General features: G+C 49.3%; 52 protein-coding genes and 6 tRNA genes (1 of these 58 running past the window's edge). 24 read left to right on the forward strand and 34 right to left on the reverse strand.

Annotated elements, in window-relative coordinates; all coding sequences use genetic code 11:
* Positions 1 to 148: 148 nt before the first annotated feature.
* From LVQ76_RS17665 to LVQ76_RS22485, 5 genes are all read right to left on the reverse strand, one after another.
* Positions 149 to 988, reverse strand: coding sequence for a bestrophin family protein (locus tag LVQ76_RS17665; RefSeq protein WP_232865913.1), 840 nt, complete (start codon positions 986 to 988; stop codon positions 149 to 151).
* Positions 989 to 1044: 56 nt separating this feature from the next.
* Complete coding sequence (locus LVQ76_RS17670; protein WP_232922170.1) at positions 1045 to 1464, reverse strand: hypothetical protein; 420 nt, start codon at positions 1462 to 1464, stop codon at positions 1045 to 1047.
* 76 nt (positions 1465 to 1540) lie between these two features.
* On the reverse strand, positions 1541 to 2446 hold the full coding sequence (locus tag LVQ76_RS17675) for a LysR family transcriptional regulator (RefSeq protein WP_151995192.1): 906 nt from the start codon (positions 2444 to 2446) through the stop codon (positions 1541 to 1543).
* 479 nt (positions 2447 to 2925) lie between these two features.
* A complete protein-coding gene (locus LVQ76_RS17680) occupies positions 2926 to 4164 on the reverse strand; it encodes an Nramp family divalent metal transporter (protein ID WP_232865912.1) in 1239 nt (412 codons plus the stop codon).
* Positions 4145 to 4234, reverse strand: a complete 90-nt coding sequence (locus LVQ76_RS22485) for a hypothetical protein (RefSeq protein ID WP_420535613.1) — start codon at positions 4232 to 4234, stop codon at positions 4145 to 4147. The genes LVQ76_RS17680 and LVQ76_RS22485 overlap by 20 nt, the downstream gene beginning before the upstream one ends.
* Positions 4235 to 4523: 289 nt before the next feature.
* Between LVQ76_RS22485 and LVQ76_RS17685 the strand changes: the two genes are divergently transcribed.
* Complete coding sequence (locus LVQ76_RS17685) at positions 4524 to 5711, forward strand: NupC/NupG family nucleoside CNT transporter (protein WP_034458999.1); 1188 nt, start codon at positions 4524 to 4526, stop codon at positions 5709 to 5711.
* Between the two features lie 69 nt (positions 5712 to 5780).
* Here the strand turns inward: LVQ76_RS17685 and LVQ76_RS17690 are convergent, their stop codons facing one another.
* The 4 genes from LVQ76_RS17690 to LVQ76_RS17705 form a co-directional block, all read right to left on the reverse strand.
* On the reverse strand, positions 5781 to 7421 hold the full coding sequence (locus LVQ76_RS17690) for a diguanylate cyclase (protein ID WP_232865910.1): 1641 nt from the start codon (positions 7419 to 7421) through the stop codon (positions 5781 to 5783).
* 36 nt (positions 7422 to 7457) lie between these two features.
* The gene (locus LVQ76_RS17695; protein ID WP_232922171.1) at positions 7458 to 9692 is read right to left on the reverse strand and encodes an EAL domain-containing protein; all 2235 of its coding nucleotides are present in this window, start codon (positions 9690 to 9692) and stop codon (positions 7458 to 7460) included.
* A gap of 247 nt (positions 9693 to 9939) precedes the next feature.
* A tRNA-Ala gene (locus LVQ76_RS17700) sits at positions 9940 to 10015 on the reverse strand.
* Between the two features lie 46 nt (positions 10016 to 10061).
* Positions 10062 to 10137: transfer RNA gene (locus tag LVQ76_RS17705), tRNA-Ala, on the reverse strand.
* 220 nt (positions 10138 to 10357) lie between these two features.
* Between LVQ76_RS17705 and LVQ76_RS17710 the strand changes: the two genes are divergently transcribed.
* Positions 10358 to 10711: a YfeC-like transcriptional regulator gene (locus tag LVQ76_RS17710; RefSeq protein ID WP_064512886.1), complete on the forward strand. Its 354-nt coding sequence runs from the start codon at positions 10358 to 10360 to the stop codon at positions 10709 to 10711.
* 63 nt (positions 10712 to 10774) lie between these two features.
* Here LVQ76_RS17710 and gltX read toward each other — a convergent pair whose 3' ends face one another.
* Positions 10775 to 12190: a glutamate--tRNA ligase gene (gltX, locus tag LVQ76_RS17715; RefSeq protein WP_151995195.1), complete on the reverse strand. Its 1416-nt coding sequence runs from the start codon at positions 12188 to 12190 to the stop codon at positions 10775 to 10777.
* Positions 12191 to 12450: 260 nt separating this feature from the next.
* Here gltX and LVQ76_RS17720 point away from each other — a divergent pair.
* The 6 genes from LVQ76_RS17720 to LVQ76_RS17745 all read left to right on the forward strand — a co-directional run bounded on the left by LVQ76_RS17720 (position 12451) and on the right by LVQ76_RS17745 (position 14475).
* Positions 12451 to 12526, forward strand: a tRNA-Val gene (locus LVQ76_RS17720).
* Between the two features lie 43 nt (positions 12527 to 12569).
* Positions 12570 to 12645 (forward strand) — tRNA-Val (locus tag LVQ76_RS17725).
* Positions 12646 to 12678: 33 nt separating this feature from the next.
* Positions 12679 to 12754: transfer RNA gene (locus tag LVQ76_RS17730), tRNA-Val, on the forward strand.
* 3 nt (positions 12755 to 12757) lie between these two features.
* A tRNA-Lys gene (locus LVQ76_RS17735) sits at positions 12758 to 12833 on the forward strand.
* Between the two features lie 428 nt (positions 12834 to 13261).
* Entirely contained in the window at positions 13262 to 14029 is a 768-nt protein-coding gene (locus LVQ76_RS17740) for a nucleoside-specific channel-forming Tsx family protein (protein WP_232904981.1), read from the forward strand.
* Between the two features lie 101 nt (positions 14030 to 14130).
* The gene (locus tag LVQ76_RS17745) at positions 14131 to 14475 is read left to right on the forward strand and encodes a FlxA-like family protein (protein WP_232865906.1); all 345 of its coding nucleotides are present in this window, start codon (positions 14131 to 14133) and stop codon (positions 14473 to 14475) included.
* Here LVQ76_RS17745 and LVQ76_RS17750 read toward each other — a convergent pair.
* On the reverse strand, positions 14472 to 15401 hold the full coding sequence (locus LVQ76_RS17750; RefSeq protein ID WP_232904983.1) for a LysR family transcriptional regulator: 930 nt from the start codon (positions 15399 to 15401) through the stop codon (positions 14472 to 14474). The genes LVQ76_RS17745 and LVQ76_RS17750 overlap by 4 nt on opposite strands.
* Before the next feature lie 90 nt (positions 15402 to 15491).
* Here LVQ76_RS17750 and LVQ76_RS17755 point away from each other — a divergent pair, with 90 nt between their 5' ends.
* The gene (locus LVQ76_RS17755) at positions 15492 to 16481 is read left to right on the forward strand and encodes a bile acid:sodium symporter family protein (RefSeq protein WP_232865904.1); all 990 of its coding nucleotides are present in this window, start codon (positions 15492 to 15494) and stop codon (positions 16479 to 16481) included.
* On the opposite strand, the gene LVQ76_RS17760 is transcribed toward LVQ76_RS17755, so the two are convergent.
* The 3 genes from LVQ76_RS17760 to zipA all read right to left on the reverse strand — a co-directional run bounded on the left by LVQ76_RS17760 (position 16482) and on the right by zipA (position 19772).
* Positions 16482 to 16697, reverse strand: coding sequence for a DUF3820 family protein (locus LVQ76_RS17760; RefSeq protein ID WP_034459012.1), 216 nt, complete (start codon positions 16695 to 16697; stop codon positions 16482 to 16484). It lies immediately after the preceding gene.
* A 1-nt stretch (position 16698) separates the two neighbouring features.
* Positions 16699 to 18717: an NAD-dependent DNA ligase LigA gene (ligA, locus tag LVQ76_RS17765; RefSeq protein ID WP_232922172.1), complete on the reverse strand. Its 2019-nt coding sequence runs from the start codon at positions 18715 to 18717 to the stop codon at positions 16699 to 16701.
* Positions 18718 to 18785: 68 nt separating this feature from the next.
* The gene (gene zipA / locus LVQ76_RS17770; protein WP_232865902.1) at positions 18786 to 19772 is read right to left on the reverse strand and encodes a cell division protein ZipA; all 987 of its coding nucleotides are present in this window, start codon (positions 19770 to 19772) and stop codon (positions 18786 to 18788) included.
* A gap of 230 nt (positions 19773 to 20002) precedes the next feature.
* On the opposite strand from zipA, the gene cysZ reads away from it, so the two are divergent.
* From cysZ to crr, 5 genes are all read left to right on the forward strand, one after another.
* Positions 20003 to 20764 (forward strand): sulfate transporter CysZ, encoded by a 762-nt coding sequence (gene cysZ, locus LVQ76_RS17775; protein ID WP_232865901.1) that lies wholly within the window; start codon positions 20003 to 20005, stop codon positions 20762 to 20764.
* A gap of 152 nt (positions 20765 to 20916) precedes the next feature.
* Complete coding sequence (cysK, locus tag LVQ76_RS17780; RefSeq protein WP_064560169.1) at positions 20917 to 21888, forward strand: cysteine synthase A; 972 nt, start codon at positions 20917 to 20919, stop codon at positions 21886 to 21888.
* 395 nt (positions 21889 to 22283) lie between these two features.
* Positions 22284 to 22541 carry a phosphocarrier protein Hpr gene (gene ptsH / locus LVQ76_RS17785; RefSeq protein WP_034459025.1) on the forward strand — a complete coding sequence of 86 codons (258 nt, stop codon included), beginning with the start codon at positions 22284 to 22286 and terminating at the stop codon, positions 22539 to 22541.
* Between the two features lie 44 nt (positions 22542 to 22585).
* The gene (ptsI, locus tag LVQ76_RS17790) at positions 22586 to 24313 is read left to right on the forward strand and encodes a phosphoenolpyruvate-protein phosphotransferase PtsI (protein ID WP_151995202.1); all 1728 of its coding nucleotides are present in this window, start codon (positions 22586 to 22588) and stop codon (positions 24311 to 24313) included.
* A 40-nt stretch (positions 24314 to 24353) separates the two neighbouring features.
* Positions 24354 to 24863 (forward strand): PTS glucose transporter subunit IIA, encoded by a 510-nt coding sequence (gene crr, locus LVQ76_RS17795; protein ID WP_034459029.1) that lies wholly within the window; start codon positions 24354 to 24356, stop codon positions 24861 to 24863.
* A gap of 62 nt (positions 24864 to 24925) precedes the next feature.
* Here the strand turns inward: crr and cysM are convergent, their stop codons facing one another.
* The 9 genes from cysM to LVQ76_RS17840 all read right to left on the reverse strand — a co-directional run bounded on the left by cysM (position 24926) and on the right by LVQ76_RS17840 (position 32656).
* Entirely contained in the window at positions 24926 to 25837 is a 912-nt protein-coding gene (cysM, locus tag LVQ76_RS17800; RefSeq protein WP_232922173.1) for a cysteine synthase CysM, read from the reverse strand.
* A 71-nt stretch (positions 25838 to 25908) separates the two neighbouring features.
* Positions 25909 to 26994, reverse strand: a complete 1086-nt coding sequence (gene cysA / locus LVQ76_RS17805; RefSeq protein WP_151995204.1) for a sulfate/thiosulfate ABC transporter ATP-binding protein CysA — start codon at positions 26992 to 26994, stop codon at positions 25909 to 25911.
* Positions 26984 to 27859 (reverse strand): sulfate/thiosulfate ABC transporter permease CysW, encoded by an 876-nt coding sequence (gene cysW, locus LVQ76_RS17810; protein WP_064555028.1) that lies wholly within the window; start codon positions 27857 to 27859, stop codon positions 26984 to 26986. The genes cysA and cysW overlap by 11 nt, the downstream gene beginning before the upstream one ends.
* The gene (cysT, locus tag LVQ76_RS17815; protein ID WP_034497495.1) at positions 27859 to 28692 is read right to left on the reverse strand and encodes a sulfate/thiosulfate ABC transporter permease CysT; all 834 of its coding nucleotides are present in this window, start codon (positions 28690 to 28692) and stop codon (positions 27859 to 27861) included. Before cysT ends, cysW begins: the two co-directional genes overlap by 1 nt.
* Positions 28692 to 29708 (reverse strand): sulfate ABC transporter substrate-binding protein, encoded by a 1017-nt coding sequence (locus LVQ76_RS17820; RefSeq protein ID WP_232866681.1) that lies wholly within the window; start codon positions 29706 to 29708, stop codon positions 28692 to 28694. The genes cysT and LVQ76_RS17820 overlap by 1 nt, the downstream gene beginning before the upstream one ends.
* A 433-nt stretch (positions 29709 to 30141) precedes the next feature.
* A complete protein-coding gene (locus LVQ76_RS17825) occupies positions 30142 to 31041 on the reverse strand; it encodes a Dyp-type peroxidase (RefSeq protein ID WP_232866683.1) in 900 nt (299 codons plus the stop codon).
* 103 nt (positions 31042 to 31144) lie between these two features.
* Complete coding sequence (locus LVQ76_RS17830) at positions 31145 to 31720, reverse strand: RpoE-regulated lipoprotein (protein WP_232904988.1); 576 nt, start codon at positions 31718 to 31720, stop codon at positions 31145 to 31147.
* 64 nt (positions 31721 to 31784) lie between these two features.
* A complete protein-coding gene (locus LVQ76_RS17835; protein ID WP_232904989.1) occupies positions 31785 to 32231 on the reverse strand; it encodes a DUF2919 domain-containing protein in 447 nt (148 codons plus the stop codon).
* Entirely contained in the window at positions 32231 to 32656 is a 426-nt protein-coding gene (locus LVQ76_RS17840; RefSeq protein WP_034459050.1) for a GNAT family acetyltransferase, read from the reverse strand. The genes LVQ76_RS17835 and LVQ76_RS17840 overlap by 1 nt, the downstream gene beginning before the upstream one ends.
* A 206-nt stretch (positions 32657 to 32862) precedes the next feature.
* Between LVQ76_RS17840 and amiA the strand changes: the two genes are divergently transcribed.
* Complete coding sequence (amiA, locus tag LVQ76_RS17845) at positions 32863 to 33735, forward strand: N-acetylmuramoyl-L-alanine amidase AmiA (RefSeq protein ID WP_232866691.1); 873 nt, start codon at positions 32863 to 32865, stop codon at positions 33733 to 33735.
* Positions 33736 to 33740: 5 nt separating this feature from the next.
* The gene (gene hemF, locus LVQ76_RS17850) at positions 33741 to 34646 is read left to right on the forward strand and encodes an oxygen-dependent coproporphyrinogen oxidase (RefSeq protein ID WP_232922174.1); all 906 of its coding nucleotides are present in this window, start codon (positions 33741 to 33743) and stop codon (positions 34644 to 34646) included.
* Position 34647: 1 nt separating this feature from the next.
* Here hemF and maeB read toward each other — a convergent pair whose 3' ends face one another.
* The gene (gene maeB / locus LVQ76_RS17855; protein WP_232922175.1) at positions 34648 to 36927 is read right to left on the reverse strand and encodes an NADP-dependent oxaloacetate-decarboxylating malate dehydrogenase; all 2280 of its coding nucleotides are present in this window, start codon (positions 36925 to 36927) and stop codon (positions 34648 to 34650) included.
* Between the two features lie 280 nt (positions 36928 to 37207).
* On the opposite strand from maeB, the gene tal reads away from it, so the two are divergent.
* Complete coding sequence (gene tal, locus LVQ76_RS17860; protein ID WP_064512936.1) at positions 37208 to 38158, forward strand: transaldolase; 951 nt, start codon at positions 37208 to 37210, stop codon at positions 38156 to 38158.
* Between the two features lie 21 nt (positions 38159 to 38179).
* On the forward strand, positions 38180 to 40177 hold the full coding sequence (tkt, locus tag LVQ76_RS17865; protein ID WP_232922176.1) for a transketolase: 1998 nt from the start codon (positions 38180 to 38182) through the stop codon (positions 40175 to 40177).
* A 148-nt stretch (positions 40178 to 40325) separates the two neighbouring features.
* On the opposite strand, the gene LVQ76_RS17870 is transcribed toward tkt, so the two are convergent.
* The 8 genes from LVQ76_RS17870 to aegA form a co-directional block, all read right to left on the reverse strand.
* Entirely contained in the window at positions 40326 to 41369 is a 1044-nt protein-coding gene (locus LVQ76_RS17870) for a DUF1176 domain-containing protein (RefSeq protein ID WP_232866701.1), read from the reverse strand.
* 272 nt (positions 41370 to 41641) lie between these two features.
* Positions 41642 to 42217 carry a GDP-mannose pyrophosphatase NudK gene (gene nudK / locus LVQ76_RS17875; protein WP_232922177.1) on the reverse strand — a complete coding sequence of 192 codons (576 nt, stop codon included), beginning with the start codon at positions 42215 to 42217 and terminating at the stop codon, positions 41642 to 41644.
* Positions 42218 to 42420: 203 nt separating this feature from the next.
* Positions 42421 to 43023, reverse strand: coding sequence for a cytochrome c-type protein NapC (gene napC / locus LVQ76_RS17880; protein ID WP_034459065.1), 603 nt, complete (start codon positions 43021 to 43023; stop codon positions 42421 to 42423).
* 8 nt (positions 43024 to 43031) lie between these two features.
* Entirely contained in the window at positions 43032 to 43469 is a 438-nt protein-coding gene (gene napB / locus LVQ76_RS17885) for a nitrate reductase cytochrome c-type subunit (protein WP_151995217.1), read from the reverse strand.
* Between the two features lie 10 nt (positions 43470 to 43479).
* The gene (gene napA, locus LVQ76_RS17890; protein ID WP_232922178.1) at positions 43480 to 45966 is read right to left on the reverse strand and encodes a nitrate reductase catalytic subunit NapA; all 2487 of its coding nucleotides are present in this window, start codon (positions 45964 to 45966) and stop codon (positions 43480 to 43482) included.
* Entirely contained in the window at positions 45963 to 46226 is a 264-nt protein-coding gene (gene napD / locus LVQ76_RS17895; protein WP_232866713.1) for a chaperone NapD, read from the reverse strand. Before napD ends, napA begins: the two co-directional genes overlap by 4 nt.
* Entirely contained in the window at positions 46216 to 46707 is a 492-nt protein-coding gene (napF, locus tag LVQ76_RS17900; RefSeq protein WP_232866716.1) for a ferredoxin-type protein NapF, read from the reverse strand. The genes napD and napF overlap by 11 nt, the downstream gene beginning before the upstream one ends.
* 228 nt (positions 46708 to 46935) lie before the next feature.
* Positions 46936 to 48933, reverse strand: coding sequence for a formate-dependent uric acid utilization protein AegA (gene aegA / locus LVQ76_RS17905; RefSeq protein ID WP_232922179.1), 1998 nt, complete (start codon positions 48931 to 48933; stop codon positions 46936 to 46938).
* Positions 48934 to 49257: 324 nt separating this feature from the next.
* Here aegA and narQ point away from each other — a divergent pair, with 324 nt between their 5' ends.
* The 3 genes from narQ to acrD all read left to right on the forward strand — a co-directional run bounded on the left by narQ (position 49258) and on the right by acrD (position 54903).
* Entirely contained in the window at positions 49258 to 50973 is a 1716-nt protein-coding gene (gene narQ, locus LVQ76_RS17910) for a nitrate/nitrite two-component system sensor histidine kinase NarQ (RefSeq protein ID WP_232922180.1), read from the forward strand.
* Between the two features lie 32 nt (positions 50974 to 51005).
* Positions 51006 to 51650: a nitrate/nitrite response regulator protein NarP gene (narP, locus tag LVQ76_RS17915; protein ID WP_232922181.1), complete on the forward strand. Its 645-nt coding sequence runs from the start codon at positions 51006 to 51008 to the stop codon at positions 51648 to 51650.
* 136 nt (positions 51651 to 51786) lie between these two features.
* Complete coding sequence (gene acrD, locus LVQ76_RS17920) at positions 51787 to 54903, forward strand: multidrug efflux RND transporter permease AcrD (RefSeq protein ID WP_232905001.1); 3117 nt, start codon at positions 51787 to 51789, stop codon at positions 54901 to 54903.
* A 100-nt stretch (positions 54904 to 55003) separates the two neighbouring features.
* Here acrD and ypfM read toward each other — a convergent pair whose 3' ends face one another.
* A complete protein-coding gene (gene ypfM, locus LVQ76_RS17925) occupies positions 55004 to 55063 on the reverse strand; it encodes a protein YpfM (RefSeq protein ID WP_087867655.1) in 60 nt (19 codons plus the stop codon).
* 411 nt (positions 55064 to 55474) lie between these two features.
* On the opposite strand from ypfM, the gene LVQ76_RS17930 reads away from it, so the two are divergent.
* From LVQ76_RS17930 to LVQ76_RS17940, 3 genes are all read left to right on the forward strand, one after another.
* Complete coding sequence (locus LVQ76_RS17930; protein ID WP_232922182.1) at positions 55475 to 55831, forward strand: ArsC family reductase; 357 nt, start codon at positions 55475 to 55477, stop codon at positions 55829 to 55831.
* Between the two features lie 4 nt (positions 55832 to 55835).
* A complete protein-coding gene (gene dapE / locus LVQ76_RS17935) occupies positions 55836 to 56963 on the forward strand; it encodes a succinyl-diaminopimelate desuccinylase (RefSeq protein WP_034459089.1) in 1128 nt (375 codons plus the stop codon).
* Positions 56964 to 57123: 160 nt separating this feature from the next.
* Positions 57124 to 57315, forward strand: a complete 192-nt coding sequence (locus LVQ76_RS17940; protein WP_034459091.1) for a YpfN family protein — start codon at positions 57124 to 57126, stop codon at positions 57313 to 57315.
* Positions 57316 to 57490: 175 nt separating this feature from the next.
* On the opposite strand, the gene LVQ76_RS17945 is transcribed toward LVQ76_RS17940, so the two are convergent.
* A protein-coding gene (locus tag LVQ76_RS17945; RefSeq protein WP_154152421.1) for a phosphoribosyltransferase crosses the window boundary here: on the reverse strand, positions 57491 to 57671 show its end. It continues 338 nt past the right edge of the window; the window shows 181 of its 519 coding nt (coding positions 339-519); its start codon lies off the right edge, out of view; its stop codon occupies positions 57491 to 57493.

Below are 57671 nucleotides of genomic sequence, written 5' to 3' on the forward strand. Positions count from 1 at the left end.
TACAGCAACGCAGCGATGCTAAAACTCCCCTCGAGGCGTGAGCGTGAATATGCAAGGGAAGTGAGAGAAAAAAGGTCGAAATATCCCTTAAAAAACAATGCCGGTCACCTTAAGTGACCGGCATTAGGAGCTAAGGCTCCCATTTTTATTACAGCAATCGATAGTTTTTATCTGGGGTGATTTTTCCAGGAAGCCTCCCATCATGGATCATTTCCCGTAAATCAATTTCAATGGTGTTGCAGATAGCATTCAAGGGTAAATCATTATCTTCACGACCAAAGGGATCCTCAAGCTCAGTAGCAATCGCATCAAGCGCAAGCAATGCATATGTGGTAAATAATGAAAACAACAGAGAAAGAAACCCAAAGCTGTCGATGATCAGCAATGGATAAATCGCACAATAGATATAAATAGTGCGATGTAAAATTAAAGAATATGCAAACGGAATTGGCGTATTACTGATACGTTCACACCCACCCTGAATGGTACTGATATTATTGAGGTAATGATTAAAGTTCTGGTAATCCAGGGAATTTCGCTTATAGCGAAAAAGCCATTTGCCAATCTCCTGAAGCAAAGCATTACATGGAGTGGCAACATTTAGCCTCTCAAGCATAAATGGGGCTTGCGATGTGACCTCCACAGGCATTTTTTCATGCCGCAGCATCGATTTTAATATGTTGCAATAACATACGATAAAATTGAGCACGACTTTCATCTCATCCTGACTAGCTTCTGTTGTGCTTTTTATTTCCCGCATTAAAGATCGAGTGGTAATCAACAAGTCTCCCCAAAGCTTTCTGGCCTCAGAATAGCGGAGCCACGCTGCATTGTTACGGAAGCCAAGAAATATCGAAATGGATATCCCAATAAAACCAATTGGATTTTCTTTTGCTTCAATACCATGCAAATGCAAAAGCGGGAGTAAAAATAGATAAGCCATATTCAACATAGCGAAAAAGAGCAACTGGCGAGAAATCTTCCTCATAATAGACCCTCTCCATGAAAACAATCTTCTAAACCAGTGTTGCTCAGGCCTGACTATCATTCTTTATCCTTTACACATAAATTTGCCATATGTGCATAAACGGGAACCAATTTATGTAAGTAATGCTCAAAAACCTGTTTTTTATCAGAAAGAGGAATCACTCCGTCAAGGAGGCCCTGTTGATTAATATATGAAGAGGGTATGTCTATAATGCTCTCTCCTTGTATAAGAGGATCATAGCTAATCATAATAGGGCCTAAAAAACCGGTGCGGATAATGTTTAGCTGCATTGAACCAAAAAGCTTTATAGACAAATTATTACTTTGGCAAATTGCTACCTGGTGATGGTATAAACGTTCAGTTAATGTAATATTCTTTAGCAAAACCAATGTGTAGTTATTCCATAAACTATCCATACTTGTTTTTTTACTATGAATATCAGAAGCGTAATCTTTTAAAGATAGGTATTGCGGCATACAAAAATCTCTCCCACTTAAAATTGAGATTAAACATAGATAATAAAAAACAGAAAAGTAATGAATGATGAATTAACTAGTCAGTATTTCCATTTTTGCTCAGTGCTTTGATGGCATCACTATGAAGAATAAAATCAATGTAATTACGCAATGTCAAAGTGTTATTTTTATTACTGGGGTAAATCATCCACAATTCTATTTTCTGCACACTCCAGTCGGGAAGAGCAATTTTAAGCTGACCATTTTTTAGATAAGGATCCACAATGTACTCGGGCAAAATTGCCATCCCTGTACCTTGTAAAGCTTGTTGCAATATATAAGTAAGATTATCGCTGGTATGCCGAGAATTCATGACCAATTTATAGCTGCTAGCTTCTTGAGAAAGAGTGACGCTTTTCCATGTTTTATGAGTAATTAAATCACATGTAAGCAATTCATCAGGTGAACTGACATTATGCTTTTCTGCATACTCCGGCGTCGCAACAATAAATCGATTAAAGGTTCCCAGGAAACGCCCAATGAAAGAGTCATCGGAAGGCTTACCTATTCTGTAAGCGACATCAAAAGTATCGTTAACCGAACCAAAGAATGAGTCAGCCGTAACCAGTTCAAGTTCAACCTGAGGATTTGCTTTCAAAAACTCATGGTGAGGTGCAGGTAAGGCACTGTACATGAACCCCGGAGGCGCTATTATTCTTAATTTCCCATTTGGGCTTTCACGTAATAACTGAATGAGCTCATCAGCTCTGAATGCAACATCTATCACTTCCTGACAGTATCGCAAATAACTTTCACCTGCATATGTCAGCGAGATCTTTCGCGTTGTTCGATTGAGCAAACGTAAACCAAGATATTCTTCGAGTTCACTTATTTGCTGGCTGACGCGAGATTTCGTCATATTCAATTCTTCAGCGGTTCTTGTAAAATTGCCGTTTTTTACCAGCGCGGCAAAAAGAGCCATATGATTAAAGTGCTTGAACATGACAAAACCCTGATATTTCTAAACGTCAGCATAAATCATACATAACATAATGTGGGATGGATAGAGCTGATTGTTCAACAAATCACACCCATTTGTTCTGAAAGTAGTAACTAATCAACAGAGTCTTAATAGGTATGATTGCCTGTGTTCGGCACCAATATGCACAGGGTAATTTATAAATAATGTGGACCTCGATAGCGAATCGAAAACTGCTGAGCATTCCGCTTTTTGGAATATTATTGCTCAATACGATTATTGACATTTTCTTAGGTGCTATTGCGTTAGGGCATCACAATCTTATGATTGTCGGTGTATTGGCAATCGCGTTTGCGATTCAGGGAATGTTTATGGTTCGAGTTAGCAGGCATATATTCTGCTAACTCACCAGGGGAAGGGATATAAATAAACGCAAATGCATGAATGAACTTATAAAGATCTAACCCGCGACCACAAGACTGTGGCCGCAGAGCGCTATAAATCTACAACCCCAAAGCCGTACCAACTAGCAGCCACAGGTTAAGCGCCACCACTACAGCTACAATCACCCACCCCACTTGTTTTACCAGCCGGGTATTGACTAAATCCCCCATCAATTTTTCATTGCTGGTAAAAATCAGCAGCGGCACCAGAGCCAGTGCGATACCGAAACTGAGCAGTACCTGGCTCATAACAAGAACGCGCGTTGGGTCAAGCCCCATCAGGATGACAATAAATGAAGGTGCCATGGTGACTGAGCGGCGAACCCACAGCGGTATATAGAAGCGCACGAACCCCTGCATCACGACCTGCCCTGCCAGCGTGCCGACAACAGTTGATGACAATCCCGCCGCAACCAAGCTCAATCCGAAGATTGTCGCCGCAGAATGGCTCAAAAGTGGCTCAAGCGTGAGATATGCCTTTTCGAGATCGGCAACACCTGTATGGCCAGAGAAGTGAAACGCTGCGGCGGCCGTTGCCATCATCGCCAGATTAACAAATCCGGCAATCGTCATTGCGATGCCCACATCCCATTTTGTCGCGCTGTAACGCTCGGCGCGATTGCCTTCGTGCATATGCTGGGTCAGCGATGAGTGAAGATAGATAACGTGCGGCATAATAGTCGCACCCAGCACTCCGGCGGCTAAAAATACCGCTTCGCTGGTCGGCAAGGTTGGGATCAACATCCCTTTGCCCAATTCAGCCAATTTAGGCTGTGAGAAAATCAGTTCAACAATGTAAGCCGCGGCCACAAATAACAGCAGTCCACCGATCACTTTTTCGAGCGGTTTTTGCCCGCGCCGTTGCAACATCAGTATCAGGAACGTTGCAATACCGGTAAGTACCGCACCTTGCAGCAATGAGACACCGAGGATTAATTTAAAACCAATCGCAGCACCGATGAATTCGGCCAGATCGGTCGCCATGGCAATGATTTCGGCTTGTATCCAGTACAGCCACACAACCGGACGCGGATAGTGGTCACGAATTTGTTCAGCGAGGTTCTTGCCGGTGGCAATCCCTAGTTTTGCCGACAGAATTTGGATAAGCATCGCCATCAGGTTCGCCCACACCACTACCCATAGCAATTTATAGCCAAAGCTGGCCCCGGCCTGAATGTTGGTAGCAAAGTTACCAGGATCGATATACCCGATAGCAGCGATAAACGCTGGGCCCATCAACGCCAGGCGTAATCTGCGCGCTGTGCGGGTACCACTGTTGTCAACGCGACTGTTTGTCATCATCTGCCTCTGAGATATAGCCTTTGCTATGTTTCAAGCTATCAAAAATGAGAATGATTATCAAATTCATTTAAGTGAGATAAACTGATTGCTCTGATAGATGAAAACAATGAGGGATTTGGGGTGACGATTTAGCATCGTCCGTTAATTAAAAAAAATACGACAACCACTATGTTAAGGATATGTGCGTTGACGCAACTTTTATCTTCTTTACTTAACATAGCAGAAATGTATGGTTGATCACTAATTTTGAGTTTGGTCACACGACATCACTATAGTGTGCGATTAGTCTCGTTTTCTTATTGCTTGTTTCATAGAATGTGCAACGAAATTAAACCTGCCTCATGTTTGGAGCAAATATGTCCCGCGTTCTTCACTTTGTCTTAGCGCTTGCCGTGGTTGCGCTACTTGCTTTATTGCTGAGTAGCAACCGTAAGCAGATTCGTATTCGCTTTATCGTTCAACTGTTAGTGATTGAACTCATTCTCGCCTGGTTCTTCCTGAACTCAGAAATCGGTCTGGGCTTTGTGAGAGGTTTCTCAGAAATGTTTGAGAAACTGCTGTCGTTCGCTAACGAAGGGACAAACTTTGTATTCGGTAAGATGAATGACGAAGGACTCGCCTTCTTCTTCCTGAAAGTACTCTGCCCAATCGTCTTTATCTCCGCGCTGATCGGGATATTGCAGCACATCCGTGTTCTGCCGATTGTTATCCGCTTTATCGGTACCGTTCTGTCTAAAGTGAATGGTATGGGTAAACTGGAATCCTTTAACGCCGTAAGCTCGCTGATTCTGGGACAATCAGAAAACTTTATCGCCTATAAGGATATTCTCGGCAAGATGTCTCGCAACCGCATGTACACCATGTCCGCTACGGCCATGTCTACCGTGTCCATGTCGATTGTCGGTGCATATATGACGATGCTCGAGCCAAAATATGTGGTCGCAGCGCTGGTGTTGAACATGTTCAGTACCTTTATCGTACTGTCGCTGATTAACCCTTACCGCGTTGACGAGAGCGAAGAAAATATCCAGATGTCTAACCTGCACGAAGGCCAAAGCTTCTTCGAAATGCTCGGTGAATACATTCTGGCAGGTTTTAAAGTTGCGATTATCGTTGCCGCAATGCTGATTGGCTTCATTGCCCTGATCGCGGCACTTAACGCACTGTTTGCAGCAATCTTCGGCATCTCCTTCCAGGGCATTCTGGGTTACATCTTCTACCCGGTAGCCTGGGTGATGGGTGTTCCGTCGCATGAAGCATTGCAGGTTGGTAGCATCATGGCCACCAAACTGGTTTCCAACGAATTTGTTGCGATGTTGGATCTGCAAAAACTGGCTGGTACGCTTTCCCCACGTGCGGAAGGTATCCTGTCTGTGTTCCTGGTTTCGTTTGCTAACTTCTCTTCTATCGGGATTATCGCGGGTGCGATTAAAGGCCTGAACGAAGAGCAAGGTAACGTGGTTTCTCGCTTTGGCCTGAAACTGGTTTACGGTGCAACTCTGGTGAGTATTCTGTCAGCATCTATCGCTGGTCTGTTCTTGTAATTCTCACAATAAAAAGCCGGGGCAATTTGCTCCGGCTTTTTTTATGCCTGAAATTCCTGGCGGATTTATCTACGCCTGAATAGCATCGTCATCCTGCCAGCAGACCTGGTTTCTGCCTCGTTCTTTAGCGGTATACATCCGCATATCTGCAAGCGACTGGATTTGATCAAGCGTGTACTCAGGATACTCACTGTGCGAAGCCACACCTAGCGATGCGGTAACCGGTAATTTTCGGCCGTCATCCAGAACCAGTGCCGAAGACTCCAACTCCCATTTAACTCTTGTAGCCACCATAATCCCCGCCTTGAGATCGGAGTTAGGCAGATAAATACAGAACTCCTCACCACCAATACGCCCAAGAATATCCTGGCTGCGTATCGCACGCTGAATGCGCTGAGTCGCATGCATCAGCACATTGTCACCGACCTGATGCCCGTAAACATCGTTCACTTTCTTGAAGTGGTCGAGATCTAATTGCACAAGTGTGTAATCTACATAATCAGGGCTAATTTGTGATGTTTTCTCAAAGAAGCCACGGCGGTTAAGTGCACCGGTCAACTCATCGTGAAGCGCATGATGCTGCATTTCACGCTGCAAGCTCCCCATATTGCGCACCAGGCGGCAAATAACTCGGTGCGATCCCCAAAGGAAAAGCACGAATATCCCCCACATCGCGATCAACAGGATACTGAAACGGCCAAAGTCTTCATGTAAACCCTGGCTGAGGGTCTGGGTGCTTATCAGTACCGATCGCGTGCCAACAACTCTGCCAAAAGTGATGAATACCGACCCATCGCGCATCGTGCCGCGCGATGAGACTTCAAGCATCTGGCGAATAGTTTGTAGATGCTTAGCAGTGAGTTGAAATTGATTGGCCGACCCTACGGTACCGGTGAGTGGAATTAGCCGTTCATCAAACAATTGATAAGCACTCTGCGTATCTTCAGGTAATGACGCCGCAAGGAATTTTTGCACTGCATCATTTTCAAACGCTATCCCCAGAAGGCCTATCCATTCGCCACGAAAATCGACAGGAATGGCGGCATTAACCAGAGTGTCATCAGTTTTAGCGATATTCTGCCGTGTCCAGAAAGGTTCTCGCTGTGGATTGAGCAATGGCGAAGCCAGCACGAAACTACCCTGTTCTACATGAGGGTTGTAGCTGCTCACCAATAGCGAGTTCATCTCCTGGGATAGAGAGACAATAAACTCGCCATCACGTGAGATGTAGTACAAATCAGCAGTCAGTTCATTGGCCCCTGTCGCCAACGGGAAAAGACCCTGAATCTTCCGCAATGCGTAGAGTTGCTGGCGGACTTGTAGCGCGTCCTCGCCGTGAAACGCGCTGTCCTCGGTAAGCGTATCGGGCAAAGGCAGCTCGCGGACCCACAATGGTGAATCGCCAACATCGCCTGTAATTTCCGAAGGAACAGTTGCCACACCAGGGAACAACGGATCGTCCATCGCTTCAATAAAAATTCGTTTTAGATAGCGAAGGTTGTCAACTTTGTACTGTGCTTTGCTTTCGATTCTGGCAATTACACTTTCAAGGTGGCTAAGCTGGCTTGTACGGTAGCCATGGCTAAATAGCTGTCCTTGCTGCCAGAATAAAAAAGTAGTCAGCGCAAAAACAAAAATAAAAACCAGATGGATAACCCGGAGTGTTTTTGCCATTGGCAGGCGAAATCTATTCGCTAAAGAAGTGCTCACAAATCAGCCCTTTGATTATATGCTCGCAACATACTGCTACCTTAATGTATGGACTAAGGCCAGAGGTTCTGGCTTGCCTATCAGATACCCTTGTAAAAACTGTACGCCGAGTTCGCATAACAGCTTGCGCTGTTCTTGCGTTTCAACAAACTCTGCAACAACAATCAATTGCTTCGCTCGAGCCATATCACAAATAGATTTAACAATCAGCGGGTCAAGCGAGTCGGTGGTGATGTCTTTGATGAAGCAACCATCAATCTTAATAATGTCTGCTTGCAGCCTTTTCAACCGCTCGTAGTTAGCATAACCGGTACCAAAATCATCAATGGCAATTTTAAACCCATAATCACGCAGTAACGTAATGTTCTGCATTGAAGTTTCTGACTCTGAAAAAGCCTGTTCCTCGGTGACTTCAATTATCACGCTGCTGGTTGGCACCTGGAATTGCGTGAACAATGAAATAATATTCTGCGCAATATCCTTTTGCATCAACGTCAACGGCATAAGATTTACCGAGAAACGCGACTGCTCGCCCTTCTCAGGGTGAAGATACAAATAATTCACCAGCTTCTTCACCACTAACATATCGAAGCGCGTGCTGAGGTTAAACTCGGCAATAACGGGAATAAACTTATCCGGGGTAATTAATTCATCATCAAAAGTGATACGACTCAGTATTTCGTGATATCCATGCCCCATCTTATTCACAATAGGTTGTGCATAGAGAGTGACAGGCTCTTCTTCATTCAAAGCACGTTTGATTTTTTGCAGTAACAAAACACGCTCTGTCGTTTTGTCAGAGACATATTCAACTCGGGTATTCAAGCTGAGTACGCGTAACGATTCACTCGCCTGATCGGAGAGAAAACTTAATTGCCCTAAAGTGCGGTGTAATTCTTCAAGGCTGTTGTCGATAACGCTATAGGATGCGCCGTACTCAATTTCCAGCATGGTGTTATGCCATGTTATTTTTTTGCTATTGAGTAAATCAACAATATGTTCGAGTCGCGCATCGGTATGTTGTCCACGGAGGAAAATTAATAATTCGCTTCCGGGCAACTGAAATACTTGTTCACCTTCATGCAGGAAAGGCGTTATCTGACTGGTAACTATACGCTTACAATGAATTCGCATCATCATGCCGTAATGGCGGCTTAAAAATTCCAGGTTCGACATCCTTAGGCAGCAAAGCGTCCCTTCCGGGTAACATTGCACATGATGTTCCAGGGCACGTAAATTTGGTAATTGTGTTAATGGGTCGGTTAATGCCTGCGAATGATAAATGCGTTTCATCCATTCGTTTTTCTTAAACATCATCGTCATATACAACATACAGACGGAAAAAGAGATGAAAACAGAAAGAATGAATGATAGGGCAAATTCTGTATTAACCCCGTAAAGGAAACCATCGTTATATGTCAGTAGTAGCCATACGGATATAGCCCATAACAGCCCCATTAAACGCGGGCCAAAATGGCGGATACCCAACGTAAATAGCACAAAGATAGCGGGCACAAGGTAACCTGAAACCTGCAACAAGCCCCACGATGAGCACAGCACCACCAGCAGAGTTATCAGGCATAACAACCAGGTGAAAGAATAAAAACGACGTGGGCCAACGAAATCACGCATCACGCAACGACGCCAGAAGGCTCGGACGTAATTTGGATTCAGGATCATTCTAAGCGGATAGTAAAACAGGAAAGTGAATATCAGCGAGGCGGCAATTAAATTTTGAAAATCCACCACCATAAACATGAGTGAATTGTCACCAAAGTACGCAGCCACTGCTTCTGGAAATTGAATATAGTGCCCCGCCAGATACATCAATAATTTAGTGCTGAAAGGTGCGACAAACCCTAGCCAGAATATCCGAGTCCCCATTCCTTTATCGGTCAAAGCATAGCGCCATCTCGACCCAAGGTAATGACGAGCAATTATGCTACAAACTATTATTGGAAATATCAGGCAAAAAACAAACGACGCTAACGCCACAAATGACAGATGAAGTACGCATGAGAATGTCACTACTGATGAAATTATTAGAGGAATAATCGCAGCTCGGCCATAGATAAACACCATGGCTATCAACAAACCCATTGGAAGATATGCGAGATAAACCTGAACACCATCAATTGTCGTTAACGGTGAAATGTAGCGAGAAAAAGGGACGAGCAAGAGAGATAAAACCAGTGCTGTAACGAATTTCTTGATAGATTTTTGAAAAATCATAAGCCCTGGTCTGAGTATTCTGTAATGGCTTTGCAGCATTATTCGGTGATAAATAATACGTTTATTTGTTGCGCAAATCAAGTTTGCGAATTATTGCAGGTGATTAAATTTATTAGTTTTTTATACAAACCAACAAAGAGAAATAATTTGATATATTCACATTAAGAATGCATCGTATTTATATATTCACTGAATTGAGGAAAGTCGTGCTCAAATCACTATTTTGTGACGTTATTCTGACGCAGAAACGAAAAAACCCCCGCCATTAGGCGAGGGTTTCATATTTTGGTGGAGCTAAGCGGGATCGAACCGCTGACCTCTTGCATGCCATGCAAGCGCTCTCCCAGCTGAGCTATAGCCCCACGAATGGGTTTGGTTTAAACGATTCAAATCTTGCTGGTAAAGATTTGGTGGAGCTAAGCGGGATCGAACCGCTGACCTCTTGCATGCCATGCAAGCGCTCTCCCAGCTGAGCTATAGCCCCGTACCGTGAAACCGTGTCGTATCGACGGGCGGCATCATATGAAACCCATTCGAGAGTGTCAACGTCAAATTCAGCTTCGGCGATTAATCGCCGAAAAAGCAAACAATACAAGTAAAAGCAGAGGCATCTCGTCTTCCTGTAGTTAATCCTGTCACAGTTTCCAGTAAAATGATCCCCTAAAATGAACCACTAATAACCCCTTTGGATTTAAGGAAAAACTGTGCTCAAGGAACGTATGACCCCGGAAGAGCTGGCGATGATTACTGGTTATAGTCGACAAACAATCAACAAATGGGTACGTAAAGAAAGCTGGCTCACCACTCAAAAACCCGGTGTTCAGGGAGGTAAAGCTCGCCTGATTCATGTGGATGAACGTGTACGTGATTTTATTAATAGTGCAAAACGCGTTTCGGAGAAACTCAGCAGTTACCACGTTAATGACACTTCACTGGAAGGGCTTTTGCTCAATTCGATGAAACAGATGTCAATCTCGGAACAAGAAAAAATGTCTGCATTGATTCTGCGAGAAGGCATTGCTGGGGTGTTAAAGCGTTTAGGTATTCGTGATGAGTAAAACGAGTATCAAAAAGCCGGCATAAGCCGGCTTTTTAGTCACAACACTTTATAACGTCAGGCGTTACTGTTGTGCTTCGCGCGCAGCAATGAATTCCAGAGCCTGATTAATACGAGCAATCGAACGTTGTTTACCAATCGCGTGAACAGTGACATCAAGACCAGGTGACTGCCCTGCCCCTGTAACAGCAACACGCAGCGGCATACCAACTTTACCCATGCCTACTTCCAATTCATCAGCGGTTGCCTGAATTGCAGTATGCACATTCTCTGCAGTCCAGTCGGTCAATGCTGCCAGTTTGTCGCGCACAACTTCCAGCGGCTGACGAGCAACCGGACGAAGGTGTTTCTTCGCAGCATCTGCGTCAAACTCACTGAAGTCTTCATAGAAGTAGCGGCAAGTTTCAGCCATCTCTTTCAGAGTTTTGCAGCGGTCGCCAAGCAATTTAACCAACTCAGCCAGTTGTGGGCCGTTGCGAGTATCAATGTTTTGCTGCTCGATGTGCCATTGCAGATGGGTCGCAACATATTCAGGAGCAAGGTGGTTAATGTAGTGGTGGTTCAGCCACTGCAATTTTTCAGTATTGAATGCACTGGCCGATTTGCTAACGGAGTCCAGTGTGAACAATTTGATCATCTCTTCACGAGTGAAGATTTCCTGATCGCCATGAGACCAGCCCAAACGCACCAGGTAGTTGAGCAGCGCTTCTGGCAGATAGCCGTCATCGCGATACTGCATGACACTCACTGCGCCATGACGTTTGGACAGTTTTTTACCGTCGTCGCCATTAATCATAGAAACGTGCGCATAAACCGGTACTGGCGCATTCAACGCTTTCAGGATGTTGATCTGACGCGGAGTGTTGTTGATATGGTCTTCGCCACGAACCACGTGGGTGATTTCCATATCCCAGTCATCCACTACAACACAGAAGTTGTAGGTTGGGGAGCCATCGGTACGGCGAATGATCAGATCATCCAACTCCTGGTTGCTAAATTCGATTGGGCCACGGATCTGGTCATCGAAAATAACAGAACCTTCTTGCGGGTTGGCAAAACGCACAACACATGGTTCATCAGCAGTATGATGCTCATGGCCATGGCGGCAGCGACCGTCATAACGTGGCTTGTCGCCGTTCGCCATTTGTTCTTCACGCAATGCCTCAAGGCGTTCTTTAGAGCAGTAGCATTTGTACGCTGTACCAGCTTCCAACATCTCGTCGATAACCGCGTTATAGCGGTCAAAGCGCTTGGTCTGATAATACGGACCTTCATCCCACTCAAGGCTCAGCCAGTTCATGCCATCCATAATAGCTTCTATAGCTTCTGGAGTTGAACGCTCAAGGTCGGTGTCTTCTATACGTAGCACGAACTCACCGTCGTGGTTACGAGCAAAAAGCCATGAATAGAGAGCAGTACGAGCACCACCAACGTGCAAATAGCCTGTTGGGCTTGGCGCGAAGCGAGTTTTGATTTTCATTAAACGGCCTTAATTACGCAAAAGTACCGGGGAACCGGCAAATGCCAGGGAATATAGAGTGGGCAACATTCTACCACTGTGTACTGATTCCTCAATGTTGATACCCTTTCTTGACTTCAATCCACATATTCTGATGACAAATCAATCACCAATGTGCAATTCGCGATCGCATTGTTTATTTTTACGACGAACGAACAAAATCTTTAGAAAAGGCGTTGACTCATTTTCAACTCTCCCTATAATGCGACTCCACACAGCGGGGGTGATTAGCTCAGTTGGTAGAGCACCTCCTTTACACGGAGGGGGTCGGCGGTTCGAGCCCGTCATCACCCACCATTCATTAGTGAGTGATTCCGCAGTGTAGCAAGAGATAAGATTTGGGTGATTAGCTCAGTTGGTAGAGCACCTCCTTTACACGGAGGGGGTCGGCGGTTCGAGCCCGTCATCACCCACCATTATCTACTCTCGCAATAGAAGTACCGAAGTTTGGGTGATTAGCTCAGTTGGTAGAGCACCTCCTTTACACGGAGGGGGTCGGCGGTTCGAGCCCGTCATCACCCACCATTCGGGGCGTTAGCTCAGTTGGTAGAGCAGTTGACTTTTAATCAATTGGTCGCAGGTTCGAATCCTGCACGCCCCACCAAATTTAGACAAAAGCGCCTTCGGGGCGCTTTTGTTGTTTCTAAGGCTCGATCTTTTTCGTGCTGGGTTCGAACCTGCTGCAGGTTCGACAAAATCGTCGGGAACGATTTTGCATCACCGCTTGCGGTGACCCGCAGGGCGAGTCTCAGGATGAGACGAGTGATATCCTGCACGCCCCACCAATGTAGAAAGGCGCCCTAAAGGCGCCTTTTTGCTATGTGCGATTCAGCAGAATTTTGCACGTATTCCCCATACAAAACTCTACTCGTCTTCCCCAGCCAATCAATACTGAAATTGTATCAATCGCACCGAATACAATATTGGTGTTTCCCATTCTTCCCTCGCAATATGCCATCGGCCGACACACTACTTGTTGTCAGCATCTTTCCGGACGGAAATCTCGGATTTAAGGCACAGGGAAAATAAAAAATGAAAAAACACCTCACCACTACACTCGCTTTATTGTCCTCGTTAATGGCTGTTCCTGCCACTCAAGCCGAATTTAAAGGAGGATTCGCTGACATCGGCTTACATTATCTCGACTGGACATCTCGAACCACGCATCGCACCAGTGAAAAATCCCACAAAGACGATTTCGCGTATCTGGAACTCGAAGGCGGTGCAAACTTTACCTGGGGTGAAATGTATGGCTTCTTCGATCTTGAAAACCCGTTGAATAGCCGCCACGATAAACCGGGTTCAGAACAACGCTATACCTTCAAAAACACTAACCGTATTTATCTGGGCGATACTGGCTTAAACCTTTATCTGCACGTCTATGGCACTTACGGTTACCCTAACGCCAATAATTTCCATGACGTGATGGGACTTTACGGTCTGGGTTATAACTATGCGGCTAATGGCTTCTGGTTTAAACCGTTCATTGCTAAACGCTACACCGACCAGACTTACTACACCGGAAATAACGGTTATGTCGCGGGTTGGGTTGCGGGATATAGTTTCTCGCTTTGGGGCGAGAAGCTGATGCTCACCAACTGGAATGAATATGAATTTGACCGCGCCGACAATTATGCAGCCGGCAACGGTGGCAAAGATGGCATAAACGGAGCTGTCGCTTTGTGGTGGACACCCATTCCGAGCATTACCACAGGCATACAATATCGTTATGCCGACAACAAACTGGGAGAAAGCTTCCTGCAAGACGGGTTTATCTATTCGGTAAAATATAACTTCTGATGAATACAGCCCTGCCACAAATGGTAGGTTCAGCCCAATTCACTCAAGATTATTCCTTGCTTAGCCGATAACCTTTTATCGGCTCCTTTGAGGGAATTATTATGAGCAACACCATAACAACGTCCACGCCTTCGCTGCAAACTACTGCGAACACTTCTTCATCAAACTCGGGTAACGATCTAGCGTCACAAATCAGCCGTATCACCCAGCAAATCACTAAACTCACTCAGCAAGCGAAAGATATTGCCAATGGCAGCGGCACAACAGAAGAAAAGCAGAAGCAACAAGAGCTCATTCAGGCGCAAATTAAAATGTTACAGGCGCAACTGGCGCAACTCCAGCGTGAGCAAGCTGAACAGGCCCAGCAAAAACAGGAACTGCAACAATCCCGAGTAGAAGGTGTGAATAAACCGTCCGAAGAACACCAGATTGATATCTACGTCTAATCTTTATTAAACAGTGGGTTGCTCAGGCGAGCAGTGGCTAACTGCTGCGCCTGTTGACGAACAACCTGCCAGATAGCCTCAGCAGCACGAGAAAGCGAGCGATTTTTCCGCCGCACCAACATTAATTGCCGATCGACAACGGGAACCAGGGGTCTGACAACCAGAGGGCGCTCTTTAGGTAACGGCAATGCCAGTGCCGGAAGAACGCTAATGCCAATTCCCGCCTCGACCATTGGAAACAGTGTTGCAGGGTGGCCAATCTGCTGAACTATATTCGCCTCAATTCCCTGACGCATTAACGCATCATCGATCAACGGGCGGCTACCTGATGCGTAATCCTGTAGCACCAGGTTTTGACCTTGTAATGCCTGCCACGAAACACGTGACTGAGCGGCAAACTGATGGTCATTACGGCAAAGCAATAAAAACGGCTCGGAAAGCACGACTTCACAATCCAGATCGTTGGCCTGGATAGGGTCGATAACCATGCCGAAATCGACTTCTCCCTGGCGAATGCTTTGCAGCACCCACTGTTGCGGGCGATCATGAAGCACAAAGCGGATCGCGGGAAACTCAAGCGCCGCCGCTGCGATAGATTGCGGCATTAAGTGGGCGGAGATAGTCTGGCTCGCAGCGACACGCACAATTCCGCTTAGTTGATGGCCAACGCTACGTGTATCCAAAAGTGTGCTGGTCAGCTCTTCCAGAAGCCGTTCGAGCCTGGATGCCAGTTGCTGGCCTGCTTCCGTCAACACCACTTCGCGCGTGGTGCGATCCAAAAGCTTCACACCGATTTCGCTCTCAAGCTCTTTTACGCTGTGGCTTACCGCCGACTGGCTCAAGCCAATTTGCTCCCCTGCCCGGCTAAAACTCCCGGCATGAGCTACGGCGACAAACACTTTTAACTGACGCAGTGAATAATTCATCTATTTAATTCATTAATGCATTCAATAAATCAATTTTATTTCTAAAACTAATGAAAGCACAATAGCTCTACAACAGTTTGAGGAATGATGATGAAACTCTTTCGCGTACTCGACCCCTTCACGCTGACGCTAATTGTGACCGTATTACTGGCGTCTTTCTTCCCCGCACAAGGCAGCTTTGTTGGCTTCTTTGAAGGGCTAACGACCGCCGCAATCGCACTTTTATTCTTTATGCACGGCGCAAAACTTTCTCGCGAAGCGATTATTGCTGGCAGCAGCCACTGGCGTTTGCACCTGTGGGTCATGTGCAGCACGTTCGTGCTATTCCCTGTGCTGGGCGTGTTGTTCGCCTGGTGGGCACCAGTCAATGTCAGCCCTGAGATTTATACAGGATTCTTGTACCTGTGTATTTTGCCTGCCACGGTGCAGTCCGCTATTGCGTTCACCTCGCTTGCAGGAGGCAACGTGGCCGCTGCCGTGTGCGCCGCATCGGCCTCTAGTCTGCTTGGTATATTCCTGTCGCCACTTTTAGTGGGCATGGTGATGCATGTTCATGGCGCGAGTGGCAGCTTGCAGCAGGTCGGCAGCATTATGATGCAGCTTCTGGTGCCGTTTGTGGCGGGCCATCTTTCTCGCCCGTGGATTGGTAATTGGGTAGCAAAACATAAAAAATGGATTGGTAAAACCGATCAGACTTCCATTCTGCTCGTCATTTACACGGCATTTAGCGAAGCGGTCAGGCATGGAATTTGGCACAAAGTCGGCCTGGGCTCGCTACTGTTTATTGTGGTGGTAAGCCTAGTGTTGCTGGCTATTGTCATCAGCATCAACATGTTTGTGGCAAGGCGTCTGGGCTTTAGCAAAGCTGATGAAATTACCATTGTGTTCTGCGGTTCGAAGAAGAGTTTGGCGAATGGGATTCCGATGGCAAATATCTTATTCCCGGTCGCAACCGTCGGGATGATGGTGCTGCCGCTTATGATCTTCCACCAGTTGCAATTGATGATATGCGCGGTGCTAGCCCGCCGTTATCAGAAAGAGACGCAGGTGGCAGCCAAAACCGCCACCGATAACACTTAGTTAATGCCGTTTGAGGGGCTTCACCAGCCCCTCCAACCCTTCGGTCTTAATCAGCAATGTAAGCCTCATCAGCTCACCAAGATGCCCTTGAGGAAATTCATCTTTACGCGCAAACCACAGCAAGTACTCTTCCGGTACGTCAATCAATACACGACCTTTATACTTGCCGAACGGCATTACTGTATTGGCTATCTCAATAAGCTGCTCTTTATCCATCTCATTCACCTAACAAGCGAATCATTTCAGCTTCATCAATCACGTCGATACCCAATTCCTGTGCTTTGACAAGCTTAGAACCAGCCGCCTCGCCCGCAATCACCAGGTCAGTTTTCTTCGATACACTGCCCGCAACTTTCGCGCCTAATGCGACCAGGCGTGCTTTGGCATCGTCACGCGACATCATGCTCAGTGAACCTGTGAGTACCACCGTTTTGCCGGCGAATGGGCTGTCGATCTCCTCTGCTTTAATAATCACCGGTGCAGGCCAGTGAACGCCCGCTTCTTCAGTCAACTGGCGAATCACTTCACGGTTACTCTCTTCAGCGAAGAAGTTGAACGTATGAGTGGCGACAACAATTCCCACATCAGGCACTTTTTGCAGATCTTCGATGCTTGCCGCAATCAGCGCATCCAGCGTACCAAAATGCGCCGCTAAACCGGCTGCTGTCGCTTCGCCCACTTCGCGAATGCCAAGTGCATAGAGGAAGCGTGCAAACGTTGTCTCTTTAGCTTTCTCAAGCGCATCAACTACGTTTTGAGCAGACTTAGGGCCCATACGGTCAAGCCCGGTAAGTTTACCGGCAGTCAGGCGGAAAAGATCCGCAGGAGTATGAACATATTCTTTTTCAACCAGTTGGTCGATTATCTTATCGCCCATGCCATCGACATCCAGCGCGCGACGAGAGACAAAATGCTTAAGCGCTTCTTTACGCTGGGCACCGCAAATCAAACCACCGGTACAACGCGCAACCGCTTCACCTTCAACGCGCTCAACGTCAGAGCCGCATACCGGACAATGAGTTGGGAAGACAATCGCAGAGGTATTCTCCGGACGTTCGGACTCAACCACACCTACGACTTGTGGGATTACATCACCCGCGCGGCGAATAACCACGCGATCGCCAATTCTTAAACCCAGGCGCTCAATTTCATCAGCATTATGCAATGTGGCATTGCTAACCAGCACACCTGCAACCTGAACCGGCTCCAGACGAGCAACAGGGGTAATTGCACCCGTGCGCCCAACCTGGAATTCAACATCACGAACAAAAGTCATCTGCTCTTGAGCCGGGAATTTAAATGCTATTGCCCAGCGCGGTGCTCTGGCGACAAAACCGAGTGTTTCTTGCAGTGCGAGCGAATCAACTTTGATAACGACGCCGTCGATATCAAAACCTAATTTCGGACGATCGGCTTCAACCTGGTGATAAAACGCCAGCACTTCTTCTGGTGTGTTGCACAGACGAATGCGGTCGCTCACCGGCAGCCCCCACTCTTTAAACTGCTGCAAACGTGCATGATGGCTGGCTGGCAATTCACCGCCTTCAAGTAAACCAACGCCGTAGCAGAAGAAGGTTAGCGGGCGTTTTGCGGTAATACGTGGATCAAGTTGACGCAAAGATCCGGCTGCTGCATTACGAGGGTTAGCAAAGATTTTACCGCCTGTACGGCGCGCCTCTTCGTTAATCTTTTCAAAACCAGCCTGCGGCAAGAACACTTCACCACGAACTTCCAGGCGGAGGGGGATATTCTCGCCACGCAGTTTTAGAGGGATAGAACGAATAGTGCGCACGTTAGCAGTGATATTTTCGCCCGTCGTACCATCGCCACGAGTGGCGGCGCGAACCAGCACTCCATCTTCGTAAAGCAGGCTCACCGCGAGGCCATCGAGTTTCAACTCGCAGCAAAAAGTAATGGCTTCTGCGCTTTTTAAGCGGTCCTGAACTCGCTTGTTAAACGCCAGGTAGCTAGCTTCATCAAAGGCGTTATCGAGCGACAGCATCGGTACTTCATGGCGAACCTGGGTAAATTCGCTTAAAGGTGCAGCACCTACGCGCTGTGTCGGTGAATCAGGGGTGATGAGTTCAGGATGCGCGCCTTCCAGAGAACGCAATTCAGCCATCAGGCGATCATACTCCGCATCCGGGACTTCTGGAGTATCAAGCACATGATAGAGATATTCATGATGGCGAAGCGTGGTTCGCAGTTGAGTGATTTTTTGTTCGATTGTGTCCATATCGCACCATCATTATAAAAAACCCCCGGAATCCGAGGGTTCAAAGAAAAACATGTTCAGAGCGCGTATCAATGGCTGATGTTAGCTTCAACCACTTCGCGGATACGGTCCTGGTACTCACGCATTTTTTGCGGTGTCATCATACGACGTTGGTCATCCAGCACCACACCACCGACTTCATCGGCAATGTGCTGAGCAGACTGCAGCATCAACTTAAAGTTTTGCGTTGGGTCGCCATATGACGGTACCTGCATGAAAATTGTCACGCCAGGCGTTGCAAAATTCGTCATGCTTTCTGGGTCAAATGAACCAGGCTTAACCATATTAGCAAGACTAAAGAGAACCGGGCCGCTGCCATCAGGGCTGAGATGACGGTGGAAAATGTTCATTTCGCCAAAGATAAAGCCCGCTTGCTGAATACTGTTTAACAGCACATCGCCGTTAATCATGCTGCCAGCATGAGCCGAAACGTTCAGCACAATCACCGTCTCTTTACGACGTGCCGGAGGTTCCGGTGTCGGAGCAGGTTGTACCGCAACTGGCTCAGGCGCAGGTTCAGAATGCTGCACCGGTTGGACCGGCGCTTGCGGTGCCACTGGCTGAGGCGGTTGAACAGGCTGTTGTACCGGTTGATGGACAGCAGGTTGCTGTGGCGCTGGCTGATGTGCAGGCGCAACAGGAACTTCCTGACGTGGAATAACCGGTTCAGGCTGACGCACTGGCGCACTCTGACGCGGCTCAGCAGAGGCGTAAGGTGGCTCATACTGATGTTGAGGAGCTTGCGGCTGACGAGGCATTTCTGGCTCGCGAGTCGTTGTTTCTGGCGCAGGATTAACCCGACGCACACGCACCTCACCTACTCCATCATCTTGTTCATCGTCAGCCTCAGCGTCATCCGATTCGTATTCGTCACGCTTAGACTTCAAACGCTTCATTGGACGATCACGAAAAATGGAAGAACGCTCCTTACGACTTGTCCACAGGCCGTGAACCAGTAAGGCTATTATGGCGATCGCGCCAACAATGATTAATATCAGACGCAAATCCTGCATCATTATATTCTCTGTTGTTCTAACACCTTGCCACCACGGCAAACATTTACTCACTAAGAGTATTTGCCCATCTGCTCAAGTGCAAGTCCGCACACTGTTTTCTCAGCATAAAGATGTACCAAAATCGATTTTTCGCTGTTTTTTCGACCATTTCTTAATAAGTTTTTCTCCTGGCACTCAGTTATGATAGCTCTGCACGTCATTGTAATGACCAAAAAGGAGTTCGTTCAGATATGGTTTCAACTTCAGGAGCCGGGCCACGTAGTGGCGTTTATTACTTTTCGCAAGGCTGGAAGCTGGTACATCAGCCTGGAATCAGGCGCTTCGTGCTCTTGCCATTGTTGGTCAATATTTTATTGATGGGTGGAGCATTTTGGTGGTTGTTTACTCGCCTGGATGTTTGGGTTCCCACACTTCTTTCTTACGTTCCAGATTGGTTACAGTGGTTGAGCTATCTCATTTGGCCACTGGCAGTCGTGTCTATCTTGCTGGTATTTGGCTACTTCTTCTCAACCATAGCCAACTGGATTGCTGCCCCCTTTAACGGCTTACTGGCAGAACAGCTCGAAGCTCGTCTGACTGGCGCAACACCACCGGATACCGGCGTGTTAGGTATCATGAAAGATGTTCCACGTATTATGAAACGTGAATGGCAAAAGCTCTCCTGGTATCTACCGCGAGCGCTTGTATTGCTGGTTCTCTACTTTATCCCTGGTATTGGCCAAACCGTCGCGCCAGTTTTATGGTTCTTATTTAGCGCCTGGATGCTGGCTATCCAGTATTGCGATTACCCATTTGATAACCATAAAGTGCCATTTAAAGAAATGCGCATCTCACTGCGTGAGAAGAAAATCATTAACATGCAGTTTGGCTCACTAGTCAGTCTGTTTACGCTTATCCCATTCCTGAATCTGGTTATCATGCCAGTCGCTGTATGTGGTGCTACCGCCATGTGGGTTGACTGCTATCGCCCTAAACACGCTATGTGGAAGTAAATTTGCAGGAGCGGCTTATGCCGCTCCTTATTCCTTCTGGCTTCTGCTTATTTCCCTTCTACATATAGATATGCGATTTCTTTACTTCCGCATAACTTCTAAGCAGGTATGCTGGAGAGGTTTCCCAAATTTCATACAGTTAAGGACGGGTTATGAGCAAGATCTATGAAGACAACTCTCTGACTATCGGTCATACGCCGCTGGTTCGACTGAACCGCATCGGTAATGGACGCATCCTGGCCAAGGTAGAGTCCCGTAACCCGAGCTTTAGCGTAAAATGCCGTATCGGGGCCAATATGATTTGGGATGCCGAAAAACGCGGTGTGCTGAAGCCCGGTATAGAGTTAGTTGAGCCAACCAGTGGTAACACCGGCATTGCACTGGCATATGTCGCCGCAGCACGTGGTTATAAGCTGACGCTGACCATGCCTGAAACCATGAGTATTGAACGCCGTAAGCTGCTCAAAGCCCTGGGGGCTAACCTGGTATTGACTGAAGGCGCGAAAGGCATGAAAGGCGCGATTCAGAAAGCAGAAGAAATTGTTGCCAGTAATCCTGAGAAATTCCTGTTACTGCAACAGTTTAGCAATCCAGCAAACCCTGAAATCCATGAAAAAACTACTGGCCCAGAAATCTGGGAAGATACAGATGGTGAAGTGGACGTGTTCATCGCTGGTGTTGGCACCGGTGGTACGTTGACTGGTGTGAGCCGCTATATTAAAAACACCAAGGGCAAAACGGACCTTATCAGTGTGGCCGTTGAGCCAACTGACTCCCCGGTTATTGCTCAGGCATTGGCGGGCGAAGAACTCAAACCTGGTCCGCATAAAATTCAAGGTATCGGTGCTGGTTTTATCCCTGGAAACCTCGATCTGAAACTTATCGACAGAGTCATCGCAATCACTAACGACGAAGCTATTTCTACTGCACGTCGTTTGATGGAAGAAGAAGGTATTCTGGCAGGAATTTCGTCGGGTGCAGCGGTAGCTGCAGCGTTAAAACTTCAGGAAGATGAAGCATTTACCAATAAAAACATTGTGGTTATACTGCCTTCCTCCGGTGAGCGTTACCTGAGTACTGCCCTATTTGCCGATCTTTTCACTGAAAAAGAACTCCAACAGTGATGCCAGGCAGGTAAATCAGTGTAAAAAAGCACCCGAATGGGTGCTTTTTTGTGGCATACGTCAAACTTTTGGCCACCCTGCCATTGCGTCACTTCGCAAGGTCTGGTATCTATCCAGCAAATTATTTTGATGCGCGAAATTAATCGAAAAATGTGATGTGCATCTGCTGAATCGATTTAACGATTTGGTGCAAAATCACATTTCACGGCATAATGATTAATGACGAGCGAGCCGCGAAGCGCATGGTCGATACCAAAGCACATTTCGTGGTTTCAGAAAGCATCCTGTGTCGCGTAGAGTTACAATTAACACGGCGCTAACTATACAGGCTAAAGTTTTGCCACCAGGCTAGACTTTAGTTCCACAACACTAAACCTATAAGTTGGGGAAATACAATGTTCCAGCAAGAAGTTACCATTACCGCTCCAAACGGTCTGCATACCCGCCCTGCTGCTCAGTTTGTAAAAGAAGCTAAAGGCTTCACTTCTGAGATCACTGTGACCTCCAACGGCAAAAGCGCTAGCGCAAAAAGCCTGTTCAAACTGCAAACTCTGGGTCTGACCCAAGGTACTGTTGTGACCATCTCCGCTGAAGGCGAAGATGATCAGAAAGCAGTTGAGCATCTGGTAAAACTGATGGCTGAACTCGAGTAAGTTCTGGGTTCTTCGTAAATATCAGTCACAAGTAAGGTAGGGTTATGATTTCAGGCATTTTAGCATCCCCGGGTATCGCTTTCGGCAAGGCACTTTTGCTGAAGGAAGATGAAATTGTCATCGACCGGAAGAAAATTTCTGCCGACAAAGTTGCGCAGGAAGTTGAACGTTTCTTAAGCGGGCGCGCTAAAGCGTCAGCACAGTTAGAAGCGATCAAAATTAAAGCTGGCGAGACCTTCGGTGAAGAAAAGGAAGCTATCTTCGAAGGCCACATTATGTTGCTGGAAGACGAAGAGCTTGAGCAGGAAATCATAGCCCTTATCACCGATAAGTTAGTGACTGCTGATGCAGCTGCTCACGAAATTATCGAAGGCCAGGCAATCGCGCTGGAAGAATTAGACGATGAATACCTGAAAGAACGTGCGGCTGACGTACGTGATATCGGTAAGCGTCTGCTGCGCAATATCCTTGGTCTGGCAATTATTGACCTTAGCGCCATCCAGGATGAAGTTATCCTTGTCGCTAAAGATTTGACTCCGTCAGAAACCGCACAGCTTAACCTGCAAAAGGTTCTGGGTTTCATCACCGATATCGGTGGCCGTACCTCCCACACCTCCATCATGGCGCGTTCTCTTGAACTGCCTGCGATTGTTGGTACCGGTAGCGTGACCAGCCAGGTGAAGAACGGCGATTACCTGATCCTCGATGCTGTTAACAATAAAGTTTACGTTAACCCAACCAACGAAGAGATCGAAGCTCTGCGTGCTGTACAGCAGCAAGAAGCTTCTGAGAAAGCTGAACTGGCGAAACTGAAAGATCTGCCAGCAATCACTCTCGATGGTCATCAGGTAGAAGTATGCGCAAACATCGGTACTGTTCGTGATGTCGACGGTGCTGAGCGTAATGGTGCAGAAGGTGTAGGTCTGTATCGTACAGAATTCCTGTTCATGGACCGCGATTCACTGCCAACTGAAGATGAGCAGTTCGCGGCGTACAAAGCTGTTGCTGAAGCCTGTGGCTCACAAGCAGTTATCGTACGTACCATGGATATCGGTGGCGACAAAGAGCTGCCGTACATGAACTTCCCGAAAGAAGAGAACCCGTTCCTGGGCTGGCGTGCAGTGCGTATCGCTATGGATCGTAAAGAGATCCTGTACGCTCAGGTTCGCGCTATCCTGCGTGCTTCTGTATTCGGTAAATTACGTATCATGTTCCCAATGATCATCTCTGTTGAAGAAGTGCGTGCACTGAAAGCTGAGATCGAAATCATGAAGGCGCAGCTGCGTGAAGAAGGCAAAGCGTTTGACGAAACTATCGAAGTTGGCGTGATGGTTGAGACTCCGGCTGCGGCCACGATTGCTCGCCATTTGGCTAAAGAAGTCGACTTCTTCAGTATCGGTACCAATGATCTGACGCAGTACACGCTGGCAGTTGACCGTGGTAATGATATGATTTCACATCTTTACCAGCCAATGTCACCGTCTGTACTAACTCTGATTAAGCAAGTTATTGATGCTTCTCATGCAGAAGGTAAATGGACCGGTATGTGTGGTGAGCTTGCAGGCGACGAACGTGCTACACTTCTGTTGCTGGGAATGGGTCTGGACGAATTTAGTATGAGCTCCATTTCTATCCCGCGCATTAAGAAGATTATTCGTAACACGAACTTCGAAGATGCGAAGGTGTTAGCAGAGCAAGCACTTGCTCAACCGACAACGGACGAGTTAATGATGCTGGTTAACAAGTTCATTGAAGAAAAAACAATCTGCTAATCCACCGGATGCGGCCCAATTTACTGCTTAGGAGAAGATCATGGGTTTGTTTGATAAACTGAAATCTCTGGTTTCTGATGATAAAAAAGACACCGGAACCATTGAGATTGTTGCCCCACTTTCTGGCGAAATCGTTAACATTGAAGATGTTCCAGATGTGGTTTTCGCCGAGAAGATTGTTGGTGATGGCATTGCAATTAAACCGACTGGCAACAAAATGGTTGCTCCGGTTGACGGCACCATCGGTAAAATCTTCGAAACTAACCATGCTTTCTCTATCGAATCCGATAGCGGCATTGAGTTGTTCGTCCACTTCGGTATCGACACTGTTGAACTGAAAGGCGAAGGCTTCAAACGCATCGCAGAAGAAGGTCAGCGTGTTAAGAAAGGCGACGTAGTTATCGAGTTCGATTTGGCCCTGCTGGAAGAGAAAGCGAAGTCTACCCTGACTCCGGTTGTTATCTCCAACATGGACGAAATCAAAGAGCTGATCAAACTGACTGGTAGCGTGACTGTGGGCGAAACCCCGGTAATCCGCATCAAGAAGTAAGCTATCCGCACAATGGAAAACGGCACCCTCTGAGGTGCCGTTTTTTTTGGCAAACTCCAGGATCAGATTCCAGAGCCTTGCGAATAACTCTCTTCGCCAAACACGCCCGTCGATAAATATCGATCGCCACGGTCGCAGATAATTGCTACGACAACAGCGCCCGGATTTGCCTGTGCAACACGTAATGCGCCTGCAACCGCACCGCCCGAACTCACACCACAGAAAATGCCTTCTTCGCGCGCAAGTTTGCGCATGGTTCTCTCTGCGTCTACTTGAGACATATCAATCACTTCATCAACTAAAGCAGGATTGAAAATCTTCGGTAGCCACTCTTCCGGCCAACGGCGAATCCCTGGAATACTGCTACCATCTTCTGGCTGCAACCCAACAATTTTGACTGCTTTTTCTTGCTCACGCATGAATTGGCTGACGCCGGTTACAGTACCGGTAGTTCCCATACTTGAGACGAAGTGCGTGATTCGCCCTTGCGTCTGGTTCCAGATCTCCGGCCCGGTCGTGCTGTAGTGCGCGTAGGGGTTATCCGGATTATTGAACTGGTCGAGAACCTTCCCCTCACCGCGTTCATCCATCAAACGGGCCATTTCGCGTGCGCCTTCCATGCCCTGTTCTTTGGTCACAAGGATTAACTCAGCGCCATAAGCCTGCATCGCCGCTTTACGTTCCATACTCATGTTGTCAGGCATTAACAGCTTCATTCGATAGCCTTTAAGCGCTGCAATCATCGCCAGTGCAATCCCGGTATTGCCACTAGTCGCTTCAATGAGCGTATCTCCTGGGGAGATTTCACCGCGAGCTTCTGCGCGCACAATCATAGAAAGTGCCGCGCGATCTTTAACCGAGCCTGCCGGATTATTCCCCTCAAGCTTCACCCAAATTTCGCTGCCGTTATCAAGGCCGGTGCGTTGTAATTTAACCAGAGGCGTATTACCAATCGTGCTTTCTAAGGTGTTCACTTGCCTGTCCAAAAAATAAGAAAAGCGGCCACGTGGGCCGCCTTTGCGTGTCGTGTTGTTCAGTAAACTTATCAGGCTGATTGAGCCAGGTCTACACCCTGAATTCGGTTGTTGCCTTCATACAAACGCGCATGTTGCAGACCAACGAACAGACGTTCGCCACGTACCGGGACATGATTTTCACGTAGAACAACCGTTAATGGTTCGTCATACCAGCCGATCGGCTGCACAACCAACTGCATATAATGTCCGCGTGGGCTGATTTCCAGCACCTGTACCGGAAGTGGAGAGTCGAGATTCGTACGGCGACTGACATCTACCTCCCATGGGCGTAAAAATAAATCAACAGCCCCCTGATATGCAGGAGTGAAGCCCAGCGGCCAGCGGTGTGCGCCTACATGGAACTGGCTGCCGCGAATAGTGCCTTTCATACGGTTCACTTCGCCGAGGAACTCCAGCACAAAGCGAGTCGCGGGTTCGCGCCATACCGCTTCTGGCGTATCAACCTGCTCGATATTCCCCTGGCTCATTACGACAACCCTATCCGCAACTTCCATCGCTTCTTCCTGATCGTGGGTCACGAATACGCTGGTGAATTTCAGCTCTTCATGCAACTGGCGCAACCAGCGGCGCAGTTCTTTACGCACCTGTGCATCCAGCGCACCGAATGGCTCATCAAGCAGCAGGATTTGCGGCTCAACCGCCAGCGCACGTGCCAGAGCGACACGTTGCTTCTGCCCACCAGAAAGCTGTGCCGGGAAACGATCTGCCAGATGTGATAACTGCACCATCTCCAGCAAACGAGTCACTTTCTGTTTAATAGCCGCAGACGATGGACGCTCACGGCGCGGTAAAACCGTCAGGCCGAAGGCGATATTGTCGAACACCGTCATATGGCGGAACAGCGCGTAATGCTGGAACACGAAGCCCACTTTACGTTCACGCGCGTGAATGCGGCTGACATCGGTGCCATGGAAACTAATGCGCCCGCTGTTCTGGTGCTCAAGCCCAGCAATAATACGCAGCAACGTGGTTTTTCCCGAACCCGATGGGCCTAACAGCGCCACCATTTGACCAGAAGGGATATCCAGAGAGATATCATTCAGCACCTGGGTGCGACCAAAAGATTTCTTAATATTGGTAATATCAATGCTCATGATTCCCCTCCTGTTGCAGGCGTTTTTCCTGGCTATTCAAACGCCACTGCACCGCACTCTTTAAGAACAACGTAACGATTGCCATCAGGGTCAATAACGCCGCTGCGGTAAACGAACCGACGGTGTTGTAGTCCTGCTGCAATAATTCAATCTGTAACGGCAGCGAGAATGTCTCACCGCGAATAGAACCGGAAACCACCGATACCGCACCAAACTCCCCAATCGCACGGGCGTTGGTTAACACCACGCCGTACAGCAGAGCCCAGCGGATATTAGGTAATGTGACGCGGCGGAACATCTGCCAACCGGATGCGCCGAGTAAAATAGCCGCTTCATCTTCCTGGCTGCCCTGGCTCAACATCACCGGCACCAGTTCGCGCACCACAAACGGGCACGTCACGAAAATCGTCACCAAAACCATGCCCGGCCAGGCAAACATAATCTGAATATTATGCGCATCCATAAAGCCCGCCAGCGGGCCGTTGGAGCCGTAAAACAGCAGGTAAACCAAACCGGCGACCACTGGCGAAACCGCAAACGGGATATCCAGCAGCGTCAGCAACAGCTGGCGTCCAGGGAAATCAAAACGCGTTACCAGCCACGCCAGCAAAATACCGAACACCAGGTTCACCGGCACGGTAATCAGCGCAATCATTACGGTGAGCCAGATTGCGTGCAGCATATCCGGGTCGACAATATTCTGTAGCGCAGGCATCAGCCCTTTCGAGAAAGCCTGAGCGAAAATAGAGGCCACCGGTACCACCAGCAGCAAAAATGAAATCAGCACGCCGAGGCCAATCAGTGTCCATTTGCCCCAGTTAAATCCCGTGCGGCGATAGCTTTTCAATTCAGTTACGTCCGTCATCAGTGACCTACCACGCGCCGACCAAAGCGACTTTGCAACGTGTTAATGGTAAACAGCAGCAGCAGTGAAGCGGCAAGGATCACCGAGGCAATCGCGCTGGCTGCCGGGTAATCAAACTCCTGCAAACGCACAAAAATCATCAGTGAGGTGACTTCGGTCTTCCAGGCGATGTTCCCGGCGATAAATATGACCGCGCCAAATTCACCCAGGCTGCGGGTGAAAGAGAGCGCCACGCCCGCCATTAATGCCGGTGAAAGCTCCGGTAAAATCACACGGCGGAAACTCTGCCAGCGCGTTGCGCCCAGGGTTTCTGCGGCCTCTTCGTATTCTGGCCCGAGCTCTTCAAGCACGGGTTGGATGGTACGCACCACAAACGGAATGCTGGTAAATGCCATTGCCACGGCAATACCCAGCCAGGTGTAAGTCACTTTGATGCCAAACTGTGCCAACCACTCGCCGTACCAACCGTTAACGGAAAACAGCCCCGCCAGCGTTAAACCTGCAACGGCGGTTGGCAGTGCAAACGGCAAGTCCATCAAAGCATCGAGCAGGCTGCGGCCGGGAAATTGATAACGCGTTAAAATCCACGCCATCAACATGCCAAACGCGCCGTTAAAGATTGAGGCAACCCCCGCCGACAGCAGTGTGACTTTATATGCCGCCACTACCTGCGGGTTGGTGATCACTTCCCAATACTGAGCCAGCGTCATCTCGGAAAGCTGCATTACCAGCGCGCTTAAAGGCAGCAGCAAAATCAGGCAAACAAACAGCAAACTGGTGCCGAGGCTTAAGGTAAAGCCCGGCAGCACCCGTTTAGAAGCAACAGCAAACATTACTCACGCCCCTTGCCGAGCAACTTGTCGAACTCACCGCCACTGGCAAAGTGGGTTTTCATCGCTTCTGGCCAGCCGCCAAATTCGTCTTCGACGCGGAACAGTTCGGTCTGCGGGAATTTATCTTTCAGTTTCGCCATCACTTCCGGGTTATTCACGCGGTAGTAATAGTCAGTAATGATGGTTTGCGCCGCAGGGCTATACAGGAAGTTCAGGTACTCTTTCGCCGCTTTTTCAGTGCCGTTGGCTTTAACGTTTTTATCAACCCAGGCGACTGGGAATTCAGCCAAAATATTGACCTTTGGCACCACCACTTCGTAACCATCTTTCTCGTACTGTTTGCTAATGTTGTTAACTTCAGACTCAAAGCTAATCAGCACATCACCCAGGTTACGCTCAACAAATGTCGTGGTTGCGCCACGGCCACCGGTATCAAACACTTCGACGTTTTTCAGGAACTGCGTCATATACTGTTCGGTTTTGGCTTTATCGCCACCGTCAGCTTTGTTTGCCGCACCCCATGCGCCTAAGTAGGTGTAACGGGCGTTACCGGAAGTTTTTGGGTTAGGAAAAATGAGTTTTACGTCTGGGCGAACCAGGTCGCTCCAGTCGTGAATATTTTTAGGGTTGCCCTTGCGCACCAGGAACGCCATGGTGGAATAGAATGGCGAACTGTTGTTTGGCAAACGGGTCTGCCAGTCGGCTGGAATCAGGTTGCCTTTGTCATGCAGGATCTGCACATCAGAAACCTGGTTATAAGTTACAACGTCTGCTTTTAAGCCCTGCAGAATCGCCAGTGCCTGTTTTGATGACCCGGCATGAGATTGTTTAATCACCAGCTTGTCGCCGTTATTTTCCTCAGCCCACTGCTTCTGGAAGGCAGGATTGAGCGCGGCAAAAAGCTCGCGAGACACATCATAAGAGCTGTTCAGCAGTTCCGTGGCATGAGCTGAACCTGCCAGCAACGCAGAAACAACCAAAGCACTCCAGACTTTTTTAACCGATGTCATTGCCATTGGGTACCCTTATAAATGTTATATACCCATCATATTTCAAGTTGCAGATGCGTTGGCTGCTCTCGTTCACCCGAATCACTTACTTGTGTAAGCTCATCGGGATTAATGAGAGACTCCTGTCTCTCACCTCCGGCTGGTCAAATTCGTTCCCGACGAATTTGTCGCTCGTTTGCCGCCTTCCTGCATCTTGAAATATTTTGGGTATTACGGTCTGCTTAATTGTGACCAGTGTATTTATAACGAGTGTCAAAGCTGTAACGGTTTTATATATCGTTTGGTGATTTGCAATAAGAAAGGGGTATAAGCTCAGAAAGGTAGGGCGTTAGCGGCGAAGGCAGTCTGACGACGGCCAGCGCGCAAAAAACGGAGCGTACATGAAGTACGTGGGGATTTTGAGCACTGCCCGGTGCCAGAATGGCGAGTAAGGTAGCCCTTACAGGTTTAGAAGCTTGTCTAAGGACGGCGCGAAATAATATCCACCCGTCACCGGCTTAGTAAAACGCAGCATCCCATCACGCTTTCCGTCGGTTTCGCCAAACATGCTCAGCAGTTGCTGCTCGATGTTATGCAAACGCGCGCAATAAGCGATGAAGTACAGGCCGTGCGGGCCGCTGGCAGTACCGTATGGCAGACTCTGGCGCACAATCTTCAGGCCTTTGCCGTTTTCTTTCAAATCAACACGAGTCAGGTGAGATGTGTCCGGGCGCTCGTCACCGTCAATCTCTTCATTGGCTTCTTTTGTACGGCCAATGATCATCTCCTGCTCGTTCACGCTCATGCGGTTTAGCTGCTTGAGATTATGCTCCCAACGCTGCACGAACACGTAGCTACCACCTGCATCGATGCCATCATTAATGACCGCCACTTCACGGCGAGTCTCTTCGCCCTGCGGGTTTTCGGTGCCATCAATAAAGCCGCTCAGATCGCGTTCTTCAACCCAGCGGAAACCGTGGATTTCTTCTTCAATTTTCAGCGCGTCGCCAAATGCCGCCAGTGCCGCCTGTGCCACAGAGAAATTTACGTCATGGCGCAGAGAAAGAATATGGATCATCACATCATGCTGCGTTGCAGGAGCAAGACCCTTGCCCAATGGAGCAAAGTTTTTCAACTCGGTCGCACCCACGCCACCACTTAAATCACGCCATAAGTCATGACCAAACGCCACCACCGCGCCTAAGTTTGCGTCCGGGAATTTACCCTGCAACTCAGTTAGCGATTGATTAAAGGTTTTGCAGCCCTGGCGAATAGCATCGAAATCGCCCTGAATACTCGCTTCCAGCCAAACGGCGGCGCGACAATGTTCTGGCAGAATGCCAGTTTGAACACGAGACATGAATCCTCCTAAAAAACACACGCCACTCTACGTGGCGTTTATTCCCTTATGATACCCAATTCCGGCAACACCTTCTTGAGAAGGCGCAAGGCCAGGCTAATTTTTATCGACGCCAGATAATTTTACTGATCTTCCAGGCTTTGAGCGTATCGTCAGACGGCATCAACTCCTGCCCGCCATGCCATTCACCGCTAAAAATGTAGCTGATGTGCTGGCTGTCTTTGGCCTTACACTCGACACCGTCACTATCATCTCCAGTCCCTTTGACACACGCGCCAAATGCTTTGTCGTACAGGTCGCTGAAGACGGTGCCAATCTTCACGCCGCTATCAGTTTCGATGTCGCTATCCATAACATCAACGCGGCTTACTGTGCCTTTTTCGCCGTTGACGACAACCATCACGGTTTTGTCATCCATCGCTTCATAGAAGCGAACAATCTCGCCGTTATCGGTTTTCATGCCGCTGCGTAAACGGTAGTTATCATTCAACGCGCTGCTGACGGCCTTTTCATCCATCGGCGTACTGGCGTTTAACTCACCCACGCCCTTCTCGCTGACTTCAATTGACGAACCAAACCAGTTCCACGGATTTGCCGCAGACCAATTGACGGATGACAACGTCGAACAGCCTGCTAACACCAGCGGCAGCCCTAATAACATCAGGCGCAGTTTTTTCATCAGAAATTCCTTTATTAAGCATGGATACGCGCTTTGGAGTGCAAACTTTCCCAAAAGTGCCTGGTTATTCACGATTGATAGTGAAGTAATCCCGTAAACGCCGGCTGGTACACAGCCACCAGAGGGCAAAAATATCGGCAACCAGCAGCGCTAAAGTGACGCCCGTCAGCACTTCGCCCTGCCAAAGCAATATGAGTTGCCAGGCCAAAACGATGAGCTGTGCGGCAATCAATATCCAGCGCCAGGCGGCCCATAATCGAGGGTATAAATGGCGGCGGCCGCTAATCATAAATGCCAGAGCCGCAGGAACGCCAGGCAATAGCCCGAACCAGAAATTGTCGCGGTCAGGATAAAAGACGCCAAGGATAGCATCACCCTGTTGACGGGACGCTGCCGCCAGCACCAGGACAAACCAGGTTCGCGCCTGTAAAAGAAGGGTACACCAGAACAAAAAAGGTGTTTTCAGATTACCGTGGGTATCGTAATCCGAAGGTGGATACAGCACAGGCATTAATATTCCTGATCTTCAATCAATCGCTTGCCGAGTAGCATCACATCTTGCTGCTCATACTCGAGCCGCTCGTACATGCCAATCACAAGGTCGTTTTCTTCACGCACCATGATTTGAATTTTTGGGCAACCGCGTGCGATTAGCTTCTTTTCCAGTCGGCTAAGTAGCGCATTAGCAATGCCGCGACCACGATATTCCGGGTGCACGCCAAGGTAATAAGCTGAACCCCGATGGCCGTCGTAACCACCCATCAGCGAGCCTACGACTTCGCCGCCCACTTCTGCCACTAAGAACAGATCCGCGTCATGATTGAGTTTGCGTTCAATGTCCATCTCAGGATCGTTCCATGGACGCAGTAAGTCGCAACGTTCCCAAAGCGTAATGACTTCTTCGAAATCATCCTGGCGAAAAACACGTATTTCCATGGTATTAGCCACCTGAAAGTCTAAAACAGTGATTATGGCGTTAAGTTTCTGTTTAGCCAATATCTGCCGCAAAACGAGGCAAAAAATGACATACTAGCCACTCATTCATTTTTGGTAATGAAAATCCCAAAAATGCTTGTCGTTTACCCTTTGCCGATACGCTATAAATGCCTATCTGCAATTTTAAAGATAAAAATATTAGCCGCATGAGCAAAATTAAATCACTGACGCATCTGACTACCCGCCGCCAGTTACTGCTTACTGGGTTGGCTGCTTTAACGTTAACGGGCGTAAATAAGGCTTTGGCCAGCCCGGAGACTAAACCTCTTAAAACCACCACAAACCACAGCAAACCGAGCAAAAAATCGGGTGGCCGTCGGGTAGTGATGCTCGACCCAGGCCACGGCGGTATTGATACCGGCGCGATTGGCCATAATGGTTCTAAAGAGAAACATGTCGTACTGGCCATTGCTAAAAATGTACGAAACATTCTTAAAAGCAATGGGATAGAGGCCAAACTCACACGTACCAGCGATGAATTTATTCCGCTGTATGATCGCGTAGAAATCGCCCACAAACACGGGGCCGATCTCTTTATGTCGATTCATGCTGATGGTTTTACGAACCCGTCTGCTGCCGGTGCGTCGGTGTTTGCCCTTTCCAATCGCGGCGCAAGTAGTGCGATGGCGAAATACCTTTCGGATAAAGAAAACGCCGCCGATGATGTCGCAGGCAGCAAGGTCAAACATAAAGACCAGTATCTACAACAGGTACTGTTCGACCTGGTGCAAACTGACACCATCAAAAACAGCCTGACGCTCGGCTCGCACATTCTTAAGCAAATCAAGCCAGTGCACAAACTGCACAGCCGTAACACGGAACAAGCGGCGTTTGTGGTGTTGAAGTCACCGTCGATTCCTTCCGTACTGGTTGAAACGTCATTTATCACCAACCCTGGTGAAGAGAAGTTGCTGGGCACTCCCGCGTTTCGCCAGAAAATTGCTAATGCTATTGCCTCTGGCATCATTAGCTACTTCAATTGGTTTGATAACCAAAAAGCCCACAGTAAGAAACGTTGAACCCTATGAACTTGCCAGATATTCAGTCCGTAAAACAATTCCTGCTGCAATTGCAGGACACCATCTGCCAGCAGCTCAGCAATATTGATGGTGCTGCGTTTGAAGAAGACAGCTGGCAACGCGAAGGCGGTGGTGGCGGGCGCAGCCGGGTGTTACGCGGTGGGAATGTCTTTGAGCAAGCGGGCGTTAACTTCTCCCATGTACATGGCGATGCGATGCCTGCGTCTGCTACAGCGCATCGCCCGGAACTCGCCGGGCGCAGCTTTGAAGCAATGGGCGTCTCTCTGGTGGTGCATCCGCTCAGCCCGTACATTCCCACCAGCCATGCCAACGTGCGCTTTTTCATTGCACAAAAGCCAGGTTGTGACCCGGTATGGTGGTTTGGCGGCGGTTTTGACCTAACGCCGTTTTACGGTTTTGAAGAAGATGCCGTTCACTGGCATAAAACCGCGCAGGAGCTGTGCCAGCCGTTTGGCGATGACGTGTTCCCACGATACAAAAAGTGGTGTGACGATTACTTCTTTATTAAGCATCGTAATGAGCAACGTGGTATTGGCGGCCTGTTCTTCGACGATCTGAACACCCCAGATTTCGACCATTCCTTCAGCTTTATGCAAGCTGTGGGTAAGGGTTACCTGGATGCATATCTGCCGATTGTCGAACGCCGTAAAGCGCTGCCATGGGGCGAGCGTGAGCGCGACTTCCAGCTTTATCGCCGTGGCCGTTATGTGGAATTTAACCTGGTGTGGGATCGCGGAACGCTGTTTGGTTTGCAGACCGGCGGGCGTACAGAGTCGATTTTAATGTCGATGCCGCCACTGGTTCGCTTTGAATATAACTATCAGCCAGAAGAAGGCAGCCCGGAGGCTGCCTTGTATCGTGATTTCTTACCAATTAAGGATTGGGTTTAAATCACAGCGGAACGGTCTGCGCCTCAACCACTGCCAGCGCCACCATATTCACAATACGACGAACAGACGCAATCGGTGTTAACACATGCACCGGTTTTGCCACGCCCATCAATACTGGCCCGACTGTCACCCCTTCGGAACTGGAAACACGCAACAAGTTGTAGCTAATGCGTGCCGCTTCGACGTTTGGCATGATCAAGATATTTGCAGAACCTTTCAGTGGGCTGTCAGGCATACGCTCGTTACGAATGCTTTCCACCAGCGCCGCATCACCATGCATTTCACCGTCAATTTCCAGCTCTGGTGCACGTTCGCGTACCATCTCCAGCGTTTTACGCATCTTGCATGCCGCTTTCGAATCGGAGGAACCATAGTTGGAATGCGACAACAACGCGACTTTTGGCTCGATACCAAAGCGACGCACAGTTTCCACAGCTAACAAGGTTATTTCTGTCAGCTCTTCCGGCGACGGATCGTCATTAACGTAAGTATCAGCAATAAAGGTGTTGCCGCTTGGCAGCAGCAGCGCGTTCATCGCCCCCGCCGCTTTCACGCCTTCGCGGTAACCAAACAGTTTTTCTACCACCGAGAAGTGCTCGTGATACTCGCCAATGGTGCCGCAAATCATGGCGTCCGCTTCACCGCGATGCACCATAATCGCGCCGATCACCGTGGTGTTGCTGATCACAGCACGCTGCGCCTGCTCTTGCGTAATACCGCGGCGTTTCATGATGTTGTAGTACTCACTCCAGTACTCTTTGAAACGCGGATCGGATTCGTTATTCACGATCTCAAAATCGCGCCCGGCTTGCATTTGCAGGCCGAGTTTCTTCAGGCGCATTTCGATAACCGCCGGGCGACCAATCAGAATCGGTTTCGCCAAACCAAGTGTAATCAGCTCCTGAGTCGCATGTAGCACACGCGCCTCTTCACCTTCCGTCAGCACCACACGTTTTGGATCTTTGCGGGCCTGGGAGAAGATTGGCTTCATAAACAGGTTCGTTTTGTAGACGAACTCGGTCAGTTTTTCGCGATAAGCGTCGAAATCCTGAATCGGACGTGTTGCCACACCGGTTTCCATTGCCGCTTTTGCCACTGCTGGTGCGATTTGCACGATAAGACGCGGATCGAATGGTTTTGGAATCAGGTAATCAGGGCCGAAAGTCAGCTCTTCTTCGCCATAGGCGGAAGCCACTACATCGCTCTGCTCGGCGTGAGCCAGTTCGGCAATCGCGTGAACCGCCGCCAGTTTCATCTCTTCGTTAATCGCCGTTGCGCCAACATCCAGCGCGCCGCGGAAGATGAACGGGAAGCACAGCACGTTGTTAACCTGGTTAGGGAAGTCAGAACGACCGGTGCAGATAATTGCATCCGGGCGCACTTCTTTTGCCAGCGGAGGCAGAATTTCCGGCTCAGGGTTTGCCAGCGCAAGAATCAATGGCGCGCGCGCCATCTTCTTGACCATCTCCTGGCTCATGGCTTTCGGGCCAGAACAGCCGAGGAAAATATCCGCGCCTTCAATCACTTCGTCGAGCGTGCGCTTACCGTTATCTTCCACCGCGTAAGCCGCTTTGGTTTCAGCCATGTTCTCTTCACGGCCCTTGTAGATAACGCCTTTCGAATCGCACACAACGATGTTGTGTTTCTGGATGCCCAGTTGTACCAGCAGGTTCATACAGGCGATAGCCGATGCACCCGCGCCAGAAACCACTAAACGCACGTCAGAGATATTCTTCTCAACTACACGCAGGCCGTTAAGCACCGCAGCAGTACAGATGATGGCCGTACCATGCTGATCGTCATGGAACACAGGAATGTTCATGCGCTCGCGCAGTTTTTTCTCGATGTAGAAGCACTCTGGCGCTTTGATGTCTTCCAGGTTAATGCCGCCAAACGTTGGCTCAAGTGCAGCAATCACCTCAATCAGTTTGTCCGGGTCCATTTCATCGACTTCGATATCAAACACGTCAATACCGGCAAATTTCTTAAACAGAACGCCCTTACCTTCCATCACCGGCTTGCCCGCCAGTGCACCAATATTACCCAGCCCCAGCACCGCGGTGCCGTTGGAAATCACGCCGACCAGGTTGCCACGCGCGGTGTATTTGTAAGCAGCAAGTGGGTCTTTTTCAATCTCAAGACAAGGTGCCGCAACGCCCGGAGAGTAGGCCAATGCTAAGTCACGCTGGGTCGCCAGCGGTTTGGTTGGCGAAACCTGAATTTTACCGGGGACTGGGAATTCATGAAAATCGAGGGCACTTTGTCTTAGTTGTTCGTCCATTTCTTCGTTCCTTTTTTATCACTCTCAAGGGTCGTAAGGTCACGTTAAGATCGCTTTAGGGCCACGTAGTATCACGCTTGCGCGCGTTCTAAACTTTGAACATCGCCATACTATCAGCAACGTCTTGCAAAAATGTTAGAAAATCAGAGCCATTATGTTACCTGGCATTAACAACAATGCCATGCCTATCTGCTATGCTTTTTAGTTATGCCAACGATGAATTTTCATCGCGAGTGACATGGAACACTCAAATTAGACTTTGCATTTCAAGGAGATAGTCATGAATCAGTTAGATAGTATCAAGAAATTTACCACCGTTGTTGCCGACAGCGGTGACATTGAATCTATCCGCAATTACCAGCCTATCGATGCGACGACCAACCCCTCGCTATTACTGAAGGCAGCAGGTTTAGCGCACTATCAAACACTCATTGATGATGCCATTGCTTACGGTAAACAGCGCGGCGACACGCGAGAAGCCCAGGTAGCTCAAGCCTGTGACAAACTTGCGGTTAATTTCGGTGCGGAAATTCTGAAAAGCATTCCTGGACGAGTCTCAACAGAAGTGGATGCCCGTCTCTCGTTTGATAAAGAAAAAAGCATCGCGAAAGCCCGCCATTTGATCGCTCTTTATGAAGAGCTGGGCATTGATAAGTCGCGAGTTCTTATCAAGCTTGCTTCAACCTGGGAAGGTATTCGTGCCGCCGAAGAACTGCAAAAAGAGGGAATCGATTGTAACCTGACGCTGCTGTTCTCTTTTGCTCAGGCACGAGCCTGTGCGGAAGCTGGCGTGTTCCTTATCTCACCGTTTGTCGGGCGTATCTACGACTGGTATCAGGCCCGCAAACCGATGGACCCATATGTGGTTGAAGAAGATCCGGGCGTCAAATCGGTGCGCAATATCTATGATTACTTTAAGCAGCACAACTACAGCACCATCGTGATGGGCGCGAGCTTCCGCCGCACCGAACAGATTCTTGCGCTAGTAGGCTGTGATCGCCTGACTATCGCCCCTAACCTGCTGCAACAGTTGCAGGAAAGTGAAGAGCCGGTGGTTCGCAAACTGGTGCCGCTGTCACAGGGCTTCCGTCGCCCGGAACCCATCAGCGAGGCAGATTTCCGTTGGGAGCATAATCAGGATCCAATGGCGGTAGAAAAACTGGCAGAGGGCATCCGCCTGTTCGCCATCGATCAACGAAAACTGGAAGATTTGCTCGCCGCTAAACTTTGAACGACAACCACGGAGTGAAACATGTCATCTCGTAAAGAGCTTGCTAATGCCATTCGTGCCCTGAGTATGGACGCGGTACAAAAAGCGAATTCGGGCCACCCTGGCGCACCGATGGGGATGGCAGATATTGCCGAAGTGTTATGGAACGAATTCCTGCACCACAACCCGACGAACCCCACATGGGCTGACCGTGACCGCTTTATTCTCTCTAACGGCCACGCCTCGATGTTGCTCTACAGCCTGTTGCATCTGAGCGGGTATGACTTGCCGATGGAAGAGTTAAAAAACTTCCGTCAGCTTCACTCCAAAACCCCCGGCCATCCGGAAATTGGTTATACACCCGGTGTTGAAACCACCACCGGGCCGCTTGGCCAGGGGTTAGCAAATGCGGTCGGCATGGCGATTGCTGAACGCACGTTAGGGGCGCAATTTAACCGTCCCGACCATGAAATTGTCGATCACTTTACCTACGTATTTATGGGGGATGGCTGCCTGATGGAAGGCATCTCTCATGAAGTGTGCTCGCTTGCCGGCACCCTCGGTCTTGGCAAGCTTATCGGCTTCTATGACCACAACGGCATCTCAATTGATGGTGAAACTAAAGGCTGGTTTACCGACGACACCGCGAAACGCTTCGAGGCTTATCACTGGCATGTGGTGCATGAAATTGATGGCCACGACCCGGAAGCAGTGAAGAAAGCGATTCAAGAAGCGCAAAGTGTGAAAGATAAACCGTCACTGATTATCTGCCGCACCATCATTGGCTTTGGCTCGCCAAACAAAGCGGGCAAAGAAGAGGCCCATGGCGCGGCACTCGGCGAGCAGGAAGTGGCTCTCGCCCGTAAACAACTGGGCTGGAACTACCCGGCGTTTGAAATCCCGAAAGAGATTTATCAAGCCTGGGATGCCAAAGAAAAAGGCGAGAAAGCAGAAACGTCGTGGAACGATAAGTTTGCCGCTTACGCCAAAGCTCACCCAGAACTAGCCGCTGAGTTTAACCGCCGCATGCACGGTGAAATGCCGGAGGATTGGCAGGAACTCACTCAGCAGTACATTGAAAAATTGCAGGCCAACCCAGAGAAAATTGCCACCCGTAAGGCCTCACAAAACACGTTAAATGCCTATGGCCCAAGCCTGCCTGAATTGCTCGGCGGCTCGGCTGACTTAGCACCAAGTAACCTGACCATCTGGAAAGAATCCAAATCTATCAAAGAGGATCTCGCCGGGAATTACATTCACTACGGCGTGCGCGAATTCGGTATGACCGCCATCGCTAATGGGATTGCCCATCACGGTGGATTTGTGCCATACACCGCGACATTCCTGATGTTTGTGGAATATGCGAGAAATGCCGCACGAATGGCGGCGCTGATGAAAGCGCGGCAAATTATGGTTTATACCCACGATTCCATCGGCCTTGGCGAAGATGGCCCAACCCATCAGGCGGTAGAACAACTCGCCAGCCTGCGTATGACGCCAAACTTCAGTACCTGGCGCCCGTGCGATCAGGTTGAAGCTGCTGTAGCCTGGAAAGCGGCAATCGAGCGGCACAACGGCCCAACGGCACTCATTCTTTCGCGCCAGAACCTCGCACAAATGGAACGCACGCCGGAGCAAGTCAAAGCGATTAGCCGTGGTGGTTATGTTCTGAAAGACGGCGGCGGTACGCCAGATGTGATTCTGATAGCCACAGGATCGGAGATGGAAATCACTGTGCTGGCGGCAGATAAACTCACAGCCGAAGGCCACAAAGTACGCGTGGTTTCACTGCCTTCGACCGATATTTTTGATGCTCAGGACGAAGAGTATCGCGAGTCGGTATTACCTTCAGATATTGCTGCGCGAGTGGCAGTAGAGGCTGGTATTGCGGATTACTGGTACAAATATGTCGGCCTGAAAGGCGCGATTGTTGGTATGACGACTTACGGTGAATCAGCGCCTGCTGACAAGCTATTCCCGTTCTTTGGCTTTACCACCGAGAATGTGGTGGCGAAGGCGAAAAAGGTATTGGGTGTTTAATCTTCTTAGAGAAAATTGACGGTAATCCCCTAAATAATTCGAGTTGCAGAAAGGCGGCAAAGGAGTGAATCCCCAGGAGCTTACACAAGTAAGTGACTGGGGTGAACGAAAGCAGCCAACGCATCTGCAGCTTGAAGTATGACGGGGATTATTTGGTGACCCAGAGTGTGGGCCACGACGCATTGCTGTTCCACGCATCACACGTCGGCTCTTCCGCATAACGCACCAGGCGAAAACGCTGGCCATCAAAACGCCAGCGTGTCGCCACACCGCAGTCGCCCACTCCGCGCCCTTTGGCCAACGTCGTCAGCTCTTTGTTAGTTTCGTCATAACCCGCGTTCATCAGCTCAAGCTCGGTGGTTCCGCTTCCCGGTGTAAACGGCAGTTTTAAGCGAATCTGCCGGGCGGCAAAGGGCTTCTGGCGCGACACAACCCAGGCGAGATCTACCACGTTGTAAGCGCCCGCTTCACAACCGGTCATTAGCAAGGCTTTATCATCACTGAGCGCAAACACACGCACTTCGCGGCGAGCGGGATCGAGCGAACACTGGCTGTTGTTCATGCGCCAGGTGCCGTAATCGAGCAGGTCGCTGAGTTCTGGTTGCGTGAGTGGCGTCGGAGTGGGGTTAGTCAGCGCGACTTCTTTAAGTGCAGGCGCTGGCGGCACGCTCAGCGGCGGATCGTCACCTTTCTTAATCCAGGCGGTTTCACTTCCCACGCGCTGCTGTTGACTATCAATAAACAGCATTGAGGCTTTCAGGCCCGCAAGCGAAATATTTCCCTGCCCTTTCGCCAGCGTAATCGCATCGGCGTTGGCGACTTTTTCGAGGAAAGTGTTAATCGCGTCGGCATCACTGGTTTTGAGATGGTGCGGTGTTTCCTGCCATTTCGCTAAGTCCAGCGTCAACGGTTCACCATCAACAAGCAGGCGCGGCGCAATTGGCGGCGCTTTAGGTTCTGCGATGGTCATATTACCGAAATCAATTCTCAGCGTTGCATCAGTACGCGCACCCGCACTGCGGGTTAGCGTCATGACTAATCCTTGATGCAGCCCAGTGTTACGGGCCGCACAAAAATTTTGGTTGTTGCAGGTAACTTGCCAGTCGGAGAAAGACTTTTGTGCAGGTGCCGCGAAAACAGAGCTCGCTATAAAGAATAAAAAGAGAAACAGCGATTTGATCCGCAAAGACATTGGCGACACGTATCCTGAGAAGACGAAGAGAATTTAATGTATACCCAAAATAATTCGAGTTGCATCACGGCGGCAAGGGAACAAGTCCCAGGGAGCTTACATAAGTAAGTGACCTGGGTGAGTGAGCGCAGCCAACAAAGAGGCAACTTGAAGTATGACGGGTATACAAAATATGGCGATATCTTCGTCTGGTTAACGTTTGTGCTCAATCAGAATTATCGGATAGATTTACTTAAAATCGCCTATCCGTAATTCATTGAATAACAATGTTTTTAGTTCATGATTCCGCGTAATTGCAGCTGTTGTAACAGAATAACTGTTTTTCCGTCACGAATTTCACCTGTTGATACCATTTCCATAGCGCGGGTAAACGGTAATTCGAGCACGTCGATGTCTTCATCATCAATGCCACCACCGGCGTTTTCACGCTGGGCATCGCTGTATTCGGCCATGTAAAAGTGAATCAGCTCGGTCACACCGCCTGGCGACATATACAGCTCAAAGACTTTTTCGACTTCCCCTACTTCGTAGCCGGTTTCTTCGATAGCTTCTTTGCGGGCGCAAACTTCCGGTTCATCGGCATCCAGCAAACCGGCACAGGTTTCAATCAACATGCCGTCAGCATTACCGTTAACCCACGTAGCCACGCGGAACTGACGCGTCAGCACAACGGTGTTTTTATCGCGGTTATACAGCAGCATGGTTGCTCCGTTACCCCGGTCATAGACTTCACGTTTGTGGCGAATAGCTTCGGCTTCGTTACGGTATAGATCGTAGGTGATATTGCGCAGGATGAAGTAATTATCTGAGAGGATTTTATCTTTGATGACTTCGATTTTAATCGACATACCGTCTCCACAGTGAGTTAGGGGAGCCGATAATCATATTCCGCTAAATACTTTTTGTCTTCTGGTTATGAAACGAGATTACCCTAAATAATTCGAGGTGCAGGCAGGCGGCAAGGCCGTAAGTCCCCAGGAGCATAGATAACTATGTGACTGGGGCGCACGGGTGCAGCCAACACACCTGCAACTCGAAGTATGACGGGTAATCAAAAACCGTTTTTTACTTCACTCATGTCGGGCAGCTTATGCGCAATCCCCTTGTGGCAATCCACGCAGGTTTGCCCATCTTTGACCGCTTTATCATGCATCTTTGCCGCGACGGTTTTCTGAGCGGTGAAATCCATGAAATCAAAGTTATGGCAGTTTCGGCACTCTTGCGAGTTGTTGTTCTTCATTCGCCGCCACTCGTTTTGCGCCATCGCCAGGCGGTGGTCATCAAACTTTTGCGGCGTGTCGATTAAGCCAAACGCTTTGGCATACAACTCTTTGCTGGCCTGAATTTTACGTAAAATTTTAGGTCCCCATTCGTGGGGAACGTGGCAGTCCGGGCAGGTAGCCCGCACGCCGCTGCGGTTATTGTAGTGCACCGTCTGCATATATTCTTCGTAGACGTTGGCACGCATTTCATGGCAACCGATACAGAACTCCTCGCGGTTGGTCATCTCCATGCCGGTGTTAAAACCGCCCCAGAAAATAATCCCACCAGCGAAACCAATCAGCAGTAATGTGCCCAGCGCCAGGCGGCTCGGGCGACGCCACCACTGCCATATGCGCTTGATGATTCCGGGTTTACGGGTTGATTTATCCATAATGACCTCTAGTTCCCAAAACCTTTAGACGGCGTGAATGTGTTTTCAACAATCGGCGCTGCATCGGTTTGAGGGACATGGCATTGCAGGCAGAAGTAACGACGCGGTGCCACATTAGAAAGCACGTTGCCGTCGCTATCCATAAAGTGTGTGGGACTAACACGCGGCGCCCCCGTGGTGCGGTAATGTTCGACACCGTGGCATTGCAGACAACGGTTGGTGTTTTTGGAAACCTGGTAGCCGTCAACACTATGCGGAATCATTGGCGGCTGGTTTACGTAGTTCAGCGCCATACGCCCCTGCTGTTTCGGCATTTTGACTGAGCCTTCCGGCGTGCCGGAAACTTCTGGTGACTGCGTGAGATCAACGCTGTTCGCCGCCCACAATGCGCCACTGACCAAAAACACCAACGCCGTCATCCATTTGAATAACATTTTCTTGTTCATGATATCCCCCTTACACCTTCGCCAGTTTTACAGCGCATTTCTTATAATCCGTCTCTTTCGAAAGTGGGTCGGTTGCGTCCAGCGTCAGGTTGTTCACCAGTTGCGCTGCATCGAAGAACGGCATGTACACCAGCCCCTGCGGCGGTTTGTTGCGACCGCGTGTTTCGACAATCGAAATCACTTCGCCACGACGGGAGATAACTTTCACTTTGTCACCACGACGCAAATCACGCGCTTTGGCATCAAGCGGATGGATGAACAAAACAGCTTCCGGGAAGGCACGATGCAATTCCGGTACGCGGCGCGTCATGCTGCCGGTATGCCAGTGTTCCAGCACGCGTCCTGTTGACAGCCACAGGTCATACTCCTGGTCCGGAGACTCCGCCGCAGGCTCAAATGGCAACGCGAAGATCACTGCTTTGCCATCTGGTTTACCATAGAACTTGAAGCCCTCACCCGCTTTCACATATGGGTCGTGACCTTCGCTGTAGCGCCAGAGCGTCTCTTTACCGTCGACCACCGGCCAGCGCAGGCCGCGCGCTTTGTGGTAATCATCAAACGGAGCGAGATCGTGCCCGTGACCACGGCCAAATGCGGCGTACTCCTCGAACAACCCTTTTTGCAGGTAGAAACCTAACTCGTGGGATTCGTCATTTAACTGCCCTTCAGCCAGTTCGGTGACCGGGAATTTGCTCACGTTTGAATTCGCAAACAGCACGTCAAACAGCGTTTTGCCCCGGTATTCCGGTTTTTGAACGACCAGTTCCGCAGGCCACACGTCTTCAACTTTGAAGCGTTTCGCAAACTGCACGAGCTGCCAGAGATCCGATTTTGCCTCACCCGGTGCCTTGACCTGCTGGCGCCAGAACTGCGTGCGGCGTTCGGCGTTGCCGTAAGCGCCCTCTTTTTCCACCCACATTGCGGTTGGTAGGATCAGATCCGCGCTCAGTGCGCTGATCGTCGGGTACGGATCGGAAACGATGATGAAGTTACGCGGATCGCGCCAGCCCGGCATACGCTCTTCGGTAATGTTCGGCCCGGCCTGCATGTTGTTGTTACACATCACCCAGTAAACGTTGAGCTTGCCATCTTTCAGCGCGCGGTCCTGGGCCACGGCATGTAAACCCACTTTTGCCGGGATGGTGCCTGCTGGCAACTGCCACATGTTTTCGGTGATTTGGCGATGCTTCTCGTTCGTCACCACCATGTCGGCTGGCAGTCGGTGAGAGAAAGTGCCCACTTCACGCGCAGTTCCGCACGCCGATGGTTGGCCGGTTAAGGAGAATGGTCCGCAGCCTGGCTGAGAAATTTTGCCGGTCAGCAAGTGGATGTTGTAAACGAGGTTGTTGGCCCACACACCGCGTGAATGCTGGTTAAAGCCCATCGTCCAGTAAGAAATCACTTTCTTATTCGGGTCGGCGTACAGCTTCGCCAGCGCTTCAAGTTGATCTATTGGCACGCCGCTCATTTCGGCGGTTTTTTCCAGCGTGTATTCCGCAACGAACGCTTTGTAATCTTCAAAGCTCATCGGCTCTGAAGCGTCAGAACCTGGGTTTTTCGCCGCTTTTTCTAACGGATGCGTCGGACGCAAACCGTAACCGATATCCGTCACGCCTTTACGCAGATTCACATGCTGCTTAAAGAAGGATTCGTTTATCGCGTTGTTCTGAATGATGTAGTTGGCGATATAGTTCAAAATCGCCAGGTCAGTTTGTGGCGTGAACACCATGCCGTTATCTGCCAACTCAAAACTACGATGTTGGAAGGTAGAAAGAACGGCGACTTCAACGTTTTCATTCGACAAGCGGCGGTTGGTGATGCGCGACCATAAAACCGGGTGCATCTCGGCCATGTTCGAACCCCACAGCACGAACGCGTCGCCCTGCTCGATATCGTCGTAGCAGCCCATCGGCTCGTCCATGCCGAAAGTACGCATGAAGCCCACAACAGCTGAAGCCATGCAGTGGCGTGCGTTCGGGTCAAGGTTGTTGGAACGAAAACCGGCTTTGAATAATTTAGAAGCGGCATAACCTTCCCACACCGTCCACTGGCCGGAGCCAAACATGCCGACCGCTTCCGGCCCTTTCTCTTTCAGGCTGGTCTTGAATTTTTGCTCCATGATGTCGAATGCCTGATCCCAGGTGATGGGAGCAAACTCACCTTCTTTATCATACTGCCCGTCTTTCATGCGCAACAGCGGCTGCGTGAGGCGGTCTTTTCCGTACATGATTTTTGGCAGGAAGTAGCCTTTGATGCAGTTCAGGCCACGGTTAACCGGCGCATCCGGGTCGCCCTGGCTTGCAACAACTCGCCCGTCCTGGGTACCGACTAATACGCCACAACCGGTGCCACAAAAACGGCATGGGGCTTTATCCCATTTAATGGCATCTTGCTTACCGACAACTGCTCGCGCAACGCTCGGTACGCTAAGGCCAGCGGCGGCCGCCGCGGCTGCAATAGCGTTCGCTTTCATAAAGCTACGACGACTGAGTTTCATGGTGTTTCCTCACCTTGCTCATCCTGCTGGTGATAAACCAGCGACACCGCCAGCACGCCCGCAATATTGCGTGCCGACTCGATTTGATTCAGCAGCACGTCACTACGTTCTGCTTCCATAACTACGACCAATTTGCCGTGTTCAGCATCACTTGCCGCGACTTCGCTACCAGGTAGTTCGTTTAATGCGGCACTGACCGCGAGAATATTGTGTGGTTGCGCCTGAACGACCAGGCCTGCGACATGCCAGTTAGCTCGCATTTGCGTGCCTCATCTTGATGGCTGAAACCGGACAACCCGATATACATGCCCCGCAAGCGGTGCAATCGGTGTGATTGAGCAGAGGTTGTGCGATACCCTGCAAAGAAGGGCGAAATGAAATAGCCTGCGTGTCGCAGGTGTCCTGGCAGCTACGGCATTCGATGCTGTTTTTGGCCAGGCAGTTATCGCCAATCGACAGCGTGTGTTCCCACGGGGAAACGTCACGCGCCAGGAAGAGTTGTTCCGGGCAAGCTTGTGCGCAGGCGTAGCAAAAAGTGCATTCACCGTGATCAAAGTTAACTTCGGGGTAGCCGCCCTGGCCGCGTTTCAGGACACGGGTTTCGCAGGCCGACAAGCAGGTATCGCAGCGAGTGCAATCCACAAGGAAATGGTTTTCATCTCCGCTCCAGGGTGGGCGGAAAGCAGTTGCGGAGCGTCGAAAGCTCCCGGTCAATAATCCACGTCGGGAAAAATCAGCCATAAGGCACATCCTTGCATCACAAATGCCGCCTTCGCAGTGCAGAAGACGGCAAACACATCTGTGTTATCTCCGTAATTTTCTACGGGTTTTTATAGAGTGATACGTTATGTGACAAAGGGGGAGTAGAGGCATCACCCTTTAGGGGTAAATACAGGGGTAGGATCAAAAAGGAATTCGGTTTGTAAAACAAACACTCACCCCGACTCACAGACGGGGTGAGATTAACGTCTAATTAAGGCATTGGGGTTGGACTTCAAGATATTCCATGATCCCTGCAGCAGCATGACGCCCTTCCGCCATCGCCGTGACAACCAGATCAGCACCACGGACCGCATCACCACCAGCAAAGATTTTTGGGTTGCTGGTCTGATAGCGTAATTTATCTTCAACGCTGGCAAGGATCCTCCCCCAGCTATCAAGCTTCACACCGTGCTCTTCAAGCCATGGCATACCATGAGGGTGGAAGCCAAATGCCATAATTACAGCATCGGCTGGCATGATAAATTCAGAGCCTTCAATCGGTTCCGGACGACGGCGACCTTGCTCGTCTGGCTCGCCCATTTGGGTGCGCAGCATACGGATGCCCATCACTTGCCCACTGTCATCCAGTTCAATATTCAGCGGCTGCACATTGAACTCAAACATCGCCCCTTCTTCCCGCGCGTTTTTGACCTCTTTTTTTGAACCCGGCATGTTGGCTTCATCACGGCGATAGGCACAAGTGACTTGCTGCGCGCCATGTCGCAAAGAAGTGCGCACGCAGTCCATCGCAGTATCACCGCCACCGAGCACCACCACTTGTTTATCCGCCATATTGATATACGGCTCGTCAGGCAACTCTGGTAATCCCATCACCTGTTTAGTGTTAGCAATCAGGAACGGCAGCGCATCGTAAACACCCGGCGCATCTTCGTTCGGCAATCCAGCTTTCATTGAACGATAAGTCCCAACGCCAACAAACACCGCGTCAAAATCAGCCAACACCTGTTGTAGAGAAATGTCGCGGCCAATCTCGGTATTGAGTTTGAATTCAATACCCATCGAACTGAAGATTTCACGGCGACGACTTAACAGCGATTTATCCAGCTTGAATGCGGGAATACCAAACGTGAGCAGCCCGCCGATTTCAGGATGGCGGTCGAACACTGTGGCTTTAATCCCATTGCGCGCCAGAATATCCGCGCAGGCAAGGCCGGCAGGCCCAGCACCAATCACGGCAACGCGGCGACTAGTTGGTTTGACATAAGAAAGATCCGGCGTCCAGCCGCTGGCAAAGGCTTTATCGGAAATATAACGCTCGATATTGCCGATAGTGACCGCACCATATTCATCTTTGAGGGTACAGGCACTTTCACATAAACGGTCTTGTGGACACACACGCCCAGTCACTTCTGGCAGGCAGTTTGTCTGGTGCGAAAGCTCCACAGCTTCCAGAATGCGCCCCTCTTTGACCAGTTCAATCCAATGCGGGATATGGTTATGCAGCGGGCAAGTCCACTCGCAAATGCTGTGCTCGCCACATTTCATGCAGCGGTCAGCCTGGTTTTCAGCCTGGTTTTTATCAAAGGTGAGATAGATTTCATCAAAACCTGTTTTGCGCAAAACCAGGTCAATTTTATCAGGGTCCTGCCGTGCAGGAGTGGCGCGCATTTTTTCTACTTTACTTAAATCAGCACTCAGAGAAAGCTGCGGTGCTGTTTGCTGCGCGGTGGTATGCCACGGCTGAGATTCCTGAGCCGCCGAGCGTAAACGCCGGTTTTTTGCCAGGGCGGCAAGCGTCTCGCTATTAATTAATTTCAGCGCCTTGCTGGGACAATTTTCCACGCAAGCCGGGCCATTTTTACGGTCATGGCATAAGTCGCATTTATGGGCATTGGCTTTAACAGAGCGCCCATCATTAATCGGAGTGGTGAGAACCTGCATCGCACCAAACGGGCACGCTACCACACAGGATTTACAGCCAATACACTTGTGTTGATTAACCTGAACACTGTCATTAATGCGTGAAATAGCTTCGTTGGGGCAACTGCTTGCACACGGAGCATCTTCGCAATGACGGCAAGTTACCGCATTGCGCCTTCCCTGATGTTTAATAACAGAGATCCGTGGCTGAAATTGTTGGGTGGTCAGAACATGCTTTTCATCATTGTGAGCCATTACGCAGGCGATTTCGCATGCATGACAACCGATACATTGCTGTGCATTGGCAAGAACAAAACGATTCATTTTTACCCCTTTGCCCGTTATCACAAACAGGAGGCTATTTTTTATGGGGGTATGTTATGACCTGGCAAAGTCTTCGCTGGCAATGGTCATTTGCCCAGTTTGCTGCGAAATCTGCCAATAACCTGGTAAGGATCAATTTATTTTCGTGTTTAATGAAACATCGTTTTGCACTAGCTTGTTGTGCAAAGGTTACATTTCTGGTGTGCACTAGTTAATTCTGTAAATTTGTTTTGGAAGGAATGCCGAAATATAGCCAACAAGAATGACTGACATCTTACGTTTCTGATACGTTTCGCTCTCAACTATTTCGATGGGTTATTATAAGTGATAGTAAAACGCTCGCTCTCCACGAGCCTTGCCCGAGCTTTCTTTTACATTATTCTGCTATCGCTGCTTTCAACAGGCATCGCGATGTTAACCCTTGCCAGCAGTTTGCGTGATGCCGAAGCGATTAACGTCGCAGGTTCGTTACGTATGCAGAGCTATCGCCTGGGATATGATTTGCAGGGCGACCGCATCAATCTGGACAAACATCTTGAGCAGTACAGCCAGTCACTGCGCTCTCCAGCCTTGCTTAAAATTGAAAAATTCTGGGTTCCTGCTGAAGTCCGTAACCGTTTCGCAGTGATTAACCATGCCTGGTCTGATATGGAAAACCATATTCGCAAGGGCGATTTGCAGTGGTACAAGGCCAACATTACTGGCTATGTGGCGCAAATTGACCTGTTTGTCCTCGCCCTTCAACATTATGCCGAACGCAAAATGATGCAGGTGGTAATAGCTTCAGTGGTGGGTTTTATTGCCATTTTCACGTTGGTCTTTTTCACCTTACGCCGCTTTCGCCACCAGGTTGTGGCACCTCTGAACAAACTAATGGAAGCAAGTCGCACTATTGAACGCGGTGAGTTTGATTACCCGCCGCTAAACACACAACTACCAAATGAACTGGGTTTGTTGGCACATACTTTCACGCGCATGTCAGGCGAGTTACATAAACTTTATCGCTCACTTGAAGAGAGCGTGCAGGAAAAAACGCTGGACCTGCAGGAAGCCAATCAGACGCTGGAAGTGCTATATGCCTGCTCACAAGCCCTGACGGTCAGTACCATTGATCAGCACTGTTTTGAACGAGTGTTGCAGCAGGTACGCCAGAAAACACCGGTCAATTATCTGGAGATGAAAACGGGTGAAAACTGGAAAATACAGGAAGGCGTTCAACACGATAAGCAAGCATGGCAAACATTGCCGATCGTGCTTGAGAATAAAGAATTAGGTTTGCTCCGCTGGCAGGCTCCAGAAGGTGTTCCGCCGCTGCCATTAATGCAAAGTCTGGCAAATATGTTGGGCCGTGGCCTCTATTTCAACCAGGCGCAAAAACATTATCAGCAATTGTTGCTGATGGAAGAGCGCGCGACGATTGCCCGGGAATTACACGACTCGTTAGCGCAAGTGCTCTCTTATTTACGTATCCAACTCACGTTACTCAAACGTGCGGTACCAGCAGAAAATCAGCCTGCGCAGCGCATTATTGGCGATTTTTCCCAAGCGCTGAACGATGCCTACCGCCAGTTACGTGAGCTATTAACGACCTTCCGCCTGACACTTCAGCAAGCCGATTTACCTTCCGCATTGCAGGAGATGATTGCCCCGCTGCGCAACCAGACTGAAGCCGTTATTACCATGGATTGCGACATACCCACTCAGGCGCTGGATGCCTCACAACAGGTACATTTGCTGCAAATTATCCGTGAAGGCGTTTTAAACGCGATTAAACACGCGCAAGCACATAAAATATCCGTAAGCTGTAATACATCGGTATCAGGGATTCATTCTGTGAATATTCTTGATGACGGAACTGGAATAGCCAGTCTGACGGAACCCGAAGGTCATTACGGCTTAAATATTATGCACGAACGCGCCACACGGTTAGGTGGCGAGCTGACTATTTCCCGCCCAGCGGAAGGCGGGACGTTGATTACGATGACTTTTCGTTCGCCGCCATCAGACCTGGCAACGCGCGAAACGCCGGTGAACCTATAACGATAATAATGTGAACAATATTGGGAGTTGTGATGAGTGAGAAAAATGTCTGCCAGGTATTAATCGTCGATGATCATCCGTTAATGCGTCGTGGCATCCGTCAGTTGCTGGAAATGGACGACAGTTTTAGCGTAGTAGGTGAAGCAAGCAGCGGCGCAGAAGCCATTAGCCTTGCGAATCGCCTGACCCCTGACCTGATTTTGCTCGATCTGAATATGAAAGGTTTGAGCGGGTTAGACACGTTAAACGCCCTGCGCCGTGATGGCGTCAGTGCGCGTATCGTGGTGCTGACAGTTTCAGATTCCCGCAGTGATATTTTCACCCTGATAGATGCCGGAGCAGACGGTTATTTGCTCAAAGACAGCGACCCGGACGTGCTGCTGGAAGATATCCGTCGTGGTGCAACCGAAGGCGAAGCCTACAGCGAGCAAGTGGCTGAATATATACGCACCCGCAGCACTGATAAACGTAGTGACGATCCTTTTGCGGTCTTAACCGAACGTGAGTTGGATGTATTACAAGAAGTCGCTAAGGGTTTGTCAAACAAACAGATTGCGTCGGATCTGCATATTTCCGAAGAGACGGTGAAAGTGCATATCCGCAATTTGCTGCGCAAACTCCAGGTGCGATCTCGTGTCGCGGCAACGGTGTTGTTCCTTGAAAGCAGAGGCTTCTGAAGCCTCGCCATACCACAGAGAGCGAAGATAATTTACAATATCTCCTCAATTTCTCCACGTTTGGACTTGCCGTTAAGGCTACAGTGACGACTATCTCAATAATCACAATCTGAAGTACTGACGAGGTTCTGACTGAATGGCGAATTTCTTTATTAATCGCCCCATTTTTGCCTGGGTGCTGGCCATTATTTTGTGTCTCACCGGCGCGCTGGCAATTTTTTCACTTCCCGTAGAACAATACCCCGACCTCGCACCGCCAAATGTGCGTATCACTGCAAATTACCCAGGTGCGTCTGCACAAACGCTGGAAAATACGGTTACTCAGGTTATCGAGCAGAATATGACCGGGCTGGACAACATGATGTATATGTCCTCCCAAAGTAGCAGCACCGGTCAGGCGACGATTACGCTGAGCTTTAAAGCCGGAACCGATCCAGACGAAGCAGTGCAGCAGGTGCAAAACCAGTTGCAATCTGCATTACGTAAATTGCCGCAGGCCGTGCAAACCCAGGGCGTAACGGTTAGAAAAACCGGCGATACCAACATTCTAATGGTGGCGTTTGTGTCTACCGACGGCAGCATGGATAAGCAAGATATCGCGGACTACGTCGCCAGTAATATTCAGGATCCTATAAGCCGTATTAACGGCGTAGGTGATGTGGATGCCTACGGTTCGCAATATTCAATGCGTATCTGGCTCGACCCGACCAAACTCACCAGTTTCCAGATGACCACGCAGGATGTGGTGGATGCGATTAAATCGCAGAATGCACAAATTGCGGTCGGGCAGCTAGGTGGAACGCCTTCTGTCGATATGCAGGCGCTGAACGCCACCGTTAATTCTCAGTCACTGCTGCAAACGCCGCAGCAATTCAAAGACATTACGCTGCGTGTAAATCAGGATGGATCTCTGGTTTCGCTGGGTGATGTTGCAGAAGTTGAACTAGGTGCCGAGAAGTACGACTTCCTGAGCCGTTATAACGGGCAAGCAGCGTCAGGCCTGGGAATTAAACTCGCCTCGGGCGCGAACGAGATGGAAACTGATAAACTCGCCCGCGCAAAAATTGAAGAATTATCGCAGTACTTCCCTCATGGCCTGGAAGCGAAGATTGCTTACGAAACCACGCCTTTTGTGAAAGCCTCGATTACTGATGTAGTGAAAACTCTGCTGGAAGCCATCCTACTGGTGTTCCTCGTCATGTATCTTTTCTTACAGAACTTCAGAGCGACGTTAATTCCGACTATCGCCGTGCCGGTAGTATTATTGGGTACCTTCTCCGTCCTGTATGCGTTTGGCTACAGCATTAACACCCTGACGATGTTTGCCATGGTTCTGGCTATCGGTTTGTTAGTTGACGACGCCATCGTGGTGGTCGAAAACGTTGAACGCATCATGAGTGAGGAAGGGTTATCACCCAAAGAAGCGACCCGAAAATCAATGGGCCAGATTCAAGGTGCGTTGGTTGGGATTGCAATGGTGCTGTCAGCGGTGTTTGTACCGATGGCATTTTTTGGCGGCACCACTGGGGCGATATACCGCCAGTTCTCGATAACCATCGTTTCCGCGATGGTGCTATCGGTATTGGTGGCAATGATTCTGACGCCCGCATTGTGTGCCACCATTCTCAAGCCATTGCATAAAGGTGAACATCACGGCCAGAAAGGTTTCTTTGGCTGGTTTAACCGCATGTTTAACCGCAATGCACAGCGCTATGAATCTGCTGTCGGCAAAATTCTGGCGCACAGTCTGCGCTGGATCCTGATTTATGTGCTGCTGATTGGCGGCATGGTGTTCCTGTTCCTGCGCCTGCCAACCTCTTTCCTGCCGCTGGAAGATCAGGGTGTATTCACCACTTCAATACAATTGCCGAGCGGCTCTACGCAGCAGCAAACTACCAAAGTGGTGGAAAAGCTTGAGCAGTATTATCTGACCAAAGAGAAAGATAACGTACTGTCGGTGTTTGCCACTATAGGCTCCGGCCCCGGCGGTAACGGGCAAAACGTGGCGCGCATGTTTGTACGCCTGAAAGACTGGGATGTACGTGACCCGAATACCGCCAGTTCTTTTGCCATTATCGAACGGGCAACAAAAGCCTTCCGTGATATTAAAGAAGCACGTGTGATAGCCAGCAGCCCACCGGCCATCAGCGGTTTAGGTAACGCAGCTGGGTTTGATATGGAATTGCAAGACCACGCAGGTGCCGGGCACGATGCGCTCATGCAGGCGCGCGATCAGTTACTGGATATGGCGAGCGATGAAAAACTGCTGACTCGCGTGCGTCACAACGGTTTAGACGATAGCCCGCAAATGCAGATCGATATCGACCAACGAAAAGCGCAAGCATTGGGGGTATCCATTGACGATATCAATAACACGCTGCAAACCGCCTGGGGTTCCAGCTACGTGAACGATTTTATGGATCGTGGCCGCGTGAAAAAAGTGTATGTGCAGGCAGGAGCGAAATATCGCATGCTGCCGGAAGACATTAACCAGTGGTATGTGCGTAACAAAGACGGTGGAATGGTGCCCTTCTCTGCTTTTGCCAGCTCGCACTGGGAAACAGGGTCACCACGCCTCGAACGTTATAACGGTTATTCAGCTTTGGAAATTGTCGGTGAAGCAGCACCTGGTGTAAGTACCGGGACCGCGATGCAGGTGATGGAAACCTTGGTGCAAAAGCTGCCAACAGGTTTTGGCCTGGAATGGACCGGTATGTCTTACCAGGAACGGTTATCAGGCGCGCAGGCTCCGGCGCTATACGCCATCTCTCTATTAGTGGTGTTCCTGTGCCTGGCGGCACTTTATGAAAGCTGGTCAGTGCCATTCTCAGTGATGCTGGTTGTTCCGTTGGGGGTAGTTGGTGCACTGCTGGCAACCTGGATGCGCGGGCTGGAAAACGACGTATATTTCCAGGTGGGGCTGTTAACGGTTATAGGATTGGCGGCCAAGAACGCCATTCTGATTGTTGAGTTCGCCAACGATATGAATGCCCAGGGCCGCGAACTGGTTGCCGCGACGCTTGACGCCTGCCGCCAACGTTTACGCCCGATATTGATGACATCCCTGGCGTTTATCTTCGGCGTGTTGCCAATGGCCACCAGCAGCGGTGCGGGTTCTGGTAGCCAGCATGCGGTGGGTACCGGGGTGATGGGGGGGATGATTTCAGCGACCGTGCTGGCGATATTCTTCGTGCCATTGTTCTTTGTGCTGGTGCGCAGAAGATTCCCGCTCAAGGAACATTCAGATAGCTAACCAACAAAAAAGCGACCTTAAAGGGGTCGCTTTTTGTATGGCTCAAAGGATATTGAGAATAAGAACATCATGTTCCCGTTGTATTTTTTACCCGGTTAGATCATTTACGAAGCATATCTTCAATGAAATCTTTCCAGTTCCCTAGTTCGTGCTCAATCATAACCGCCTCTCTTATAATTGCTTTAATTATACGTAATCCCTTCCATGGAGTGAAGCGGCATTACTTTGCAGCTTCACTGGCTATCTATCATCAAATATTGAGAGTCGACTGCGTATGGACTTAATTATTAGCTCAATAGGTATTTAATAATGTGACGAAACACTTGAAATAAAATGTTTCAGTTACTCAGCAGCTCTGCAAGCCACGAAAATAGGACTTTTCGTAGCAATCAAAGACTCTGAACTCTCTACACGCCAAACTGCGATAAATTAATCAAAGCAGAAAAAGAATCTCTATTACCTAACTTTTAGATTAGCAATTGAGTTATATTTTTCCTTGCAACTTTTTTATCATTTTATTTATTCTAAATTCCTGCATAAATAATCACTGCCAAAAATAAGGATTTAACCCGTGATAATTCTCTACGGTATTAAAAACTGCGACACCATCAAGAAAGCACGCCGCTGGTTGGAGACTCAAGGTGTGGAATATCAATTCCATGACTATCGTGTAGATGGGTTAGATGCCGAATTATTGAATAGTTTTATTGCCGAATTAGGTTGGGAAGCACTGCTGAATACGCGAGGAACGACCTGGCGCAAACTCGACGAAGCACATCGCGCAAGTATTACTGACGCCCAAACTGCAGCAGCGCTAATGCTCGAAATGCCAGCAATCATCAAACGCCCATTGCTCTACGCGCCCGGTCAGCCTATGCTGCTGGGTTTCAATGAATCGAACTATACGATGTTTATCAACGAGGTGTAGAGCTATGTCTTGCCCGGTTATTGAGCTGACGCAACAGCTTATCCGCCGCCCTTCTCTTAGCCCTGACGACGCTGGCTGCCAGGCGCTGATGATTGAGCGACTACGTGCCATTGGTTTCACTATCGAGCACATGGATTTTGGCGACACGCAAAACTTCTGGGCATGGAGAGGAAAAGGCGAAACGCTGGCGTTTGCTGGCCATACCGACGTCGTGCCTTCAGGTGATGCTGACCGTTGGATTAATCCTCCGTTTGAACCGACTATCCGTGATGGCATGCTTTTTGGTCGTGGTGCTGCAGATATGAAAGGGTCGCTTGCCGCGATGGTGGTTGCTGCAGAACGTTTTGTGGCACAGAACCCGCGCCATAAAGGCCGCCTTGCATTTCTCATCACGTCTGATGAAGAAGCCAGTGCCAAAAATGGCACTGTGAAAGTAGTCGAAACATTAATGGCACGCCATGAAAGGCTCGATTACTGCCTGGTTGGTGAACCTTCCAGCACTGAAGTTGTAGGCGATGTGGTGAAAAACGGCCGCCGTGGCTCGTTGACCTGTAACCTGACCGTTCACGGTGTGCAGGGGCACGTTGCTTACCCGCATCTGGCTGATAACCCTGTTCATCGTGCAGCACCAATGCTGAATGAGCTGGTCAATATTGAGTGGGACAAAGGTAACGAGTTCTTCCCTGCCACCAGCATGCAGATTGCCAACGTTCAGGCCGGCACCGGCAGTAATAACGTAATTCCAGGCGATCTGTATGTGCAGTTCAACTTCCGCTTCAGCACCGAACTGACTGATGAAGACATCAAGCAACGCGTTATTGCCCTGCTCGATAAGTATGAATTGCGTTATACCCTCGACTGGTGGCTTTCCGGCCAACCGTTCCTTACGTCACGCGGGAAGCTGGTCGATGCGGTAGTGAATGCAGTTGAGCACTATAATGAGATCAGACCGCAACTGTTGACCACCGGTGGCACATCCGATGGGCGCTTTATCGCACGCATGGGGGCGCAGGTGGTGGAACTTGGACCAGTGAACGCGACTATTCATAAAATTAATGAGTGTGTTAACGCCGCTGACCTGCAAATGTTGGCCCGTATGTATCAACGCATTATGGAGCAGCTTGTCGCCTGACAGGCCGCAATAAACATCAATCATAGCCAGATTAATTGGCGTTGTGGCAAGGCAGCCAGGCAGCTTCTCCCGATGCGCTTACTTGAGTAAGTGATTCGGGGAAATGAGTGCAGCAAGCGCCGCCACAACGTCAAGTAACAAGGCGAAAGAGGTTATACGCATGGAATGGCTATCGCATTATTGGTGGATCATCGTACTGGTGCTGCTTCTGGGCATTTTCCTTAATGTGATTAAGGATCTGAAGCGTATTGATCCGAAGAAATATATGGCGAATAAACCTGAGCTTCCTCCTCATCGTGACTTTAACGATAAGTGGGATGACGAAGACGATTTCCCAAAGAAAAAGCCCTAACTGACAAATGAGCGGGGCATTCCCGCTTTTCAAAATGCTGATAGTAATGGCGACCGGCCTTCGGCCGCCATGATGAAGAACGAGCATTCTCTGCCGAACCCCTGCAGTTTTCTGGCATCCAGGCCAGTATCTGAAAGCAAACAGCCAATAATAAGATAAGAGGTGCAGTCAAAACTTAACGTTTTAATTTGGCTACATAAGGCAGATTTCTGTACTTATTTTCCCATGGCATGCCATATCCAATCAATAAGTCATCATTTTCCATCTCATACGCATAATATTGTCTGACGGGGATATCTACCCGACCCGGTTTGACAAAAAGAACAGCTACGCAGACCGATTTTGGCGTGTAGTTT

The organism is Buttiauxella cochleicola (assembly GCF_021283185.1).
Taxonomy (GTDB): domain Bacteria; phylum Pseudomonadota; class Gammaproteobacteria; order Enterobacterales; family Enterobacteriaceae; genus Buttiauxella; species Buttiauxella massiliensis.

What these genes read in the sequence shown, in the direction of transcription:
- hemF (WP_232922174.1), top strand. Translation starts at nt 33,741, where the DNA reads ATGAACTTGCCAGATATTCAGTCCGTAAAACAATTCCTGCTGCAATTG.
- LVQ76_RS17685 (WP_034458999.1), top strand. Translation starts at nt 4,524, where the DNA reads ATGTCCCGCGTTCTTCACTTTGTCTTAGCGCTTGCCGTGGTTGCGCTA.
- LVQ76_RS17750 (WP_232904983.1), bottom strand. Translation starts at nt 15,401, where the DNA reads ATGAATTATTCACTGCGTCAGTTAAAAGTGTTTGTCGCCGTAGCTCAT.
- ptsI (WP_151995202.1), top strand. Translation starts at nt 22,586, where the DNA reads ATGATTTCAGGCATTTTAGCATCCCCGGGTATCGCTTTCGGCAAGGCA.
- cysK (WP_064560169.1), top strand. Translation starts at nt 20,917, where the DNA reads ATGAGCAAGATCTATGAAGACAACTCTCTGACTATCGGTCATACGCCG.
- LVQ76_RS17820 (WP_232866681.1), bottom strand. Translation starts at nt 29,708, where the DNA reads ATGGCAATGACATCGGTTAAAAAAGTCTGGAGTGCTTTGGTTGTTTCT.
- crr (WP_034459029.1), top strand. Translation starts at nt 24,354, where the DNA reads ATGGGTTTGTTTGATAAACTGAAATCTCTGGTTTCTGATGATAAAAAA.
- LVQ76_RS17760 (WP_034459012.1), bottom strand. Translation starts at nt 16,697, where the DNA reads ATGGATAAAGAGCAGCTTATTGAGATAGCCAATACAGTAATGCCGTTC.
- aegA (WP_232922179.1), bottom strand. Translation starts at nt 48,933, where the DNA reads ATGAATCGTTTTGTTCTTGCCAATGCACAGCAATGTATCGGTTGTCAT.
- LVQ76_RS17940 (WP_034459091.1), top strand. Translation starts at nt 57,124, where the DNA reads ATGGAATGGCTATCGCATTATTGGTGGATCATCGTACTGGTGCTGCTT.
- LVQ76_RS17675 (WP_151995192.1), bottom strand. Translation starts at nt 2,446, where the DNA reads ATGTTCAAGCACTTTAATCATATGGCTCTTTTTGCCGCGCTGGTAAAA.
- LVQ76_RS17695 (WP_232922171.1), bottom strand. Translation starts at nt 9,692, where the DNA reads ATGCTGCAAAGCCATTACAGAATACTCAGACCAGGGCTTATGATTTTT.
- LVQ76_RS17745 (WP_232865906.1), top strand. Translation starts at nt 14,131, where the DNA reads ATGAGCAACACCATAACAACGTCCACGCCTTCGCTGCAAACTACTGCG.
- napD (WP_232866713.1), bottom strand. Translation starts at nt 46,226, where the DNA reads ATGCGAGCTAACTGGCATGTCGCAGGCCTGGTCGTTCAGGCGCAACCA.
- tkt (WP_232922176.1), top strand. Translation starts at nt 38,180, where the DNA reads ATGTCATCTCGTAAAGAGCTTGCTAATGCCATTCGTGCCCTGAGTATG.
- acrD (WP_232905001.1), top strand. Translation starts at nt 51,787, where the DNA reads ATGGCGAATTTCTTTATTAATCGCCCCATTTTTGCCTGGGTGCTGGCC.
- LVQ76_RS17835 (WP_232904989.1), bottom strand. Translation starts at nt 32,231, where the DNA reads ATGCCTGTGCTGTATCCACCTTCGGATTACGATACCCACGGTAATCTG.
- LVQ76_RS17840 (WP_034459050.1), bottom strand. Translation starts at nt 32,656, where the DNA reads ATGGAAATACGTGTTTTTCGCCAGGATGATTTCGAAGAAGTCATTACG.
- cysT (WP_034497495.1), bottom strand. Translation starts at nt 28,692, where the DNA reads ATGTTTGCTGTTGCTTCTAAACGGGTGCTGCCGGGCTTTACCTTAAGC.
- cysA (WP_151995204.1), bottom strand. Translation starts at nt 26,994, where the DNA reads ATGAGCATTGATATTACCAATATTAAGAAATCTTTTGGTCGCACCCAG.
- napC (WP_034459065.1), bottom strand. Translation starts at nt 43,023, where the DNA reads ATGGATAAATCAACCCGTAAACCCGGAATCATCAAGCGCATATGGCAG.
- zipA (WP_232865902.1), bottom strand. Translation starts at nt 19,772, where the DNA reads ATGATGCAGGATTTGCGTCTGATATTAATCATTGTTGGCGCGATCGCC.
- gltX (WP_151995195.1), bottom strand. Translation starts at nt 12,190, where the DNA reads ATGAAAATCAAAACTCGCTTCGCGCCAAGCCCAACAGGCTATTTGCAC.
- LVQ76_RS17680 (WP_232865912.1), bottom strand. Translation starts at nt 4,164, where the DNA reads ATGACAAACAGTCGCGTTGACAACAGTGGTACCCGCACAGCGCGCAGA.
- LVQ76_RS17665 (WP_232865913.1), bottom strand. Translation starts at nt 988, where the DNA reads ATGAGGAAGATTTCTCGCCAGTTGCTCTTTTTCGCTATGTTGAATATG.
- cysW (WP_064555028.1), bottom strand. Translation starts at nt 27,859, where the DNA reads ATGACGGACGTAACTGAATTGAAAAGCTATCGCCGCACGGGATTTAAC.
- ligA (WP_232922172.1), bottom strand. Translation starts at nt 18,717, where the DNA reads ATGGACACAATCGAACAAAAAATCACTCAACTGCGAACCACGCTTCGC.
- LVQ76_RS17870 (WP_232866701.1), bottom strand. Translation starts at nt 41,369, where the DNA reads ATGTCTTTGCGGATCAAATCGCTGTTTCTCTTTTTATTCTTTATAGCG.
- napB (WP_151995217.1), bottom strand. Translation starts at nt 43,469, where the DNA reads ATGAACAAGAAAATGTTATTCAAATGGATGACGGCGTTGGTGTTTTTG.
- LVQ76_RS17825 (WP_232866683.1), bottom strand. Translation starts at nt 31,041, where the DNA reads ATGTCTCGTGTTCAAACTGGCATTCTGCCAGAACATTGTCGCGCCGCC.
- dapE (WP_034459089.1), top strand. Translation starts at nt 55,836, where the DNA reads ATGTCTTGCCCGGTTATTGAGCTGACGCAACAGCTTATCCGCCGCCCT.
- LVQ76_RS22485 (WP_420535613.1), bottom strand. Translation starts at nt 4,234, where the DNA reads ATGAATTTGATAATCATTCTCATTTTTGATAGCTTGAAACATAGCAAA.
- nudK (WP_232922177.1), bottom strand. Translation starts at nt 42,217, where the DNA reads ATGTCGATTAAAATCGAAGTCATCAAAGATAAAATCCTCTCAGATAAT.
- ptsH (WP_034459025.1), top strand. Translation starts at nt 22,284, where the DNA reads ATGTTCCAGCAAGAAGTTACCATTACCGCTCCAAACGGTCTGCATACC.
- cysZ (WP_232865901.1), top strand. Translation starts at nt 20,003, where the DNA reads ATGGTTTCAACTTCAGGAGCCGGGCCACGTAGTGGCGTTTATTACTTT.
- LVQ76_RS17830 (WP_232904988.1), bottom strand. Translation starts at nt 31,720, where the DNA reads ATGAAAAAACTGCGCCTGATGTTATTAGGGCTGCCGCTGGTGTTAGCA.
- napA (WP_232922178.1), bottom strand. Translation starts at nt 45,966, where the DNA reads ATGAAACTCAGTCGTCGTAGCTTTATGAAAGCGAACGCTATTGCAGCC.
- narP (WP_232922181.1), top strand. Translation starts at nt 51,006, where the DNA reads ATGAGTGAGAAAAATGTCTGCCAGGTATTAATCGTCGATGATCATCCG.
- LVQ76_RS17670 (WP_232922170.1), bottom strand. Translation starts at nt 1,464, where the DNA reads ATGCCGCAATACCTATCTTTAAAAGATTACGCTTCTGATATTCATAGT.
- napF (WP_232866716.1), bottom strand. Translation starts at nt 46,707, where the DNA reads ATGGCTGATTTTTCCCGACGTGGATTATTGACCGGGAGCTTTCGACGC.
- amiA (WP_232866691.1), top strand. Translation starts at nt 32,863, where the DNA reads ATGAGCAAAATTAAATCACTGACGCATCTGACTACCCGCCGCCAGTTA.
- LVQ76_RS17755 (WP_232865904.1), top strand. Translation starts at nt 15,492, where the DNA reads ATGAAACTCTTTCGCGTACTCGACCCCTTCACGCTGACGCTAATTGTG.
- maeB (WP_232922175.1), bottom strand. Translation starts at nt 36,927, where the DNA reads ATGGACGAACAACTAAGACAAAGTGCCCTCGATTTTCATGAATTCCCA.
- tal (WP_064512936.1), top strand. Translation starts at nt 37,208, where the DNA reads ATGAATCAGTTAGATAGTATCAAGAAATTTACCACCGTTGTTGCCGAC.
- LVQ76_RS17740 (WP_232904981.1), top strand. Translation starts at nt 13,262, where the DNA reads ATGAAAAAACACCTCACCACTACACTCGCTTTATTGTCCTCGTTAATG.